At 37.2% G+C, this 46395-nt stretch carries 37 protein-coding genes (1 of these 37 running past the window's edge); 29 read left to right on the forward strand and 8 right to left on the reverse strand.

Annotated features, from left to right (window positions below; translation table 11 throughout):
- Both E7Z78_RS05095 and hacA read right to left on the reverse strand, forming a co-directional pair.
- A protein-coding gene (locus E7Z78_RS05095; protein WP_303724097.1) for a 3-isopropylmalate dehydratase small subunit crosses the window boundary here: on the reverse strand, positions 1-331 show its 5' portion. 149 nt of this gene lie to the left of the window's left edge; 331 of the gene's 480 nt are visible here — the first part of the coding sequence; its start codon is at positions 329-331; its stop codon lies beyond the left edge, outside the window.
- 4 nt (positions 332-335) lie between these two features.
- A complete protein-coding gene (hacA, locus tag E7Z78_RS05100) occupies positions 336-1580 on the reverse strand; it encodes a homoaconitase large subunit (protein ID WP_303724098.1) in 1245 nt (414 codons plus the stop codon).
- A gap of 90 nt (positions 1581-1670) precedes the next feature.
- On the opposite strand from hacA, the gene E7Z78_RS05105 reads away from it, so the two are divergent.
- A complete protein-coding gene (locus tag E7Z78_RS05105) occupies positions 1671-2903 on the forward strand; it encodes a DUF2264 domain-containing protein (RefSeq protein WP_303724099.1) in 1233 nt (410 codons plus the stop codon).
- Here E7Z78_RS05105 and E7Z78_RS05110 read toward each other — a convergent pair.
- Positions 2900-4138 (reverse strand): nucleotide sugar dehydrogenase, encoded by a 1239-nt coding sequence (locus E7Z78_RS05110; protein ID WP_303724100.1) that lies wholly within the window; start codon positions 4136-4138, stop codon positions 2900-2902. The two genes, E7Z78_RS05105 and E7Z78_RS05110, sit on opposite strands and share 4 nt — an antisense overlap.
- A 76-nt stretch (positions 4139-4214) precedes the next feature.
- Between E7Z78_RS05110 and rfbD the strand changes: the two genes are divergently transcribed.
- The 21 genes from rfbD (at position 4215) to E7Z78_RS05215 (ending at position 25870) form a co-directional block, all read left to right on the forward strand.
- On the forward strand, positions 4215-5054 hold the full coding sequence (gene rfbD, locus E7Z78_RS05115; protein WP_303724101.1) for a dTDP-4-dehydrorhamnose reductase: 840 nt from the start codon (positions 4215-4217) through the stop codon (positions 5052-5054).
- Positions 5051-5500, forward strand: a complete 450-nt coding sequence (locus tag E7Z78_RS05120; protein WP_303724102.1) for a ribonuclease domain-containing protein — start codon at positions 5051-5053, stop codon at positions 5498-5500. The genes rfbD and E7Z78_RS05120 overlap by 4 nt, the downstream gene beginning before the upstream one ends.
- Before the next feature lie 2 nt (positions 5501-5502).
- Positions 5503-5730 carry a barstar family protein gene (locus tag E7Z78_RS05125; RefSeq protein WP_303724103.1) on the forward strand — a complete coding sequence of 76 codons (228 nt, stop codon included), beginning with the start codon at positions 5503-5505 and terminating at the stop codon, positions 5728-5730.
- 17 nt (positions 5731-5747) lie between these two features.
- Entirely contained in the window at positions 5748-6614 is an 867-nt protein-coding gene (gene rfbA / locus E7Z78_RS05130) for a glucose-1-phosphate thymidylyltransferase RfbA (protein WP_303724104.1), read from the forward strand.
- Positions 6615-6619: 5 nt separating this feature from the next.
- Positions 6620-7177, forward strand: coding sequence for a dTDP-4-dehydrorhamnose 3,5-epimerase (gene rfbC, locus E7Z78_RS05135; RefSeq protein WP_303724134.1), 558 nt, complete (start codon positions 6620-6622; stop codon positions 7175-7177).
- A gap of 7 nt (positions 7178-7184) precedes the next feature.
- The gene (gene rfbB / locus E7Z78_RS05140; protein WP_303724105.1) at positions 7185-8192 is read left to right on the forward strand and encodes a dTDP-glucose 4,6-dehydratase; all 1008 of its coding nucleotides are present in this window, start codon (positions 7185-7187) and stop codon (positions 8190-8192) included.
- 221 nt (positions 8193-8413) lie between these two features.
- Complete coding sequence (locus tag E7Z78_RS05145; RefSeq protein ID WP_303724106.1) at positions 8414-8680, forward strand: hypothetical protein; 267 nt, start codon at positions 8414-8416, stop codon at positions 8678-8680.
- Positions 8681-8682: 2 nt separating this feature from the next.
- Positions 8683-8961, forward strand: a complete 279-nt coding sequence (locus tag E7Z78_RS05150; RefSeq protein ID WP_303724107.1) for a hypothetical protein — start codon at positions 8683-8685, stop codon at positions 8959-8961.
- A gap of 9 nt (positions 8962-8970) precedes the next feature.
- Positions 8971-10050, forward strand: coding sequence for a CDP-glycerol glycerophosphotransferase family protein (locus tag E7Z78_RS05155; protein WP_303724108.1), 1080 nt, complete (start codon positions 8971-8973; stop codon positions 10048-10050).
- A 10-nt stretch (positions 10051-10060) separates the two neighbouring features.
- Positions 10061-11017, forward strand: coding sequence for a glycosyltransferase (locus tag E7Z78_RS05160; protein WP_303724109.1), 957 nt, complete (start codon positions 10061-10063; stop codon positions 11015-11017).
- Between the two features lie 5 nt (positions 11018-11022).
- Entirely contained in the window at positions 11023-11982 is a 960-nt protein-coding gene (locus E7Z78_RS05165) for a glycosyltransferase family 2 protein (RefSeq protein ID WP_369693466.1), read from the forward strand.
- A 13-nt stretch (positions 11983-11995) separates the two neighbouring features.
- The gene (locus E7Z78_RS05170) at positions 11996-12850 is read left to right on the forward strand and encodes a glycosyltransferase family 2 protein (RefSeq protein ID WP_303724111.1); all 855 of its coding nucleotides are present in this window, start codon (positions 11996-11998) and stop codon (positions 12848-12850) included.
- A gap of 53 nt (positions 12851-12903) precedes the next feature.
- Positions 12904-14307 carry an undecaprenyl-phosphate glucose phosphotransferase gene (locus tag E7Z78_RS05175; protein ID WP_303724112.1) on the forward strand — a complete coding sequence of 468 codons (1404 nt, stop codon included), beginning with the start codon at positions 12904-12906 and terminating at the stop codon, positions 14305-14307.
- 154 nt (positions 14308-14461) lie between these two features.
- A complete protein-coding gene (locus E7Z78_RS05180) occupies positions 14462-17059 on the forward strand; it encodes an OB-fold nucleic acid binding domain-containing protein (RefSeq protein ID WP_303724113.1) in 2598 nt (865 codons plus the stop codon).
- 27 nt (positions 17060-17086) lie between these two features.
- Positions 17087-18022 (forward strand): DNA repair and recombination protein RadA, encoded by a 936-nt coding sequence (gene radA, locus E7Z78_RS05185; RefSeq protein WP_303724114.1) that lies wholly within the window; start codon positions 17087-17089, stop codon positions 18020-18022.
- A gap of 56 nt (positions 18023-18078) precedes the next feature.
- Positions 18079-18984 carry an AEC family transporter gene (locus E7Z78_RS05190; protein ID WP_303724115.1) on the forward strand — a complete coding sequence of 302 codons (906 nt, stop codon included), beginning with the start codon at positions 18079-18081 and terminating at the stop codon, positions 18982-18984.
- 299 nt (positions 18985-19283) lie between these two features.
- Positions 19284-21272 (forward strand): CoB--CoM heterodisulfide reductase iron-sulfur subunit A family protein, encoded by a 1989-nt coding sequence (locus E7Z78_RS05195; protein ID WP_303724116.1) that lies wholly within the window; start codon positions 19284-19286, stop codon positions 21270-21272.
- A gap of 851 nt (positions 21273-22123) precedes the next feature.
- A complete protein-coding gene (locus tag E7Z78_RS05200) occupies positions 22124-23332 on the forward strand; it encodes an RNA-guided endonuclease TnpB family protein (protein ID WP_303724117.1) in 1209 nt (402 codons plus the stop codon).
- Positions 23333-23375: 43 nt separating this feature from the next.
- A complete protein-coding gene (locus E7Z78_RS05205; RefSeq protein ID WP_303724118.1) occupies positions 23376-23795 on the forward strand; it encodes a hypothetical protein in 420 nt (139 codons plus the stop codon).
- Positions 23796-23902: 107 nt separating this feature from the next.
- Positions 23903-25171 (forward strand): serine hydroxymethyltransferase, encoded by a 1269-nt coding sequence (glyA, locus tag E7Z78_RS05210; RefSeq protein ID WP_303724119.1) that lies wholly within the window; start codon positions 23903-23905, stop codon positions 25169-25171.
- A 6-nt stretch (positions 25172-25177) separates the two neighbouring features.
- Positions 25178-25870 (forward strand): dihydromethanopterin reductase (acceptor), encoded by a 693-nt coding sequence (locus E7Z78_RS05215; RefSeq protein ID WP_303724120.1) that lies wholly within the window; start codon positions 25178-25180, stop codon positions 25868-25870.
- On the opposite strand, the gene E7Z78_RS05220 is transcribed toward E7Z78_RS05215, so the two are convergent.
- From E7Z78_RS05220 to E7Z78_RS05230, 3 genes are read right to left on the reverse strand one after another with little or no spacing between them, the layout of a single operon-like run.
- Positions 25856-26146 carry a DUF192 domain-containing protein gene (locus E7Z78_RS05220; protein ID WP_303724121.1) on the reverse strand — a complete coding sequence of 97 codons (291 nt, stop codon included), beginning with the start codon at positions 26144-26146 and terminating at the stop codon, positions 25856-25858. The two genes, E7Z78_RS05215 and E7Z78_RS05220, sit on opposite strands and share 15 nt — an antisense overlap.
- 59 nt (positions 26147-26205) lie before the next feature.
- On the reverse strand, positions 26206-26871 hold the full coding sequence (locus E7Z78_RS05225; protein WP_303724122.1) for a DsbA family protein: 666 nt from the start codon (positions 26869-26871) through the stop codon (positions 26206-26208).
- Positions 26849-26977: a hypothetical protein gene (locus tag E7Z78_RS05230; protein ID WP_303724123.1), complete on the reverse strand. Its 129-nt coding sequence runs from the start codon at positions 26975-26977 to the stop codon at positions 26849-26851. The genes E7Z78_RS05225 and E7Z78_RS05230 overlap by 23 nt, the downstream gene beginning before the upstream one ends.
- Before the next feature lie 338 nt (positions 26978-27315).
- On the opposite strand from E7Z78_RS05230, the gene ileS reads away from it, so the two are divergent.
- The 4 genes from ileS to E7Z78_RS05250 all read left to right on the forward strand — a co-directional run bounded on the left by ileS (position 27316) and on the right by E7Z78_RS05250 (position 35093).
- Positions 27316-30555, forward strand: coding sequence for an isoleucine--tRNA ligase (gene ileS, locus E7Z78_RS05235; RefSeq protein WP_303724124.1), 3240 nt, complete (start codon positions 27316-27318; stop codon positions 30553-30555).
- 10 nt (positions 30556-30565) lie between these two features.
- The gene (gene purL / locus E7Z78_RS05240) at positions 30566-32704 is read left to right on the forward strand and encodes a phosphoribosylformylglycinamidine synthase subunit PurL (protein ID WP_303724125.1); all 2139 of its coding nucleotides are present in this window, start codon (positions 30566-30568) and stop codon (positions 32702-32704) included.
- 24 nt (positions 32705-32728) lie between these two features.
- A complete protein-coding gene (gene glp / locus E7Z78_RS05245) occupies positions 32729-33946 on the forward strand; it encodes a gephyrin-like molybdotransferase Glp (RefSeq protein WP_303724126.1) in 1218 nt (405 codons plus the stop codon).
- Between the two features lie 109 nt (positions 33947-34055).
- Positions 34056-35093, forward strand: a complete 1038-nt coding sequence (locus E7Z78_RS05250; protein ID WP_303724127.1) for a site-2 protease family protein — start codon at positions 34056-34058, stop codon at positions 35091-35093.
- A gap of 32 nt (positions 35094-35125) precedes the next feature.
- Here the strand turns inward: E7Z78_RS05250 and E7Z78_RS05255 are convergent, their stop codons facing one another.
- The gene (locus tag E7Z78_RS05255) at positions 35126-36352 is read right to left on the reverse strand and encodes an FprA family A-type flavoprotein (protein WP_296874237.1); all 1227 of its coding nucleotides are present in this window, start codon (positions 36350-36352) and stop codon (positions 35126-35128) included.
- Positions 36353-36630: 278 nt separating this feature from the next.
- Here E7Z78_RS05255 and E7Z78_RS05260 point away from each other — a divergent pair, with 278 nt between their 5' ends.
- Positions 36631-37665 carry a site-specific integrase gene (locus E7Z78_RS05260; RefSeq protein WP_369693467.1) on the forward strand — a complete coding sequence of 345 codons (1035 nt, stop codon included), beginning with the start codon at positions 36631-36633 and terminating at the stop codon, positions 37663-37665.
- 191 nt (positions 37666-37856) lie between these two features.
- Positions 37857-38075 carry a hypothetical protein gene (locus tag E7Z78_RS05265; RefSeq protein ID WP_303724129.1) on the forward strand — a complete coding sequence of 73 codons (219 nt, stop codon included), beginning with the start codon at positions 37857-37859 and terminating at the stop codon, positions 38073-38075.
- Positions 38076-38453: 378 nt separating this feature from the next.
- On the opposite strand, the gene E7Z78_RS05270 is transcribed toward E7Z78_RS05265, so the two are convergent.
- Positions 38454-43970, reverse strand: coding sequence for an Ig-like domain repeat protein (locus tag E7Z78_RS05270; protein ID WP_303724130.1), 5517 nt, complete (start codon positions 43968-43970; stop codon positions 38454-38456).
- A 227-nt stretch (positions 43971-44197) separates the two neighbouring features.
- Here E7Z78_RS05270 and E7Z78_RS05275 point away from each other — a divergent pair, with 227 nt between their 5' ends.
- Complete coding sequence (locus E7Z78_RS05275; RefSeq protein ID WP_303724131.1) at positions 44198-46381, forward strand: PQQ-binding-like beta-propeller repeat protein; 2184 nt, start codon at positions 44198-44200, stop codon at positions 46379-46381.
- Positions 46382-46395: the final 14 nt, after the last annotated feature.

Genomic DNA, 46395 nt, shown 5'->3' on the forward strand with positions numbered 1-46395 from the left:
CTACTAGTTCACTGATTCCTGGAGCTTCAAGAAGTGGAACTCCAACATTTGTGGCGTTACGATAAAATATTCTAGCAAAGGATTCAGCTATCACTGCTGCAACTCCAACACCTTTAAGTGCGATTGGGGCATGCTCCCTTGATGAACCGCATCCGAAATTCTTTCCAGCAACTATGAAATCTCCCTTGCTGCATTTTTCACTGAAATCAGGGTCAAGCCCTTCCATACAATGCTTTGATAAAGTCTCCTCATCAGTGTAGATCAGATATCTTCCAGGAACTATGATGTCTGTGTCAATGTCATTTCCAAATTTCCATGCTTTACCTTTCACATTATCACTCCGGTGCTACAATTCTACCTTCAATCGCTGATGCTGCTGCAACAGCTGCTGAGGACAGGTACACTTTACCGTCAGGAGATCCTTGTCTTCCTTTAAAGTTTCTGTTAGATGTTGATAGGCTTACCTCTCCAGGTCCGATTATTCCGGTATGCCCTCCAAGACAAGGTCCGCAACAAGGAGCTGATACGAGTGCTCCTGCATCTACAAATATCTTAAGCAATCCTTCATCTAACGCCTTTGAATAAACTTCCTTGGATGCCGGTATGACTAGCATTCTGGTGCCGTCAGCCACTTTATTTCCTTTCAATATCTTTGCGGCATCCCTAAGGTCGCTAAGTCTTCCGTTAGTGCATGAACCTAAAAACACCTGGTCGATTTCCACGTCAACCTCACTTACCGGCTTAACGTTGTCCACATTGTGAGGACAGGCTATTTGCGGCTCAAGGTCACTAACATCAATATCAATAATATTAAGAGAGGATGAGTCCAAATCAGTCTTAAATACCTTATATGGCTTATTACTGCGTTTTTCAACATAGTCGATGGTCTTCTGGTCAGGTTCCACCAGACCGGTCTTTCCGCCCATCTCAATTGCCATATTGCACAATACCATACGGTCTGAAACGCTCATGTCGCTGATGGTCTCGCCTGCAAACTCACATGCCTTATAGGTTGAGCCGTCAGCACCCACCTGGCCGATGATATGTAGAATAACATCCTTTGCATAAACGTTATCCTTAAGCTGGCCGGTTACGTTGAACCTGTTTGTTTCAGGCACCTTGAACCATAGGTTTCCTTCAGCGAAAACCATGGCCATATCGGTTGAGCCGATACCGGTTGCAAATGCTCCCCATGCTCCATGAGTGCAAGTGTGTGAATCTGCACCTACAATGACATCTCCAGGCACTACATGGCCCTTTTCGGGGAGTATCTGATGACACACTCCTGCATTGACATCATAAAAATTCTCGATTCCCTGTTCCTTTACAAACTCTCTCATCAGTATATGGTTGTTAGCTGAATCGATGGAGTCGGCTGGAACCTGGTGGTCGAATGGAATGACGATTTTCGATGGATCCCAGACTTTTTCAGCTCCAATTTTTTCAAATGATTGTACTGAAAGAGGTCCAGTTAAATCGTGAGTCATTGCTATATCAATATTTGCTATAATAATATCTCCAGCTTCAACTTCATCTTTTCCAGAAGCTCTAGCTAATATTTTTTCAGAAATTGTTGGCATATTTTAAACCTCTTAATAATGATAAATGTTTATGTTTCACAATATATATAAATTCTTTTTAATGAACACTATTTTTAATATTTATATATAATGTTCAACAAAATACTACTCATGAGCAACTCATTTTTTAAAAGATTAAAAAAAGAAGAAGAGCCTCCTGTAATAGAGGAGCAGACTCCTGTCTGGCAAGATAGGATTTTTTGGGTTTCAACATTGCAAAAAATAGCGTATCCTGTCATCAACAATCTTGCTAAGGGTTCACTTAGGAAAAACATGCCTTTCGAATCCAAAAGCGGCGAGGGACAGAAATTCGTATATCTTGAAGCTTTTGCTCGTGTTTTTAATGGAATCGCACCTTGGCTGGAACTGGGTGTGGATGCCTCAGATGAAGGTAATGTTAGAGGCAAGTATATTAAATTGACATTAAAGGCCATTTCAAACGCTGTCAATCCAAACAATAACGATTACATTCTTGTTGTGGAACCTAAACAATCTTTAGTTGATGTTGCTTTATTTGCTCAAGGATTACTCAGGGCCAAAAAACAGATATGGCTTAACTTGCCTATGGATGTTCAGGCAAGAATCATTCGTGAACTTAAAAATACTAGAATAATCGCCCCTTACGAGAATCATTGGCTATTGTTTACTTCAATGATTGAAGCCGCATTACTTGAATTCACAGGGGAATGCGATAGGGAAAGACTGACCTATGCAATTTCCAAATTCAGAGACGAGTTCTATGTTGGAGATGCGGTATATTCAAACGGTGATGAGTTTGATGTGGGTTATTTCAACAGTCTAGTCATTCATCCGATGCTTAACGACATTCTTGCGGTAATGAGAAAATACGGCCTTCAGGAAGGCGAGTTTCTTGATGTTCAGCTCATGAGATCCTCAAGGTTATCCTCACAGCTTGAAAGGATGATTTCACCTGACGGAACATATCCGTTGCTTGGAAAATCATTGGCTTACCGTTGCGGTGTTTTCCATTTGCTTTCACAGGCCGCATTGCTTAAGATATTGCCAAGAAACATAAGTCCCGCTCAAGTCAGAAGCGCACTTACAAAAGTCATTCAAAGACAGTTCACAGGCAATCAGAACTTCAGCAGTGACGGATGGTTAATATGCGGTTTAAACGCTTCACAAATGGACATGTGTGAAAAAGATATGAACACTGGTAGTATTTACGCATGCTGTGCAGTGTTTTTAGCGTTAGGCCTTGCACCAGAGGACATATTTTGGAAAAGTCCATCTGCTGAATGGAGTAGTCTTAAAGCATGGAACGGCCATCAAATACAACCAGACCAATCAATCAATTTTTAATTCAATTTGTATAAGTTCCCGTAATTAAACAGTTTAATTTCATCTGGAACTTCTTTTATTATATTTTTAGTGTCGAATATCACCGGTTCAGTCATATTTTCAGTTATATAATCATAATCCAGGTGCTTGAACTCATTGTGATCGCACAATACCAGAATCAGGTCGGCATCCTTTACGGCCTCATTGAAGCTTACAAAATTCGGATTTTCAATGTGAGGGTCATGGATTGCGATTTCATAATTTGTGCTTAATTTTGCAATTATCTCATAAGCGGGACTTTCCCTGTCATCACCGGTATTTCCCTTATAAGAGACTCCGAACACGGCAATTTTACCTTTTGAAATTATTTTAGCAACATTCTCGCACACGAAATCAGGCATTGAGTTGTTTGTGTCACGTGCCAGCTTGATTATCTTGGCGGTTTCAGGGGCCTTAGCGTAAATGAAGTACGGGTCGATTGCAAGGCAATGTCCGCCCACTCCAGGTCCCGGTGAGTGCAGGTTGACTCTAGGATGCTTGTTGGCCATTTCAATAACGTCAAGTGCATTGACGCCTATTTCTGCACATATCTTTGCAAGTTCATTAGCAAGGGCGATATTTACGTCTCTGAATGTGTTTTCCATACATTTTGAAAGCTCAGCGGTCTTGGCTTCTGTAAGCATCAAGTCCCCTTCAACGAACTGGCCATACACTTCACTTGCCTTAACGGCACATTCAGGTGTTATTCCACCGATAATGCGGTCGTTGTGAATAAGTTCCTCAATTATTCTTCCAGGAAGCACCCTTTCAGGGCAATGTGCAAGGTACAAATCCTCACCGATTGTGAATCCGGCTTTTTCAAAAATAGGTTTAATTGTCTCATCAGTTGACATTGGAGCTATTGTGGATTCGATAATGACGGTGTTTCCCTTTTCAAGATAAGGGATTATGGTCTCGCATGCATTAATCACATAGCTTAAATCGCAACTGTAGTTTTCAACAATGTAAGGGGTCGGTACTGTAATTATGAAGGCGTCTGCTTTTTCAGGGGTCAGTGAAGCCTTGTATACTTTGTGATCTACTGCATTTTTGATGATGTCGCTTATTCCAGGTTCTTCAATGTGAATGATTCCCTTATTTAAGTTTTCTACAATTTTTTCGTTTATGTCTACTCCAACAACTTCGCAATGGTGTCTTGTGAACAATGCCGCTGTCGGAAGCCCAATATAACCTTGACCCATGATACATATCTTCATAATCACGTCTCCCTTCTTTTTATATATTAAGTTTAATATATATTTAAACTAATAATTAAAGTTTTAAGTGATTATTATGAAGATTTTAATTACAGGTTCCAATGGAATGTTGGGTCATGACCTGATAGAGGCCTTAGGGGATAGTCATGAATTGGTCCTGACCACTTCCAAAACCCTTGACATAACCGACAGGGACAGCGTTGCCGATTTCATTCTCGATTCAAAACCGGACATTGTCATTAATTCGGCCGCCTATACCGATGTTGACGGATGTGAAAGCAATCCTGACTTGGCCTACAGTGTCAACGGCGAAGGGGTCAAGAACCTGGCATTGGCATGCAGGCAAGTTGATTGTCCATTGGTGCACATAAGCACAGATTATGTTTTCAACGGCGTCAGTGACCGTCCATGGGTCGAGGACGACGAGATTGGTCCAATCAGCGTTTACGGAAAAAGCAAGCTCATGGGAGAGGAGTACATTCAGGAAATCCTGGACAAGTACTTTATCGTAAGGACAGCCTGGCTTTATGGTATTAACGGACGAAATTTCCCAAGAACAATGCTTGAATTGGCAGAGAACCATTCACAAATCACAGTAGTATATGATGAGGTCGGAACCCCAACATATACTCCCGATTTGGCTTATGGTATCAGTCAGCTGATTGAAAGCGAAAAGTATGGAATTTATCATTTAACCAACTCCGGAAATTGCTCCTGGTGTGAATTTGCAAGATACATTTTCGAGATAGCGGACAGGGATGTTGAAGTCATACCTGTGACAGCATCCGAATTTGCAAGACCGGCACCAAGACCAAGCTATTCAGTTTTGGAAAATAAAAATTGGATTGAAAACGGATTTGAACCATTAAGAGATTATAAAGAAGCCATAAAAGAATATATTGAGTTGATAAAATGAATAGGAAATTTGTTTTTCTCATCGCATTGATCGTTGCTCTTGTCAGCATTTCAGCAGTAAGTGCCGGATTTCTGGATTTTCTAGGCCTGGGCGGCAGTAGCAATGACGTTAAAGTGGTGGAAGATGGAGAGTACTGTACTGTTGATGAGGTATCAGCATACATTAAGGAATTTCACAAGCTTCCAAGCAATTACATAACTAAAAAGGAAGCCCAAAGCCTTGGCTGGTATGGGGGACCGCTTAAGAAATATGCACCCGGCAAAAGCATAGGTGGAGACACTTTCACCAACAGGCAACACATATTGCCTGACAGTGATTCCAAATACATAGAATGTGACATTAACGCCAATGGAACCAGCCGTGGAGCTGAAAGGATTGTATATAATACCGGTGATTTCAAGGTTTACTACACCGCTGATCACTATGACACATTCAAAGAGGTTTGATTATGCAATTGGATGGCAAGATGATTAAGGAAAACGGGCACGACTATCTTATGGAAGCATTGGAACTGCCGGACTATTACGGTAAGAATCTGGATGCATTGTATGATTGCCTATGTGAAATCGAATGTGAAATCGAATTGGTTAATGCGGAAGGTGTTGACGAGGACATTATCGCCACATTTATTGACGCCGCAGATGAAAATGAATATTTAACATTTAAGATAATATAATTAAATAGTGATTTATTATGAAAGGAATTGTTTTAGCAGGGGGTTCAGGAACCCGCTTATACCCGATTACAAAGGCGGTTTCAAAACAGTTGCTCCCACTTTATGATAAGCCAATGATTTATTATCCTATTTCAGTCTTGATGCTTGCTGGAATCAAGGAAATATTAATTATATCCACTCCTAGGGACTTGCCAATGTATAAGGATTTGCTGGGTGACGGATCAAGTTTGGGAATCAAATTCGAATATGCAGTTCAGCAAAATCCGAACGGCCTTGCAGAGGCATTCATAATCGGTGAGGATTTCATCGGGGACGACAATGTTGCCCTGATTCTTGGAGACAATATCTTCCATGGGCACAGGTTCACTGAAATCCTTGAAAGGGCAACCTCTTTAGAGGAAGGGGCTGTGATATTCGGATATTACACCAACAACCCAGAGGCTTTTGGAGTAGTTGAGTTTGATGACGACTGGAACGTATTATCCATTGAGGAAAAACCTGAAAATCCAAAATCAAACTACATCGTTCCGGGATTGTACTTCTATGACAATGACGTTGTCGAGATTGCCAAAAACGTCAAGCCGTCCGACAGGGGCGAGGTTGAAATCACCTCCGTCAATGAGGAATACTTGAATCGTGGAAAATTAAAAGTAGAACTTCTGGGTCGTGGAATGGCATGGCTTGACACAGGAACCCATGGGGGGCTTTTGGAAGCGTCAAATTTCATCGAAACCATTCAGAAAAGACAAGGGTTATACATAGCCTGTCTTGAGGAAATCGCATACCGCAAGGGATACATTAACGAGGAACAATTATTGAAAACAGCTGAAGAGCTTAAAAAGACTGATTATGGAGAATACTTATTTAAATTAGCAAAAAGATGATTACTATGGGAAAGTTCAAGTTCACAGAAACCGGCATTGAAGGAATGTTTGTTGTTGAGCCTACAGTTTTTGAGGACAACAGAGGATACTTTATGGAGACCTTCCAGGAAAACGACTTTAAGGAGGCAGGCCATGACTTGAAGTTCGTTCAGGACAACCAGTCAAAATCATCAAAAGGAGTTTTAAGAGGACTTCACTTGCAGTTAAACTACCCTCAGGGCAAATTGGTCCGTGTAATCAAGGGAGAAGTCTTCGATGTTGGAGTGGATCTTAGAGGAGATTCACCGACCTACGGCAAATGGTACGGTGAAATATTGTCAGAGGACAACAAAAAGCAATTATACATTCCCCCAAAATTCGCACACGGATTTCTCGTATTGTCAGATGAGGCAGAATTCCTATATAAGTGCACTGAATTCTACCATGGTGATGATGAAAGCGGAATAATGTGGAATGATGAGGACATAGCTATCGATTGGCCGTTGGACGGCATTGATGAGATTATCCTGTCAGACAAGGATAAGGAATGGAAATCATTCAAGGAAGCTCAAATTAAATATTAGTGATATTATGACAAACATTTTAGTTACAGGTGGAGCAGGATTCATAGGAAGCAATTTCGTCAGGTATATGGTTAACAAGTACTCAGATTACCATATAATAAACCTTGACGCCTTGACTTACTGCGGAAACCTTGAAAACCTTACAGACATTGAGGATAATGACAACTACTCCTTTGTCAAGGGAGACATCAGGGATAAGGAAATCGTCGACGAATTGGTTGGCAAATGCGATTATGTTATAAACTTTGCAGCTGAAAGCCATGTCGACAGAAGCATTGAAGATCCGGAAATCTTCATAAAGTCAAACGTGCTGGGCACACAGGTGCTTCTAAACGCCGCTAAGGAGCATGGAGTTGAAAAATACATTCAGATATCAACAGATGAGGTTTACGGTACATTGGGAAAGACAGGATTCTTTACAGAAACCACTCCCCTTCAACCTAACAGTCCCTATTCAGCTTCAAAGGCCGGCGGTGACTTGATTACAAGGGCATACGGCGAAACATTCGGCCTTCCTATAAACATTACCAGATGCTCAAATAACTATGGACCTTACCAGTTTCCTGAAAAACTGATTCCGTTAATGATTTCAAACGCATTGGAAGGCAAAAAACTGCCTATCTACGGTGACGGTAAGAATATCCGTGACTGGCTTCATGTCTATGACCACTGTCAGGCAATAGACCTTGTTCTGCATGAGGGAAAACTTGGTGAAGTCTACAACATAGGCGGAAACAATGAAAAGGAAAACATCTACATTGTGAAACTTATCTTGGAGGAACTCGGCAAGGATGAATCCTTGATTGAATTCGTAACCGATCGTTTAGGTCATGACAGACGCTACGCAATCGATTCAACCAAAATCCAGGATGAATTGGGATGGGCTCCTAAATACACATTTGAGGTCGGCATTAAAGAAACCATCCAATGGTATCTTGACAATCAGGCCTGGACCGAACAGGTCAAAAGCGGCCAGTATCAGGAGTATTATGAGAAGATGTATTCCAACAGGTAAGATTTACACTTGAAATATATCTCTTTATTTAAAAATTATTTATTTTTTTTACTATTTTTTCCTTTTTTGTTCAATTATTATTCGTTATATTAGCAACAATTAATTATCATTCAATTTATAAATCAAAAATATTGTACATTTTAATGATAGTTTTATATATTATAATCCATTAATATTTATTATTAATAATTTATTTTTATTAATGGGAAATGGTGATTGGGATGTTGGAACAATATTTACCTTTTGTGGGTTTGATTATTTTTGGAAATATTGAAAACTTAGTTTTATCTTCACAAGGTGTTGTAGCTGGCGTAAATCCTATTAAACTAGGAATTGCAAGTATTTTGGCTGTTTCAATGTGGTTAATTGTTGGAACTTTTGGAACTCAAATATTAATTGATTATTCTGCTTTCATCGAGTGTATTGGTGGTTTAGCCATTGTTATTTTAGGCGCTCAGGCAATGATTACATCTATTAGAGGCGAATAGTTATGGGTGCTGAATTAAAACAGTTTTTAGGATTAATTATTTTTGGAAATATTGAAAACCTGATTCTTGCAGCTCAAGGTGTGGCGGCTCATGTCAATCCAGTAGGTTTAGCCGGTTTGAGCTTAATCGCAGTTGTTTGCTGGCTATTGATTGGTACATTTGCAACAAAAGCGGCAATGAAATACGCCAGAGTCATTAACTTTATAGGTGGTCTTGCAATTTTCATTTTAGGTATCCAATCAATATTGGGAGCTATTCCGGGAATGTTAAAATTTTTCTAGTAGATGAAAATGTCATATATAAAACATAAGGTCTATGGATTACTATTTAAATTATTCCAATTCCGCAAAATAGATGAAAAATCAGTTTCCTTTATAATTGACTCTAAGGAGTCTTTTAAGGGAAATTTGGATTATATTAAAAAGGAATTTGAAAAAAGAGGGGATTATGATTTCCACTTTTTTTACAAGGACAAATTATCCTTTGGAAGTTTTAAGAAACTCGCCTCATCTAAATACGTTTTTTTAAATGATAACTTTTTCCCATTGGCATTTATGAGTTTTAAAGAGGAAACTCAGGTTGTACAGTTATGGCATGCTCCGGGAGCATCTAAAAAGTTTGGTGGAACCGTTGACGTTGAAAGCAGAGACATCCTTCAAAAAATTTCCAAAAACACCGACTGCCTGATTGTAACATCCGATAAGATTAAAAAGCATTACAGTGAAGCATTCCAGATGCCTGAATCCAAAATCAAGGCATTGGGCCTTCCCCGCATGGATTATTATTTTGAAAATCATGATTTGGATAAATTGAAAGCGGAATTTTGTAAAAAATACGGTATTTCTCCAGATAAAAAGATTATTCTTTATGCTCCAACATTTCGCGATGAGGAGAAGTACAACAATGTTTTCAACTATCTTGACATTGAGAAGTTCAACGAGTCACTTTCAGACGAGTATGTTCTGGCTTTAAGACTCCATCCCAAAATCAAGGACTTCTATAGTGACGATATCTCCTCAAAGGGAAAGTATGTTGATGTCAGTGGCTTTGAAAGCGAACAGGAATTGATGCTTTTAAGTGATGTCATGATTACGGATTATTCATCCATAATGATTGAATACGCTATTTTAAACAGGCCAATTGTATTCTTCACTTATGATCTTGACAGTTACCTGGCAAATGAGCGAGGATTCTATTATGATTTCAAGACAACTGTTCCGGGACCAATCGTCAAGACTTCAGACGAGTTGATTGACGTCATCAGCAATGGCGAGTTTGACAAGGGCAGAATTTCGGAATTTGTCAAGACACAATTTGATGAAATCGACGGTCAATCATCCAAGCGAGTCGTCGATTATCTTTTAAAATAATGGTGGTAAAATGGATAATTTTAAGGTCAGTGTCATTGTTCCAGTCTATAATGCATCAGAGTATATAGGCAACACTTTAAATTCAATAATAAATCAGGATTTTGACGGTTATGAAATCATCGTAATCGACGACGGGTCAACCGATGACAGCCTGGATATAATAAACAGGACCCTTGAAAACATTGAAATACCCTATGAGATTATACATCAGGAAAATGCAGGAGTCAGCGTTGCGAGAAATGTTGGAATAGAAGCTTCCAAAGGAGATTACCTGGTTTTCATCGATGCGGATGACCATGTCACACCAAATCACATCTCAACATTATACAACGGCGAAAGCGATTTCAGTCTGATATTATACGTTAAGGAAGATGGTGACAAGCTAATTCATATGGATACCTACTCCGAAGACATGATTTCAACTGAAGATTTTATTAAGAAGGAATTGAACATGGAGATAACATTTAACTTTTTCCAGTTAATGTATAAGTCAAGCATAATAAAGGACAATAACATAAGATTTACGCCGGGAATAGTTTACGGAGAGGACACGGAGTTCGCACACAAGGCACTGTTCCATGGAAGTCAAATAGCAATCAATAACGAAGTCACATATTACTATGTCCAGCACTCCGAATCTGCAATAAAAACAACCGAGTACAGGCGTTTTGGAGTTATAAAAATTTTTGAGGATTTGGCCGATTTCTACAATAAGAATAATAAATCAGAATTGGCTAATCTAATAATAACATCAAGAATTCCCAAGGCAATATTTGGAAACATGAATTTCTTTTTCCACAACGGATATGATTTTGATGAGGTTTTAGGCAAAATGAAGGAATTGGATTTACTCACCAAACTCTCAAGGTATCAAGGGGATTCCAAGTTCAAGTTAAAGATAAGATTATTCCTGTTAAATCCAAGAATATATTATAAAACATGGATGAAATTAAAAAATTCAATCTGATTAGCATGAAAGTTTCAGTCGTAACACCAAACTATAATGGGGAAAGATTCCTGAAAACATTTTTCGAGTCATTGAATGACGATTCAGACTATATTGGGGAAGTCATCATAGTCGATAACGGATCAACAGACGGAAGTAAGGAATACATTAAAAGTAACACTTTCAATTTCCCAGTCATACTTATTGAAAACACTGAAAACCTAGGTTTTTCACCTGCCGTCAATCAGGGAATCTCAAAGGCCAAGTATGAATATATTTTCTCACTCAACAATGACACTGAGCTTAAAAAAGGCTCAATCAAGGCATTAGTTGATTTAGCATCCTCAAACGACAATATATTTTCAGTGCAGGCAAAGATGCTCCAGTACAACAATAAGGAACTGATTGATGATGTTGGAGACGAGTATAACCTGCTTGCATGGACTAAAAAGACAGGGGAAAACCATAAATCCGGCGAATACAGTGAAGTCTGTGAGATATTCTCCGCATGTGCCGGAGCGGCAATGTATAAGAAATCCCTGTTGGATAGGATTGGCGCTTTTGACGATAACTATTTCGCATATATGGAGGATGTGGACATTGCGATACGCTCAAAAATAAACGGCTACACTAATCTTCTATGTCCCGATGCTGTTGTTTATCATATCGGAAGTGCAACAAGCGGAAGCAGATACAATGAGTTCAAGGTTCGCCTTGCAGCAAGAAACAATGTATGGACAGTTTATAAGAACCTTCCGATACCAATGAAGATTGTCAATTTCATTTTCCTGTTTTTAGGATTTTTCATCAAATATGTGTTCTTTGTCAAAAAGGGATTCGGCTCAACATATCTTGCCGGAATCCGTGAGGGCCTGTCAACAAGAGGAAAGCTCGAAAAGGTTAAGTTTGAGGGCAGGAATACGAAAAACTATTTTAAAATGGAATACAGATTAATTATTAATACAATTAAATTCCTGAAAAAATAATCCGGTGAGCTTAATGGACCTTTCAATCGTAATATTAAATTATCAGACATTCGAATTGACAAAAAACACTGTCGATTCCGTCTTGGAGTATGATTATCCCTTCTCTTATGAGATTTTCATAGTGGATAATGCATCCAGCGACGATAGCCTAGCAAGATTACAGGAATATTTCGGCGATAAGGTCAAGTTCATTGCATCAAAGGAAAACAACGGTTTTGCCGCAGGAAACAACCAAGCCTTAAGGCAAGCCACCGGAAGGTATCAGCTATTGTTGAATTCCGACACAATCGTATGGCAAAACACTCTTGAGGACATCTACAGTTACATGGAAAGCCACACCGATGTCGGTGCATCAGGATGCAGGGTTCTTCTTGAAAACGAGGATCTTGACATGGCATGCAAAAGGTCATTTCCAAACGTTAAGAATTCCTTTTTCAGACTGTTCCACATACCGACAAAAAGCAAGGGCAATGACTATAACCTAACAAACCTTCCAGATGACGGGATATATGAGATAGACTGCCTCACAGGTGCATTCATGTTCATCAGAAAGGAGGCTCTGGATGATGCCGGGCTTTTGGATGAGACATTTTTCATGTACGGCGAGGACATTGACCTGTGCTACCGCATCAAGAAGGCCGGATGGAAGATAATATACTATGGTGAATCCAAAATCACTCACCTTAAGGGTGCAAGCAGCAAAAAGCAGAAATCCAAATTGCTTTACGAGTTCTATCGTGCAATGTATATCTACTACAAAAAGCACCATGCCAACGAGTCCTCATTCATTGTCAACTTTAGTGTATATTTGGGGATTGCCCTTTTATGTCTTTTGAAACTTTTCCTGAACATATTTAAAAAAAGTTAAATAACTTATATAATAATATATATTATTATTAAAGACTAATTTTGGTAGTTATCATGATAAAGGAAAATCAGAGGGCATTGAATATCATATTGGTTTTGATAGACGTTTTAGTAATAACCGTCGCTTTAGTCTGTTCTATATGGCTTAGATTCAAAACCACATTGTTTGGTCCGCTTGGAGGCCATTTGGGCTTTCAAAGTTATCTTTTATTCTTAACATTCGCCGTAATTCCAGTCTATTTGATTTTATACTTTGCATTCGGCCTGTATAAGCCTCGCAGAACCTATAAAAATATCTTTTCAGAGGCAACTCAGCTGATTAAGGTGAACATCGTTGCGTTTTTCGCACTTGTTTCCATTTTGTTCATCATTAACCAGCCTAACTTTTCAAGGATAATGCTGTTCCTGCTTGCTATCATAGCAACATTCTTTGGAATAATCGAAAGATTCGCCATAAGAAGCGTCCTGAAGAATTTGAGGGTGAACAACAGGAACCTCAAGCACATTCTCATTGTCGGGGACAATGATTTGGCGTTCACATTTGCACGCAGGATACGTGACAACCCATATCTCGGGTTTGTCGTCAGCGGATTTTTGGGAAGGTCCGAGCACGTCGGTATGGAAATGGAGGGAAGCAGAATCATTGGAACCTTCAAGGACCTTGATCATGTTCTTGAAAGCAACAGGTATGACAGGGTGGTCCTTGCAATCCCGCTTAAGTATTATTATAAGATCAATGAGCTTGTGGAAAGCTGTGAAAAGGTTGGAATCAAGGCGGAAATCATTCCGGACTACATCAGGTACTTCCCGGCACAGCCCTCAGTGGACATGATTGAGGATATTCCTATTATCAATATCCGTTATGTTCCCCTTGATGATGATTTCAATAAGTTTTTAAAGTACCTGTCAGATTACATAATATCTATAATAGCAATCATAATAACCTCACCTATAATGATTATTACAGCTATTGCTATCAAGTTGACATCTCCAGGTCCGATAATCTTTAAGCAGGAGAGAATGGGATACAATGGTAAGACATTCATGATGTACAAGTTCAGAAGCATGAAGGTTCAAGATCCGAATGAGGAAAAATCAGAATGGACCACTCCGGATGACCCTAGAAAGACAAGGGTTGGGGAAATAATAAGAAAAACCAGTATTGATGAATTGCCGCAATTCTTCAATGTCCTTAAAGGAGACATGAGTGTTGTTGGTCCAAGGCCGGAAAGACCATTTTTCGTTGAGCAGTTTAAGGAGACAATACCTAAATACATGGTAAAGCACCAAGTAAAACCTGGCCTTACCGGTTGGGCGCAGATTCATGGCTGCCGTGGAGACACTTCAATCAAAAAACGTATAGAATATGATATTGAGTACGTAGAAAACTGGCACATGGGTTTGGACTTGGCAATAATGATTAAAACAGCATTGAAGAAAAATCCTAATGCATATTAACGATTGTGCTTTTGCACAGGTGTGCACCTGGACAATATTTATATTAAAATTTTTTGAAAAATTGTATTGGTATTACTGTTCAAATGCTCTCTCTAATACTTTATATACACTATGATTATAAAATTATAATTAACTTTTCTATGAGGGGTTTGGTATGCAAGAAAGAATATTACAAGAATATGAAAAAGTCAAAGATAAACTTTCTGAAGAAGAGTTCTTAGAAGAAATTGAGAAATTGAAAGCTGACAATGATGGAATAGATTTCATTGATGATTTTGGAGCTGCACAGATGGTTGTTCAAAATCATAATGGTGTCGACACATCCATTTTCGATCAAGTTGAAGAAACTTCAGCCAATGTGATGACTGACGAGCTGAAAGAGAAATATGATAAAGTCAGGGACCAAATTTCCGAAGAGGAATTCTTCCAAAGAATGGAAAAATTCAGACAACAGGAATCAGAAAATCCTTTCATGACCGATGACGGCCTTGCAGATATGGTTGTCGGTGAATTGATTACTGAAGAAGTGGAAGCAATCACCAGTGAAATGGATGATGACGTTAAACCAATAGAAGACATTGAAAAAGGAAGCAGAGACGCTACCGTAGCCGGTAGGGTAATTTCAATATCCAATCCAAGATCATTCAAAACACGTAAAGGACAAAGCGGAGAGGTATGCAACCTTCAGCTTAAGGACAACACTGGTGAAATCAGGGCTGTTTTCTGGACACAAAACATGAAACTTCTTAAAAACGTCAATGAAGGTGATGTCATACAAATCAAGGGTGTGGACGTTAAGGAAGGATACACAGGTCTTGAAGCCAACTTAAGGCCAAGGTCAAGCGTAGTCCACATAGACGATGACCCTTCAAGATTCCCTGCTTATGAGGAAAACATCACAGACATCGTTGACATCGAACCTGAAACCAAGGTCAATATCATTGCAAGAATCGTTAGAATTCCAACAATCAGAACATATGAGAAAAATGGAAAAGAAGGACAAGTTGCATCCCTTGAACTGCAGGACGGTTCAGGACAAATCTCTTATACATTATGGAATAAAAACGTTGAGCTAATCAAGGATTTAGGCCTTGAAGATGGAGATACTGTTAAAATCCTTCAGGCTCAAGCACGCAGCAGGCCAAACAGGGACGGCGAAGATGAAATTTCCCTGACCCATTGGGACGGAAGAATAATCAAAGGGGACTTCGATGTTCCTGAATTCGAACAGGAATTCTCACCAATCGGAGACTTGAGCGAACAAAGGGATGTTTCAATCATCGGTATCGTTTCAAAACTCCAGGACATCAAGGTGTTCACCAGAAAAACCGATAACACAGAAGGAAAATTAAGAAACTTTGATGTTAGGGACACTACAGGAGACATCAGGGTGACAGTATGGGGCGATGACACCTCACTTCCTATAAACAAAGGGGACATTATCAAAATTATCGGCGGAGACGTGCGCTTTGACGAATACACTGAAAGCCAATACTCCATGAACACTAATTTCAATACTCAAATTACTATTAACCCACAAAACCTATCAATCGAGCAATTGGATGAGCTGGAAGAATTAAGACAAGACCTCCATCCAACCCCAATAGGAGAAGTCGAATTGATGGATGATGACGGAATAGAAATAGACATTATCGGAAGGATCCTATCCCTTGAAGACATCAGGGAATTCCAAAGGGATGACGGTGAAGTCGGTCAAGTCAGATCAGCAATGATTGCTGATGAATCCGGTAAGGTAAGATTATCATTCTGGAATGAAAAGGCTCAAGGCGCTTATGCAGTGGGTGAAGCATACAGAATTGAAAATGCAAGAACCAGAATGGGATTGTATAGCGTAGACTTGAACGTTGGAGGAGCTGCAAGGATTATCAGATTATCTGAAGAGGAAGCATCCGCAATGTTCATTCCTAAACTGGAAACATTGGAAAAAGCACTTTACGATAAAATCAGCATCGATGAAGTCGAAGAGGATGAAAATGACAAAATCATCATCGGTAGAGTCATTGAAATATTCGAGCAACGCACATTTGAAAGGGATGACGGTGAAGGACTTGTAAGAAATATAGAAATCGCTGACGATACAGGTTCAGTCGTAGTTGTTCTCTGGAATGATGATGCAAACAAGGAATTTGAATTAGGCCAAGCAATCAAATTACAAAACCCTCGTTTCAGATACAATGACAGAACCAATCGTGTAGAAGCTAGCGTTTCTAGTTCCACAACCATTCTAGAGCCAAGTGAAAGCGAACTGGAAAAATTACCTTCATTGGATGAACTAATGGAAATGATTTTCACACAAAAATCCATTGAGTCATTATATGAGGACGACACTAATGTTCACATCATTGCAAAAATCGAAGAGGTTGGCGTAGACAGAACATTACTTAGAAGATGTCCAAACTGTCGTGCTGGCGTTGAAGAAAGTGAAGATGAATATGTATGTGACAATTGTGGATATGTCTTTGACGAACCTGCTTACACATTCATGATTCCTGTAAGGGTTGATGATGGAACAGGATCTATCCAGGCCACATTCTTTGATAACTTGGCTGAGGAATTAAGTGGAATGACAAAAGAAGAGGTTATTTCCACCATTGAAGATGGATATGGTGTTGATGAAAAACTTCAAGACTTAATCGGATACACAATTGAATTTATTGCTAATGTTAACTTTGATGAATATAATGAAACAAATAGGTTAAATCCTAAGAAATTTTTGAAAAAATACATTTAAATGAAAAATAGGTAAGGAATGATTATTATGGTCGAATTAAGTGATTTACCAGGTGTTGGAGAAAAAACAGCAGAAAAATTAAAAGACGCAGGTTTCGCTGACATGATGAGATTGGCAACCGCTACTCCAAAGGAATTGTCAGTTAAAGCAGAAATCGGTGAAGGTGTTGCAGAAAAAGTTATTGAAGCTGCACGTAGAGCAGAAAACATCACTTTTGAAACTGCATTAGAAGTAGACGAAAGAAGAAAAGACGTTGGACACATCACTGTCGGAAGCCAAGAATTCAACGATTTAATCGGTGGTGGAATCGAAACCCAATCCATAACTGAAGTGTTCGGTGAATTCGGATCAGGTAAAAGTCAAATCTCCCATGAATTGGCTGTTACTGTTCAATTGCCTGAAGAACGTGGAGGACTCGATGGTGAATGTGTATTTGTAGACACTGAAAACACTTTCCGTCCAGAAAGAATCAGACAAATTGCTGAAGGATTCGAATTAGACAATGAAGAAGTCTTAAGCAGAATTCATGTTGCACGTGCATTCAACTCCGCTCACCAAATCCTCATGGTTGACAAAATCAACGAACTCATCCAAAGTGGAGTTAATGTTAAATTGGTAATTGTAGATTCATTGATGGCTCACTTCAGGGCAGAATATGTCGGAAGGGAGTCCTTAGCTGTAAGGCAACAAAAATTGAATCAACATTTACACTCACTCCAGCAAATCGCTAACACTTACAATGTTGCAATCTTTTTAACCAACCAAGTGCAAGCTAAACCGGATTCCTTTTTCGGAAGTCCTACCAAAGCTATTGGTGGTCACGTTTTAGGACACGCTTCCACTTACAGAATCTGGCTCAAAAAAGGTTTGGCTGGAAAAAGAATCGCACGTTTAGTGGATTCCCCTCATTTGCCTGAAGGTGAATGTGTATTTAAAATTACTAGCGAAGGTATCGTTAGTTAATTTTACCTTCTTTTTTTCATAACTTTTTTATACTTTTTTTTATTAATATTATATCTATGAGCGCTATTGAAGTTACTATTTTATCAATCATCATAATGATTGGTCTTGGATATTTCCTAAAAAGAATCGATTTTTTAAGTGAGAAGGATATAGATCCATTCAATAGGATAGTAATGTATATTCTGATGCCCTGCATGATTTTCCACGCAATCTATTCTGCAGACATGTCATTGCTTCCAAAACTGGGGGTCCTGCCTTTTGTTATCCTGGCATCATCCCTTGCAACAGGAATAGTTTCATATTTCATATTGAAACAACTTAACCTTGATGACATACAGTTGTGGAGTGTTCTGGTCACTGTAATGATAGCGAACACTGCCTTTATGGGCTATCCTGTCAATTTGGGTATTTATGGTCAGGATGGATTTTTAAGGGCGATATTCTGTGACATAGCCACATTATGCATTTTCCTGATGTTGTCATGCGCGTTGATTTTGAAATTCGGAGGAACTGTCAAGACCGCTGTGAGAAAGATTGCCTTTTTCCCGCCATTGTGGGCGGTTGTTTTGGGATTGGTTTTCAACTTCTTAAACATTCCAATTGGCGCTGTTGTTGACAATACTGTGAATTATCTTGGCCAGGGGGCCATTCCGTTGATTATGATTGCATTGGGTTTGTCAATTGACTTTACAGCATTGTCCAGAAGCAAGTCAATGATTGTATTTACTTCAATCATGAAATTGGCGTTTTTCCCATTTGTTGCATTTATCATTGCCACTCAAATAGGCTTGGTTGATCTTCAGTATAGCGTTTCGATTGTCGAGGCCGCAATGCCTTCAGGCATGCTGTCATTGTTGCTTGCAATCACATACAAGCTTGACTATGAACTGACTTCCGACTGCATATTAATCAACACTGTAATCTCTTTGATTACACTTCCGGTCATTATCATGTTGATTTAGTTTAAAAATTGAAAATTTCAACTAACCTAAATTTATTATTTTATCAAAAAATAATGATTATGGTTTATTTTGATTTATAATCTTTAATTAAGCTTGATTTTCAAATTAAAGCTATTTTTAAAAAGATTTTCATTCATCATATATAAACTTTACTCCAAGTATTTTATAGAAACCTTTATAAGTGTGTATTTACTACATATGTATATCTAATACTATGTAAAATTTTACTAACTATTTTTAAAATTGCAATTTTTTATATATATTAGATATTTTTCACGACTTGTACAAGGTGAATTAATATGGCAGAAGATATAAATAATAACGAAGAATTAAGGATAGGTGTTTACGTCTGTCACTGTGGTGTAAACGTTGGTGGAGTAGTAGACTGTCCTAGCGTAGCTGAATACGCTAAGAGTTTACCTAATGTTGTACACGCAACAGACTACAAATACATGTGTTCCGACCCTGGTCAAGCAATGATCCAAGAGGACATCAAAGAGAAAAACTTAAACAGAATTGTTGTAGCAGCTTGTTCCCCTCGTCTTCACGAACCTACTTTCCGTAGATGCGTAGAAGAAGCAGGATTAAACAAATTCTTATTTGAATTTGCTAACTTAAGAGAACAAGACTCCTGGGTACACATGAACGAACCAGAAGCAGCTACCGAAAAAGCAAAAGACTTAACCCGTATGGCAGTTGCAAAAGCTAGATTACTCGAACCTTTAGAAGCAACTAAAGTACCAGTAGATAACAAAGCATTAGTTATCGGTGGTGGAGTAGCTGGTATCCAAACTGCATTAGACTTAGGTGACATGGGATTCAAAACCTACATGGTAGAAAGAAACCCAACCATTGGTGGACGTATGGGACAATTAGATAAAACATTCCCAACTCTCGACTGTTCAATGTGTATTTTAGCACCTAAGATGGTAGACTGTAACAAACACGAAAACATCGAATTAATTTCTTACGCAGAAGTTAAAGAAGTAGACGGTTACATCGGAAACTTCAAAGTAACTGTAGAGAAAAAACCTAGATACGTAGACGAAGATTTATGTACTGGATGTGGAGCATGTCAAGAAGCTTGTCCTATCGAAATACCTAACTACTACGACGAAGGTGTCGGTATGGTAAAAGCTGCATACATCCCATTCCCTCAAGCTGTACCATTATGCGCTACAATCGACAAAGACTACTGTATCGAATGTAACTTATGTGTACAAGCATGTGGACCAGACGCAATCGACCACAACCAACAACCTCAAGAAATTGAATTAGAAGTTGGTACTATCGTTGCTGCAATCGGTTACGACCCATTCGACCCATCCGGAATTTACCAATACGGATACGGACGTTACTCTAACGTAATTACCGCTATGGAAATCGAAAGGATGATCAACGCATCCGGTCCTACCGGTGGTCACGTAATCAAACCTTCCGACGGTATTGAACCAGAACGTGTAGCATTCATCCACTGTGTCGGTTCCAGAGATGAACAAATCGGTAAACCATACTGTTCCAGAGTATGTTGTATGTACTCCATGAAAAACGCTCAATTATGTATCGACCACGAACCTGATACCAAAGTAACCTGTTACTACATGGATATCCGTTCCTTCGGTAAAGGATACGAAGAGTTCTACAAAACATCTCAAGAAAAATACGGTATTGAATTTATCAGAGGTAAACCAGCTCAAATCTTCGAAAACGACGATTTAACCTTAACTATCAGAGCAGAAGATACTTTACTCGGAAAAGTAACTGAATACACTTACGATTTAGTTGTATTAAGTGTAGGTCTCGAACACTCCGCTGGATCTGACGAACTCAGACAAACCTTAGGTCTCTCCAGATCTGCAGACGGATTCTACATGGAAGCTCACCCTAAACTCAGACCTGTTGACACCTTAACTGACGGTGTTTACATTGCTGGTGTAGCACAAGGTCCTAAAGATATTCCTGACTCCGTAGCACAAGGTTCAGCTGCAGCATCCAGAGCAGCTATCCCAATGGCTAAAGGAGAAGTAGAAATCGAACCTATTATTGCATCTAACGATGAAACCGTTTGTGGTGCTTGCCAAGTATGTGTAGAATTATGCCCATTCGACGCTATTTCTATCGCAACTGGTGTAGGTGGAAAAGAATTTGCACAAATTAACTCCGCATTATGTAAAGGATGTGGTACTTGTGTAGGTGCATGTCCATCTGGTGCTATGAACCAACAACACTTCAAAACCGAGCAAATTATGGCACAAATCAGTGCTGCTCTTGAAGACATAGGTAAATAGATTTAGAGATTTAATTTCTCTATTTCTTTTTTTCTTTTTTTTAACAACACTTTTTTAAAACAATTTTTTTTTATTCTAACTTCTATTCTATTCAATTTTCATTAAAATTTGTTTAAAATAAGCATTTTCTATTATTTATCTGAATCAATATTGATTTTCATTGGTACATAGCTTTTTAAATAATTCTGCACTAAATATCTTTGGTTAACCTATGAAAGCTTTTGCCAGCTTAAATTAAATCATTCCATAACATTAATAGGTGATTATTTTGAGTAGAAAAACGGAATTGTTATTAATTTTAATTATTACATTTCTTCAACTCATCACCAAACTAATAAAGTAGAATAATCAGTGGTTGAATGTAAAAAAATCCAAAGTTTTAGAATTTCCTTTGGTTGGTTTTTTGCTTTCATTGATACGTATCAAAAATATTATATAATGTTAAATGTAAAATTAGAATTGTACAATAAAGTTGATTATTACTTTATTTGTATAATGTTATGGAATTTAGTATGAAGTTAGATTTCATTTCTAACTTTATATTAATCTTAAAGCTATTTTTTTGCGATAATTACTAACTTTAATTAATTGGTCATAATTATATAACTATTGTTATTAGAGGAAATAAGATGAGGGACAATCCGAAAATACTTTTATCTTAGTAGTGCAAGAATACCATGACGTCTTTTAAGTCGTGGATGAATTGCACAAACATAGGTATGAACATAAGTTTATTAGTAACCAAATGCTCTCTCGGCATTATATTTTATATCTTATGTGATAATATTATTATTGTGTGTTTTTTCAATTTGAAAAAATTGTAAAAAAAACGCATTGGATGTGAGTTTCATATGTTTTCTGAGTATAATCTTGTTAATAAAGGTATTGTGGTTAAATTATATCCTGATGAAAGTATGAAGGATAAAATTAATCAAAATATTAATAACGCCAGATTAACTTGGAATAAATTATTAGAAGAATATCAGGAAACATTTGAATTGTTTAAACAACAAGGATACACAAAGTTACAATGCAATCAGAAAACATTCAATACAATGTTGAACATGTTGAAAACACAATATCCCTTCTTGTATGAAAGTGAGTCAAGCAGCCTACAACAGGTCTATCGTGACCTAATAACTGCATTTAATAGATTCTTCAACAATACATCCGATTATCCTAGATTCAAATCCAAAAAGAATCCAAAACAAAGTTTCAGAATACAAAACAACAATAATATCAAAATACAAGACAATACAATTGTCTTACCAAAACTAGGAAAAGTACATTACAGAACCAGCACCCATTATAAAAGATTACTAAAAGAATCTAAAATAAACAATGTAACCATTAAAAAGGAGCACGGTCACTTTTATGCAGTTTTCAACATCGAAACCGAAGTAGAGACAATGGATTATACTTATAAGAGCGTGGGAATTGATCTTGGTATGAGAACATTAGCAATCCTCAGCAACGGACTAAAGATAACCAATTTAGACACGACACATGAGGAAAAAATGATTAAAAAATACCAAAAAAGCCTATCACGAAAAAAATACAACAGCAACCGCTACAACAAAACACTAAAAAAACTAGGCAAATGGATACAAAGAAAAAACAACCGCATAAAAGACGCATACCACAAATTAAGCAACTACCTAGTCAAAACATACGACCTAATCTGTATGGAAACACTAGACATACAAAAAATATTCGAAGAAACCGATTATAGCAAAAAACTACAGAATATCAGCTGGTACAAGTTAGTGGAAATGATAAAATACAAATGCGAATGGTACGATAAAATATTCGTCCAAATAAGCCAATGGTACCCATCCAGCAAAAATTGTCACGTATGCGGATACTACAACAAAGACTTAGGCGATGAAAAAAAATGGATCTGCCCACACTGCCAAACACAACACGACAGAGACATAAACGCCGCCAAAAACATAGAACAAAAAGGATTCAGACTTCTTAGTGAAAAAAATAAGATGAACCTCAGGGACTGGGGGGATAGCACGGTAATACTACTTTCGTGGGAAAGTACTTGCCCGTGAAGTAAGAATCCTCGACCTCATTAAGGTCGAGGTAGTTCAAGGATTGTTCTCAATATTCGGTACATGGCTTGGCGGAAAACTGATCTTCAAAAAAGACAAGGCCACACTAATAATATTTCAGATAGTCTGTGCAGCAGTTTTTGTTTGCATGTATTTCTCAGCACACTTCCTGATTCCTATTTTGATACTGGTCCTGATATTCGGTGTGCTTGACGGAATGGGCTACAATCTCATCCAGTACATTGAAACATCCGTCCTGCCGGACAGTCCCGAGCTTGCCAATGGTGTTTTTTTGAGTGTTTTGAATGGTGGAATAGCAATAGGAATCGCTATTGGAGGATTTCTGGTTGACGGCTTTGGTGTAATGTCAATATTCACATTTGGAACAGCATTCCTGCTCATTGCATTGGTGATGCTCGTTTATGTAATCCTGATTTTAAGGATTGATTTGAAATACAGTTAGTGAAAATAATTTAGTTCTTTTTAGTTTTTTGTTAAATATTCATAACTCTTATATTATAAGATAAACAAAAATTAAATCATAAATATATTGGATATTTAGGTGAGTAAATGACTAATTATCATGACGAAATTTTAAAGTTTGAAGAAATTGCAAAAGAACATACTCAATACATGAGAAACAGTGTCAATTTAATCGCTTCCGAAAACGTTACCAGTGTAGAGGTAACAGAAGCATTAGCAACTGATTTCGCACACAGATACGCAGAAGGTCAAGCATTCGAAAGATTCTACGAAGGATGCCAATATGTCGATTTGGTTGAAGACATGACCAAAAAGCTTTCATGCAAAGTCTATGACTGTGACTATGCAAACGTACAGCCAGTATCCGGAGTAACCGCTAACCTTGCAGCATTCTTTGGTTTTGCAAAACCTGGTGAAAAGGTAATGGCATTGGAAGTACCTTCAGGAGGTCACATTTCACACGCAGACGTAAGTGCAGCAGGTATCCGTGGACTCAAAACAGTTTTCCATCCATTGGATAAAAACGTGATGAACATTGACATTGACGCAATGAACAAGAAAATCCTTGAGGAAAAACCAAAAATCGTATTGTTCGGAGGAAGCTTATTCTTATTCCCACACCCAATCAAAGAAGCACGTGAAGCTGCTGATGAAGTCGGCGCAACTGTAATGTATGACGGTGCACACGTATTGGGTCTTATTGCAGGTGGACAATTCCAACAACCTCTTAAAGAAGGTGCAGACCTGATGATGGGAAGTACCCACAAGACATTCCCAGGTCCACAAGGTGGAATTATCCTCTCACACAAGGAAAACGAGGAAATCATCGACAATGCAGTATTCCCTGGTGTAGTCAGCAACCACCACTTGCACCACCTCTTAGGTTTAGGTATCGCAACTGCTGAAATGCTTGAGTTCGGTGAAGCTTACGCTAAACAAACAATCAAAAACGCACAAGCATTAGGTCAGGCAATGTATGAATTAGGCTTTGACGTTTTATGTGAAGATTTAGGATTCACCCAATCCCACCAAATCGCTGTGGACTTAAGCTCCATTAGATCAGCATCCGATATCGCTAAGGAATTGGCTGACAATAACGTGATTCTAAACAAGAACCTCTTGCCTGGTGACGACAGGGACAACTCCGATGATCCTTCAGGTATCCGAATAGGTACTCAGGAAATTACCAGAAGAGGATTGAAGGAAAAAGAAATGAGTGAAGTAGCTGAATTCATCAAACGTGTAGCTGTTGATAAGGAAAACATCGCTGATGAAGTTGCTGAATTCATGAACCAGTACACTACACTCGATTACGCATTCTCAGACAGAGACGCTTACGAATATCACAGATTATAGATTAAAATGAGAATAGCCTTCGCATTTACTGGAGCCGGTCATTTACTTCGAGAATCAGTGCAAGTTGCCCTAAAACTTGCTAAAGAGCATGAAGTCACTGTTTTCCTATCAGGTGCAGCGGAAGAAGTCCTTAAGATGTATGGACTTTATGAAAGCGTTGTTAACATCACTGGTGGAAAATACAGGGAATTGGCCACTGATTCCAACCAGAAATTTTCATATCCAATCACAGGCCGTTTGTCATTAGGCAAATACGACCTGTTAATAGTCTCACCGGCTACAGCAAATACCGTTTCAAAAATAGTCTATGGAATAGCGGACACACTTGTTACAAATGCAGTGGCTCAAGCAGGTAAAGGAGCTGTTCCTGTCTATATGGTGCCTGTGGATATTCATCCGGGGCCAATAGATACTGTCCTTCCTTCAAAAATGGAATTGTCAAAATGTGAAGGATGTGACGATTGCGTTGCAGCCCTTGTATGTGAACAGGGAGCCATTATTCCACATTCAGAGATAGACCTGACAAAATGTATAGGCTGTGGCTTGTGCAGAAATTCCTGCCCGAATGATGCAATATCTGAAGGCAAAATCATTACAATCTACATGCGGGACATTGACATTGAAAACACCCGCAAGCTTGAAAGCATTGATGATATAAAAATATTCGAAAATCCGGAAGATATTTTAGATAAGATCTAAACTATCTCCTATTTCTAATTTTAACTTATTTTTTTTAGTTTCCAGAATATATGCAGCCCGTTTTTTTGGCTTGTAGAATTTCCATGGCTTTAAGCTAACCTTATCATATATTATCTTGTTTTTATCGAGGAAATATATGTCAATCTCGAATCTCATGAACATGGTGTGGATTGACGAGTCTGTGAGGTTTGTGAACAATAAAGTGTCCTCAAAGTCTTTTTTGCCCATAAGTCCCTTAAAGCGTTTAAAAAAAGTGTCTGCAAGTATGATTTTCATATAATTATGGTTATAATCATTAATATTTAAGTTTTTAACAATTAGAATGCAATATTGACTTAGATGAATGATTTTGACTGGATTTCACCGTTGATGAGGTCTTCAATTGCAATCCTGAAGTCTTCCTTTTCGAATGCACCGGGTATGATTAATTGATCGTCAGAACTGTTCAGGATATAGAGGGGTATTGACTCGACACCCATTTGTATGGCGTCCTCCTCGTCGATTTGAACCTCGAAGCTGTAGGATTCGCCTTCAAGAAAATTCCTGATTTCCTTTTCATCCAGACCCAGTTCATTGGTTATTTCAACAAGCACATCAGTATCGGCTATAATCTTGTTTTCAACAAAATTGGCATGATAAATTTTTAAAACGACTTCCATGGCTAGTTCAGGGTGTTTGTTTTGTATGTATTTGACCAGCCTGTGGGCTTTTCTTGATGATGTCAGTTGAATGTCCTGGTAGTTCATTTCAAACCCGTCTTCATGGGCTATTTTTTCCAGTTCAATGATTTTCTCTTCGGCTGTTTCAGGTGTCAGGCCGTATTGCAGGATGTTTTGGGTGATTATTGAACCGGTTGGAGTGTCGAATATGGTGGGATACAGTTCAAATGGTTTCATTTCCCATTCAACTTCAACATCCACTTCATTCGATGCCTTTTTCAGGCGATGAATACCTATATAGGAGTTTGGACAGTTGAAGTCACTCCAGTGTTTTATCTTCATGTTCTTTCTCTTTTTTGGCTTTTTTGTCATTTTTATAAATCTTGTAGAGTTTCATCATGTTGTCTACGAGTTTAAAAAGTGAATTGTATTTTCTGTGGAAGCTCATGTTTAAATATTTCAAGATAATCTTATATGTAATGTTTGGTTTGACATTACCATTCGAATTTCCAAATTCAAAGTTAATTTCCAAATTGATATATATCCCATTTTTCATTCAAATTCAAAATCAACTATCCATTTTGTTAATGTAAATTCCAATTAAAATAATGTGACTTTGACTTTCAACTGTTAAAATAAATTAGTGCAAATTCATTTAAATTAAACTTAAATTGCTTTCCATTTTTGGAATTTTGGCCATTATCATAACCTTTATTTATTATCTAAAACAAAAAGATACATATTATAAATTAATAAATACATTGATTATAATTTTGAGGAGTTACAATGCCAATAAAAGAGGCTGACAAATCATACGACCACGATAAGATAGAAAAGAAAGTTCAGAAATTCTGGAAGGAAGAAGAGACTTTCGCAAAAGTAAATGAACTAAGAGAAAAAGGACCTAGATACTCATTTTTAGATGGTCCACCATACTGTAGCGGAAAAATCCATTTGGGTACAGCATGGAACAAGATCATCAAGGATTCCTACCTTAGATACAAATCCATGAACGGATTCAGCTTAAGAAGACAAGCCGGTTGGGACATGCACGGTCTTCCAATTGAAAACAAGGTTGAGCACATCATGGGAATCCAATCCAAACAGGAAATCGAGGATGAAATAGGAATCGACAAGTTCGTCGACAAGTGTAAGGAATTCGCAATCGAAAACAAGATTGCAATGGAACAGGAATTCGACCAATTGGGTGTTTGGATGGACTGGGAAGACCCATACATGACATTAGACCCTAAATACATGGAATCCTCCTGGTGGATGCTTAAAAGAGCAAACGAACAGGACCTTCTTTTAAACGACCAAAGGGTTATCAGCTGGTGTCCTCACTGTGGAACCGCACTTGCGGCAGCTGAAATTGAATATGAGGAAAAAGAAGATCCATCCATCTACATTAAATTCCCTGTAACCGGTGAAAAGGACACTTACTTCCTGGTTTGGACAACCACTCCATGGACATTGCCTGCAAACCTTGCGATTTGTGTAAATCCTGAATTCGATTACAATTACGTTTCAAAAGATGGCGTCACCTACATCATAGCTGAAAACCTGATGGAAGACGTGCTTGGTAAACAAGTCAAAATCCACAGGACCAAAATCCCTGCTGAAAACGATGATGAGGAAGACCAAGTCATTGAAGAAAAAGAAGTGATGTATGAAGTCATCAAAACAGTCAAAGGTGAAGACTTACTTGGAATGAGCTATGACTATATTTTGGCTGACGAGATTCCAAAACAAATGGAATTCGACGCTGAAATCGAAAAGGTACACACTATTTTACCAGGAGACCACGTAGAGCTTGGCGAAGGTACCGGTCTAGTACACACAGCACCAGGACACGGTCCGGACGACTTTGAAGTTGGACACGCTCACGGATTGCCAATATTCTGTCCGGTAGGTGAAGACGGATGCTTCACTGAAGATGCAGGAAAATACGATGGAAAGTTCACCAAGGAAGAAAACCAACAAATCATCGATGATTTGGAAGCTAAAAATTTAATGTATCGTGCAGAAACCATTGAGCACAGATACGGGGTCTGCTGGAGATGCAAAACCCCTATCATCTACCGTGCAACCAAGCAATGGTTCCTTAAAGTAACCGACATTAAAGATAAGATGCTTGATGAAATCGACAAGGTCGAATGGGTACCTAAATGGGCCGGTGAAGGCAGATTCCATGACTGGGTGGACAACGCCCGTGACTGGACAATTTCAAGGCAAAGATACTGGGGTATTCCAATACCTATTTGGGAATGTCCTGACTGTGGAGAGCTAAAGGTAATAGGCTCACTGAATGAATTAAAAGAAGAATCCTTAAATGAAATCAATGTAACAGACTCAGAACTAATCCACAGGCCATATGTAGACCAAGTCGAAGTAAAATGTGACAAATGCGGAAGTTCAATCAAAAGAATCCCTGACGTACTGGACGTATGGATCGACTCCGGTGTGGCCGGATGGGCATCACTCTACTACCCAGAGGAAAAGGAAAAATTCGAGGACTGGTTCCCATATGACTTCATCACAGAAGGTCACGACCAAACCAGAGGATGGTTCTACTCACAACTCGGAACCGGTGTCATATCAATGGGTCAAAGCCCATATAAAAAGGTACTGATGCACGGATTCGTACTTGACGAGCACGGAAACAAGATGTCCAAATCATTAGGAAATGTTGTTGCACCTGAAGAGGTCATTGAAAAATACGGTGCGGACGTCTTAAGGTTCTACCTCTTATGGGCTTCAAAACCATGGGACGACCTCAAGTTCGTTTGGGAAGAACTTTTAAACATCAACAAGATGTTCAACATCCTATGGAACGTTTACGTATTCTCAACAACCTACATGTCACTTGACGAGTTCAACCCAATCGGATTGACCAAAGACGACATGATTCTACGTTCAGAAGACAAATGGATTATTTCAAAGGCTAACAGTTTAATTAAAGATGTTGCTGAAGACCTTGACAACCTGTTCTTCCACAAGGCAACACGTAAAATCAACAATTTCATACTTGAAGACTTAAGCCGCTGGTATGTAAGGCTCATCCGTGGAAGAACCTGGGTGGAAAGCGATGACCCTGATAAATTAGGAGCATACTATAGCCTATACACAGCACTTGTCAAGTTAATCACAGTATTATGTCCAATAGCACCTCATGTATCAGAGGAAATCTATGAAAACCTTGTAAAAGGAGTTAATCCTGAAGCTCCTGAAAGCATTCACATGCTCGACTGGGGATATGATGAGGAAGATATAGACGAGGAGCTTGAAGCTAAAATGGATGTCGCACGTGAAGTGATTGAAGCATCCATCAGGGCAAGGGACATGGCACAATACAAACTCAGATGGCCAGTATCAGACATCACCGTCGTATCAGAAGATGAGGATGTCCTCAAAGCTATTGAAGAGTTAACAGACATCATTAAAGACCAATCAAATACCAAGGATGTCATATGCGCCAGCGAATTCGAGAAACTCTCATACAATGCAAAACCAAACCTTAAGATACTCGGACCAAAACTCAAGGGAGACATGGGAAAAGTAGTTAAAGGTTTAAAAATGGCTGACGGAAATCAAATCAAAGCAGACCTTGAAGCAAACGGCACAGTAACCATTGAAGGAATCGAACTGAACTCAGAAGAAGTGTTGTTTGACTCAGAATTGCCAGATGATTTCGTTTCATCAGAGTTTGAAGGCGGAAACGTGTTCGTGAACACCAATGTAACATTGGAAATCAGGCAAGAGGCAATGGCACGTGAATTCATAAGAAGGGTTCAGGACATGAGAAAGGACATGGACCTTGATGTTGAGGCAAACATTGATGTAATCGTGGAAACATCAACCGAGTTCAAGGACTTGATCGTGCCTCAATCAGAAGTGATTTCTCATGAGATAAGAGCACGCAGCCTAGTGATTTGCGACACTGAACAATGCAGCAGCGACGATAACGATTATACCAAAGAATGGGATATAGAAGGGGATAAGGTAATTATCTCCATTAAAGACTAAGGGTGTTAAAATGACTTTAGAAGATTCTGAAATTAAATATATTGAAGGAATCCTAGGAAGGGAAATGAACGAATTGGAAGAAGGAATGCTTGACGTTATGTTTTCAGAACACTGTTCCTACAAAAGCAGCAGGCCATTCCTAAGGGCATTCCCAACCGAAGGAGAAAACATTATCTTAGGTCCTGGTGACGATGCAGGACTTGTAAGCGTAACAGACAAATATGCACTAGCCGTTGGAATGGAATCTCACAACCACCCATCAGCTATTGAACCTTACGGAGGGGCAGGTACAGGTATCGGTGGAATATTGAGAGACATCATTTCCATGGGAGCAATGCCAATAGCACTCTTGGACTCACTCAGGTTCGGACCTATCGAGGATGAAAAATCCAAATACCTCTTTGAACATGTCGTAAAGGGAATTTCCGATTACGGAAACCGTGTAGGTGTACCGACCGTTGCAGGTGAGATTGAATTTGACGAATCATTCAGAACAAACCCTTTAGTCAATGTAATGTGTGTAGGGCTTGTTGAAAAGGACAAGATTGTCCGTGCACAGGCACCAAACATTGGCGACGTATTCCTCCTTATGGGTGGAACAACAGGACGTGACGGAATTCACGGTGTGACATTCGCTTCAGAAGAATTGACATCCGATTCCGAAACCGAAGACAGGCCAGCTGTACAGGTGGCAGATCCGTTCACCAAAAAAAGAGTTCTTGAAGCATCACTTGAAATCCTTGAAAAAATCAACGTCAGCGGTGTTAAGGACTTAGGTGGAGGAGGTCTTACATGCTGTATTTCAGAACTAGTTGATTCATCCAAAAACGGAGCTTTAGTAGATTTAAGAGCTATTCCATTAAGGGAAACCGGAATGACTCCTTATGAAATCATGCTTTCAGAATCCCAGGAAAGAATGGTTTTCGTCATCAATCCAGATGATGTTGAATTGGCACAAAAAATCTGTGACAAGCACGAAATCACCTCATCCGTCATCGGTGAAGTAATTGAGGGAAACAACATGATCATTTCAGATGAAGGGGATGAAATCGCAAATTTACCAACCATTTTACTTGCTGATCCACCTTCAATCGACAGGCCATTGGCTGAAATCCCTGAAGACACTGAAAAAATCGAGCTTAAGGAACCTCCAATCAAGGATTCAGTACCAAAACTCTTATCCAGTCCTAACATTGCATCAAAGGAATGGGTCTACAAGCAATATGACCATGAGGTTCAGGTAAGAACAGTCGTTAAACCTGGTGATGATGCAGCGGTTTTAAGAATCGATGAAAACACTGCAATTGCACTTACCACAGACTCAAACACTATACACACCAAACTCTCCCCATTCGATGGGGCAGCAGGATGTGTTGCAGAGGCAATCCGTAACGTGATTTCAATGGGAGCAACCCCATATGCGGTTGTTGACTGTTTAAACTTCGGAAACCCTGAAACTCCTGAAATCCTCTGGCAGTTCAAGACAGCCATTGAAGGAATGAGTCTGGTTGCTGAAAACTTCAATGCACCTGTCATCAGCGGTAACGTAAGTTTCTACAATGAGACTGAAGGAATCAAAATCAACCCAACACCAGCTGTAGGTGTAATCGGTGTTGAAGACATTGAAAACATCAGAACCCTTGACTTTAAAAACGAAGGGGATAAAATCCTATTAATCGGTAAGACTTACGATGAATTAACAGGATCTGAATATCACAGATGCATCCACAATCTTGAAAAAGGAACCGCTCCAAGAATCAGAATCGAGGAAGAAGTGGCTAACGGTCAGACAGTTCTTGATTTAATCTCAAATGATAAGGATAAAAACATCACAGCAGTCCATGACGTATCCGCAGGAGGACTTGCAGTTGCATTATCCGAAATGGTTATCAAATCAGGTCTTGGATGCGAAGTCACCTTAAAAGATGATGAATTGGATAAAATACAATTGTTATTCTCTGAAAGCCATGCAAGATACCTCTTGACAGTCAAGGCTGATGCGGTTGACGATATCCTATCACAAATCGACGTTCCTGTTGAAGTGATTGGGGAAGTTAAAGGCACTTCATTAAATGTCAATGGCCATGAATTTACCTATGAAGATTTAAACAACTCATACCATGGAGTAATCGAAAAGTACATGGTATAGGTAAGCTTGGGGGAGTTTTTACACATGTTTTTATCTAAACTAGATTCATTAGGCAATGCTGTAAAGTTAATCGAGGATAATCAGAAGTACACAGACATTGAGGAAATTCCTATCGGTGAGGCTCACAAAAGGGTGTTGGCGGAAGACGTCATGGCATTTCATGACTCCCCACCTTTTGACAAGTCAGCAATGGATGGGTTTGCATTAATTGCAGAAGACACTTTCGGAGCATCCAATTCCGCTCCTAAGCAATTAAGGATAGTTGATGCTATTGGTGCAGGGGATTTCTCATCCAAAACAGTTAATCAAAACGAGGCTATTGTGATAGCAACCGGTGCTCCAATTCCAGACGGGGCTAATGCGGTTTTGATGAAGGAGTACACCACAACCGAGGGTGATGATTTAACAATATATTCTCAGGTAACACCTGGGGAAAACGTCTCCCCTAAATCAGAGGATATCAAAAAGGGTCAGAAAATCTTAGATAAGAACACTTTCATAAGATATCAGGAACTGGGCTTGATTGCCTCAGCGGGTTATGATACCGTTAAGGTCTATAAAAAGCCTAAGGTAATGCTTATCATTACTGGAAATGAACTTGTCGAGCCGACAAAAGAGGAAATCGACAAGGCAAAAATCATCAATTCCAATCAGTTCACCATCAAGGCAATGGTTGAGGATTCCGGTGCGGAATGTGACATTGTTCATGCGGGAGATACCTTTGTTGAGGTTAAAAAAGCGGTTTCAGAGGCTTCAAGGGATTATGATGTTATCATGACTACAGGGGGAACAGCCATCAGTAAGGGTGATGTTGTCCTTGATGTGGTTGATGATTTGGGTGAAATCCTATTCCATGGTGTTGCAATTAGGCCTGGAAAGCCTGCAGGTGCAGGTATTGTTAATGGAAAAATGATTTTCACACTTTCAGGTCAGCCTGTTGCTGCAATGTCTCAGTTTGACATGTTCGCTAGGAAATATCTCTTTGAAATGCAGGGAAGATCATTTGATTTCCATATTGTTAAGAGAACCTCCCAGCTTAAGATACCTTCCCAATTGGGTAGAACAGATTTCATACGTGCGGTAACTGATGACGTTAACGCTAAGCATGTGCTTAACAGGGGTTCCGGTATCATTCGCTCAATGGTTGAGGCAAACAGCTATATCATCATTGACGAGAATGATGAAGGATACCAAAAGGACGATATAGTTGATGTAGTCCTTTTCGATTCACTACTTTGGTAGGGGAAGTGTTATTTTAATGAATGGCATTTATTATTATTTGATAGCTTTTGTTATCATCTGGGTATTGGTCGCAGTTTTCCATGAGAAACTTTCAACTCATGGGGTGGAGATGAATTTTCCAGTCATAATGTGGAGAACCCAACGCCTCAGGGGACTGATATCCGGAATTTCTAATTTTTCACCAAGATTCTGGAGATGGTACATGAATCTTGGAATTGTCGTGGCCTTTGGAGCCATGATTTTCATCACATGGACGCTTGTATCCACTTTACCGACGGTTTTCGACACACCGTCAGTGTCAATCATCATTCCAGGCGTGGAGATGCCCGGCTCATCAATCTACATTCCATTTGTCTATGGTCTGATAGCCTTGGCGACAGTTCTTGTGGTTCATGAGTTTTCCCACGGTATCCAGTCCGTTGGGGAAAAGATTTCAATCAAGTCAATAGGATTATTGCTCTTTGCAATCATTCCAGGTGCATTTGTGGAGCCTGATGAGGAGGAATTGAAAAACGCCAAGAGATCCTCAAGGCTGAGGGTGTATGCAGCCGGATCTGTTGCCAACATTACACTGGCATTGATTGCAATGCTTCTAATTTCACTGATTTCAATGGGAATACCTGCCTTTTTTGATGAGAACGGTATTGAAATAGATAGAATAGTCAGTGATTCACCGTCTGACGGAATCCTGAAGGAAGGAATGATTATAGAGTCAATAAACAATGAAAAAGTAAACGATTCCGAGTCTTATGTCAATATTGTAGGGTCATTCCATCCGGGGGACAATGTATCGGTTCAAACAGACCAGGGAACATATAATGTGGTTCTTGATAAGAATCCAAATAATGAGTCAGTCGGATTTTTCGGAATACAGGCAAGCAAACACTTTGAAATGATAAACAATAGTCTCGGCCCAATACCTTGGGTGTTGTTCGAGCTTCTTGAGCTTTTCCAATGGGTTGCGATGCTTAACCTTGGAATTGGATTATTCAATTTGCTCCCGTTAAAGCCATTGGATGGCGGCTACATGCTTGAGATACTCCTGAGCTATAGGTTGTCCGAAGAGCATTACAAGCCAATCGTGAATGCCTTGTCAGTTGTTATGGCAATGATAATAGTGTTCAGCCTGGTTGCCGGCTTTTTATAAAAAAAGTAAGAAGAAAGAATGTGTAATTCTTTCTATAATTCTTTACATGCTTGAGCTAATTTTTTACCTAACTCGTAGCTTGCTTCGTCTTCATCAGCGGTTGGCACAAAGTAGATTTCTTGTGTGTCAACAATATCGAATCCGCAGTTTCCTAATTCTTCAGCGAGTTTTGCAGGAGCTCCTCCTCTTCCACCCATTGAACCGAAGGTAACAGCTTTTCTTTCGATACCGGTTCTGTTGAAGAGTAATCCTTTTAAGTAGTACATGATGTCCCCGATACTTGGGTATGGTACATCGTTGATTGTTGGGTCTCCAACAGCAATACCTTTACTGGTTAAGATACTTTTAACGATTTCTGATCTTTCATCTTCGTGTAAGAAGAAGATTTCCACATCATAACCTTCACTCATTGCACCTTCAGCAATTTCGTGAGCCATTTGTTGGGTTGAGTAGTGCATGGTATCGTAGATGATTGTGATTTTGTCTTCACATACACCGGTAGCCCAGTTTTGGTAAGCTCCGATAATTTGCATTGGGTCGGTCCAGATTTGACCGTGGGATGGTGCAATCATTTTGATTTGATCAAGTAATCCTAATTCCACTACTTCGTTTAGTTTTTTGAGAACTAATTTGGAAAGCGGAGTGATTAGGTTTGCGTAGAACTTTTGAGCAGCATCCATAAGGATGTTTTCTGGGATTTCATCAGAGAATCTTTTGGTGAAACATAAGTGTTGACCAAATGCATCGTTAGGGAATAAAATACCGGTTTCATCAGCAAGTAAAGTGAACATGCTGTCAGGCCAGTGTAAGAGGAATGCGTCGAGGAACGCTAAGGTTCTTCCACCAACATCGAGGCTGTCACCGGTTCCGACGGTGATGAATTCAGCGCCTTCTAAAGATGGGTAGTGTTTTAACAATCCTTTAACTGCAATTTCGGTACAGTAGATTGGTGCTTCAGGGAATCTTTTGTGTAAGTCCACTAATACACCGGAGTGGTCTTTTTCCACGTGGTTTTGAATGATGTAGTCAACTTTGACGTCTCTTCCTTCTTGTGCGAAAGCATCGTCGATACGAGCCATCATTTCTTTTGTTTTACCAGGGTAAGCATTATCGATTAATGCAACTTTGTCTTCACCGAAAACGAGGTAAGCGTTGTAGGTGGTTCCGTCTAATGTGTAACCGTGATATGTTCTTAAGTCCCAATCGAGTACACCGATCCAGTATACTCCATCAGCTATTTTTTGAGCATTAGCTTTCATTTTTAAATCTCCTTAATTTCAATTCATTTATTTATGAATTGTTATTATTTTAATCATTATTTTATATATAGTTTTGTTTTATACGAACAGTTTATATTGTTCGCATGCTTATTACTTCTCAACTGCTCTCTCTCAAGATATTATACATATGAAAAATAGAAGTGATTAGTATGATGAATGACGAGCTATTAAGAAATATGTCAATAACCTGTAACCACTCTGAGGGGACAGCGTTGAATTATGTACATGCTCTTAGAAAGTACTGTGACTATTTTGATATGGAACTTAAAGACTTTCTTAAAGAAGCAGAAGAAGATGAGAACAATGGAGTAAAATGGAAACATAGTCGATTAAAAGCAAAATTAGTTGAATATAGGCACCATATGATGCAGGGATACGCTTTTAGCTCAGTGAAAAAAGAAATGAACTGCATTAAATTTTTCTACAAATTCTATGACATTGAGGTAATGGATCTGCCTAAAGTTAATGAAAAAGCCATTAAGAAATCAGCTCCAATATACTTTAAAGATTTACCGGATAAGGAAGTAATCAGAGAAGCTTTTAAAATAGCATCTCCTATGATGAAAGCCGTAATACTATTCGGTTGTTCTAGTGGTTGCGCTAGAGCCGAAACATTGAGCTTGACAGTTGGAGATTACATTGATGCTTTGTCTGATTATTTACCAAGCAGGAACATGGATATTTTTAAAGTAATTGATTATCTCAATGATGTTGATGATATTGTTCCAACCTTCAGTATTTTGAGGAAAAAAACAAACAAATATTATCTCACATATTGCAGTCCTGAAGCCGTAAAAGCTATAAACGCATATCTGTTGATTCGTGAAAAACCACTAACTAATGAAAGTCCATTATTTGATATTAGCCGCACACACCTTGTGAGATTATTTGAAGACATTAATGATACTTTAGGTCTTGGAAGGGTTGGCCCATATCGTAGATTCAGAACCCATATGCTCCGTAAATTTCATGCAAGCGCATTATACAATGATGGTATGAGCATAGACAAGGTTAATGATTTACAGGGCAAAGCCAAAAACAAAACAGATGCTGCATATTTCCTGACCAATCCTGAAGATTTAAAATTCGAATATATCGAGCATCTTTCAGCGGTAACAATCAACATTGATGTTGAAAAGCTATCTATCAAATCTCCTCAGTTCATCCAAATCGAAAGAGAAAATGAAACATTAAAATCCGAAGTGGGTGACATGAGAAAAGAACTTGATGAGATGAAAAAACTGAAAAAAGAATTTTATGATATTATTGAAAAGGTCGGAGGCCAATCATAATATCATATAAGTAAAATAGCGATAGCATTTGGCACTGGGTAATATGTGTTGAATGCTATCAATATTAATTATCTATTTTTTTTTAAATTTTTTTCTAATAATTATCCCATTAATTTATTACTAATTTTATATAAATAATATAATAAAAATTATAATAACAAATCATATAAAATTTAAACGATAGTGATTATATGGGACTTACAGATTATATTAAAACCAGATTATTGAATAATCGTGTAGAACAGTACAATACTAAACGTAGCTATTGGGGTGAAGATGAAAGGCAACCTCGAACTGACGGAATAAACACTGGCCTTGATCTTGTAGATGCACTACCTCTAGTAATTAATAAAACTATATCTAATGCACGTTATGTGGTAAAACTTGCATATACCCTTCAGGTATTTTGAAAAATGGAATGAAAAATTAATGTGTTAACTAAAAGTAAGAAATCGGATTTTCGATTACTTACCACTTTTCCGTGGACAATTTATAGAATAATGTATTGTCATCACCAATTATAAAATTTTGCTTTTTGTTTTCAACAAGTTTGGATATTCATAAAAACATAAAGAACATAAAAAAATTTTATGATTCTTATGTTTCTTATGTTTTCATTAATCAATAGAGGTTTTCATAACCAATTTCTTAATGGAAAATATTCAGTGTTAACGTAAACATTCTACCTGATTTTCGATTTCATTAATTAAACATTTTTTTGAAGAGGGATATTAATAAAATCGAGGTTATAAAAAAAATTTAATTGATGGTGATGGATTTAAAGTAGTTTATTTGACTGTTATGGTATTGGTGTTTTTCTGCTTGCCATATGTGGTTTTGATTTTGTATTTTCCTTTTTTGAGGTTTTTGACTTTGATTTTAGCGATTCCTTTTTTATTGGTTTTTGCCTTGTATTTTTTGCCGTTGATTTTGAATGTTATTTTCTTGTTTTTAAGTTTCTTTCCGTTTTTGTTTAAAAGCTTTGCAGTATAGGTTAGTGTTTTTCCCTTTTTGATTTTCTTGTTTTTTGTTATGAGTGTCTTTTTGACAGTGATTTTATTTTTGACTTTCACGTTTTTATATGTTGATGTAATGGTGTATTTGCCTGATTTGAGTGTGAGTTTTAGTGTTGCATAACCCTGGCTGTCTGTTTTCACATTAATGGTATTCTTGTTTATCTTGATGCTTACGATTGCGTTTTTAACGGGAACGTTATTGTTCAGCACCTGCACCTTATACTCCTTGTTTGCACCGTAATACTGTACAATGTTTTTGTTGCCGGTAATTTTATAATTGTTATTTAATACATTAAAAGAACCGGAGGCGATTGCCATTGAAAGTAAATCAGAACCCTGATATGTTGCAGTGTAGGTATAACTTCCCACTTTAAACTCACCAAGGTTTCTTGATCCAACACCATCAGTAATGATGATTCTATAATAATTGCCGTTAATCTCAAGAACCAGATCACCGGATACTTTATGATTATTAACGTCACTCAGTGTGGCTGTAACAATCAAATCATCATCAGCATTAACATTGGCAATGTTTACTTTTAATACTGATTGTACTTGATTTAAAATAAGTATCTCAGATACTGCTTTTGACTCATAATTATTATCACCATTATATGTTACGATAAGATTATAGGAACCTGTATTCAATGGACTGATTAGCCATGAAGCATTACCATTAACAATTGTCCTGTTTCTTGGTGAGTATTGTCCCTGAATGCGGAAAGTAACATTACCTGTCGCATCACCATTTAAAACAGCATCAATTTGAATATTAGTGTTTAACACTAATGGTGTAGTCTTAATTGTTATTGTTGGGGTTGCCTTTTTAACATTAACATTAACGGAGGCATCTGATCCTTGATATATATTATCTCCATTATATTTGGCAGTTAAAATATAATCCCCGGCAGGAACATTGCTAAATACAGCATTTGCCTGATTTCCAGTTAAGCTAATTGTTTGTGATTGATTGTTTAATGTGAATGTTACGCTGCCGCTTGCAGTGCTTGTGACAAATGCAGTTACACTAAAAGATTCACCATAAGTAATGTTGGATGTGCTTATTCTTATTTGTGATATGGCATTTTTAACACTGAATTTCATATTAATTGTTTGATTAATATAATTATCATCACCAGTATAGATTACTGTCAGATTATGCTCACCTGCAGCTAAATCCGGAATAATAATGCTTGAAGACTCATTAATTATATTATTGTCCACGATGAGTGTGACATTACCGGATGCACCCTCCGGTAATGTGGCAGTAATTATTTCAATTTCGCCGGCAAGAATATCCTTGATGTCAATGTTTATTTTTGCAGGATTAACAGTTACAGTGTCAGTGTATGTTGTGTTTTTATATGTGACTGTAATATTGTATTTTCCGGCTTTACTTGTAACAGGCAGTCTTGCAACTCCATTCTCATCAGTGGTTAAATTAATAGTTTCATTTTTAAATAAAACAGTGATATTTGTGTATTCGTAGGGATTATTGTCAGTGTCAAATAATTTTATAATATAATAGTTTAATTCCTGTTCAGTGATAATTGGATGGGTAGTGTTAATGATTGCTTTTCCCTCAATATGTTTTGTTGTATTCCAGGAAACATATGAATAATAATTGTCCCCCAGATATAGTACATAAATATAGTTTGTGCCTCTTTTGAATTTAACATTGAAGTTGCATGAACCGTTAGTTAAATTTTTTATTATAACCTCATCGTTATTAATGTATACTCCCACTTCACCGGTACAGTCCATATAATCAGTTTTAACAATGATATTACCTGTTAAATCATCATTATTGCTTATAGTGACTGTTAAGTTAGTGTGTTTTCTATAAACGCTAAAAGTGGTTGTTGCATTTGACGGAGCGTATTTCTTATCTCCAGGATAGAAAACACTTACAGTGTATATTCCATCATGAAGATCAGTAATTGTAATTGGAGTAACGGTATTGTTGATGAATATTGTATTGTTCACTCCATTAATACATATTATTGCTTCGCCTCTAACATCTCCCGGGTTTATTGTGAGATTTAAAATTGCAACGCCTTCTCCTTCATTAATATTTTCACTGGTTAAAGTCAAATTGGTTTTCCATTTGCTTACAACAAACAGTGTGCTTGCAGAACCTGATTCATAATATTCATCCTCATCAAATATTACAGTAATATTATATACTCCAACGTTTCTGGTGATTGTTAAAGTTCTGGTGGATTGTGTGTCTGCTTCATGAACATATACTCCATTAACATAGAGTTTACCATATAATTTGGCGTCATCCGGTGTGATTGTAATTGTTATTTTACCTTTTTCACCATATCTGACTTCAGGAGCAACAACAGTAATATTGGTTTTAATCTTATAAACAGTACACTGATAGATATTGTTCAGGAGTTTGAAATATGTATTGTCACCGTTGTAGGATATTTTGACTGTGTAATTTCCTGGTTTTAAGTTGGATGGCAATGTGAAATTGCAGGTTCCGTTATCTAATGTTAGGATGTAGTTTTGGTTGTTGAATGTTAATGTGATATTTCCTGTTGGTGTGCCATAATCTCCACTGACGTTCATTTTGAATTGGATTTCACCGTCTTTATATGTGATGTTGTTGTATTCTACTGTTAGATTGGCAAATTCTTTTCCCACATCCACAAGACTAACATGTTTGTCATATCCGAGTATTGTTGCAGTTATATTATATTGATTTTTAATGTTTGTGTAGTTGAAATTGAATGTTATTTTATCATATAATGTTGTGGTTATGTTTATCCATTCTCCATTTTCATTTATTGTTGTTATTGTAGTGTTGAATCCTAGCTTGAAAGGCAATTTGTCCCAATCATTAAATACAATTGTGTCTTGTCCGTTTGTCAATGCTAAAGTTAATGTAATGTTTTGTGTTTTGTTTAATTTAATCGGATAGTACTCTTGTTCAAACGCAACTGTGAAGTAATAATTGAAATCCACATTCTGAACGGAATCATTATGGTCTAAACAATAATAATTATAGTTTATGTAGCAGTTTTTTGTTCCAGCATCATATAAGAAGCTTTTTGGTGAATGTAAACCTCCTAGAGCTCCTGATGGGTCTTTTTGATCTAAATAAATTTTTGTGTTTAATAGATAACAGTACATTACTGTTATTTTTCCGGTATTGTAAATGTTAAATGATCCATCACCTGCATTCAGTGAATGCCAAATAGGATTATTGTTGTCGAAGATACAACTGGTTATTTCCATTTCACCATCATTTTTAATAATTCCATAATATCTCTGCCATCCAGTTCCACTATTTCCCCAACTTATTGTGTTGTTTTTTATTATGGTTTTTGTTATTGTGGCTTTTCCAGTTTCACTATTGGAAATCACTCCTGCATAAATATGTGAATAATATGTCCACATTTCTCCATTTGGTTGTGGAACATAACGGTATACCAAATATGAGTATGGAGCATTATTATTTAGTATTTGAGAATTATTAATAACCATTATTCCATTATTATGTATCCCAACTCCTCCCACATAAAAATTGCCACTACATTTACTTATTATTGTATTGTTAATTGTTAATGTTCCGTCATTGTATATTCCGCCTAATCCTTTAAATGTTTTTGATTCTGTTATTGTGGAATTATTTATATTGCAGGTTCCAGTTGTATAAATTGATGATCCATTTCTAATGTCATTAATGCTTCCACTTGTTTGACTATTATTAAATATTGAATTTTCAATAGTAAGTTGATTGGTGTTGTAGATTGCTCCTCCATTATCTCCGGTTATTGTGTGGAATGTTGAGTTGATTATTTTTAAGTTATTGGTGTTGTAGATTCCTCCTCCGTCATTTCCAATGATATTGTTAAATGAGGAGTTTATGATTGTTAGTTCTTTGGTGTTGTAGATTGCTCCTCCATTTGTTTTTTTTGTTGTGCTTTGTGTTTTATAGTTGTTGTAGGTGTATTGGTTGTTTAATGTTTGTTGTTTTGATATTAAATATACTGCTTGGGTACTTGTTGAGGTTATATCTTCAATTAAAGTGTTATTTAGTGAACTTTTACCATCATTGTATATTATTCTGTAGTTGATATTGGTGAAATTGACATTTTCAATGTAGAGAGTTCCTTTATTGTATATGATTCCGTTTAATGTTGTTGTTTCTGTTGGAAGGTTGTATGGTGTATATTTATTATTGGTGAATGTTGTGTTTGTGATTTTTAGTGTTTTTGTGTTTGTTATTAATCCGTTAATGTTTGAGGGTCTTGTTTGGTAGAATTGGTTTAGGTCTTCGATTTTACAATTTTCAAGTTCTAATTCACCAGTATTGTCTATCAAACCTAAACTGTTGTCCTTAAAAGTACAGTTTATTAATTTTAAATTTCCTTTATTTGATATGATGTAGTTGTTATTTCCGATGAATGTTAGATTGATTAAAGTTATGCTTGTAGTGGATTGTATTTCAAGTAATGTTTGTGTTTTATCTAAAATAAAAGAAGCATTATTTCCAGTTATGGTAATATTTTTATTTATTTGTATGGTTTCTATTGTATCTTGTAGGAGATTAATGTCAGTTAATGTGATGGTTCCTCCATTTACTGCTAAATCTATTGCTTTTTGCAGTGATTTAACACTATTATTCCAGGATTGGTTAGATGAAAAAGTATTGTCTATGAGTATTTGTGTATTGTTTAAACTTTTAATAACTGTATTGTTTTTTATTTCTTCAAAATGCAATATATTGGAATATGTGTCGAATAGTGAAGTTGTCAAATAACTATTGGGATTTAATGTGTATGTGAATGGCACATCTGCAGTATATGTTACGCCGGGTTTTACTTCGGGGAGGTTTAAATCACCAATATTGATTTTTTTTATTAGAGTATTATTTTCATAAATGTGGATGTTGTATGTTGAAAATTCACCATCACTGTATGGAGTAACGAATGAAAAATGCATGTTTATGGTTATATTTCCGGTATCCTCAAAAGAACTGGTATCATTTACAGTTATTGCAATTTCAGGGTTATATGGCATAAAATTAGATAATATTTCATCATTTTGACTTTGACTTAATAAATTATCATATGTTTGATTATTAAAATTTTGTGATAAATTATCCTCTTCAATATGCTGTGAATTTAATGTATTCTCATCTATTTCAATTGCATTATCATTTGTTATTTCTAAAGAATTAGTATTATTTTCAGTTGCATCAATACTTGTAATATTAATTAATATTATTATAATCAAGCTTATTAATAAGTATTTTTTTACTCTTTTACTCATAATTCATTACCTTTTAATTTACTTTATATAATAATATTATGATTATTATATTTAATTTTATTCAAGATAATTTTATATATGTTTAAATATAGATTAAATTATATTAGAAGATTTTTCAATACAACTTCAGTCATGTATGTAATAATGAAGTATCAATCTCTTTGAAAGATTTTTTAATGATTTTTAATAGTAATTTTTGAAAATGAATAAATTGAAAGGCGATAATATTGAAATCTAGATTTTTAATATTTTCATTATTGTTGCTAGTGTTTGTTGCAGGAATAGGCGCTATTTCTGCTGAAGATACTAGTGATATTGGGGAAATATCATCAGATGAAGTTACTGATGAAGTAATTTCTGTTGATGATACTGTAACAGATGTATCAACATCTGATGCTGATGAAGTGGTTTCTGATGGTGAACCTACTCGAGGTACTTATACCTGGGGAGATTTTAAATCAGAAGTCGAAGATACAAATGTAAATACAGTTAAATTAAATCAGAGTAATATTGCTCCGTCAACAAGCAGTTCTGATCAAATTAGTATAAATCATGACATAACTATCGTTGGGGGCTATGGATATTATATAGGTAACGCAGACTGGAATAGTGCTGCATCCTATAATTACATTCCAATGATTACTTCTGCAAATAATTTAAATGTTAACTTTGAAAATGTTACATTCCAATACTTGTCAAATAATATCTTCATAAAACTGATGGGTAATGGAAACTTTGCTTTTAAAAACTGTGTATTTAACAATATCAACTGTACTGGCGATCACCAATCAGTAATATGGTTAAACTACGGATATGCATTAATTGAAAATTGTACTTTTACAAATGTCAAATCTAGTTTTGGTGCAGTAACCAATTACTACACTTCTTGGGGAACTGCTGTAAACAATGCTAGAATGACAGTTAGAGATTCTACCTTTAAAAATAATTATGCTACCACTGAACCTGGTGCAATCAACAACTGTGGTAAACTAGAAGTTTATGATTCAACTTTCGAAAACAATGAAGCATACTGGTGGGCTGGAGCAATTCACACTCACAGTAATGCAAACACTACAATTGTTCGTTCTAACTTTAGAAATAATATTGCAAGGTGGAATGGTGGAGCATTATATACTTACAGTTACTTAACTGTAATTAATTCTACTTTCACTGCTAATGAAGCTCATGGAACTGATGGTGGTGCTATAGCTGCAAGTACTTATGGTAGTAGGCCAACAATAGTTATTGAAAATTGTGGTTTTTATGAAAATAATGCAACTGGTAGTGGCGGAGCTATTTCTTTTTCCGGCGCTGGTAGATTAACTGTTGATCATTCTGTTTTTGTTAATAATACTGCTAAAAATGATAATTCTGGTCATGCTATTTTCTTTTATTATTCCGGAACCAGTTCTACTGCAGCATATTTAACTTATACTAATAATCAGTTCTATGGTCCAAATAATGGTACTGGGTCTGTTTACATTTATAATGATAAAGTAAATGTTGTCCCTTATAATAATACTATTGATGATATTTCTAATTATACTGCACCTGAAGAAAATGATACATTACCAACAGGTAATGTAAAAATTCCAACTGGTAAAAAAATAACAGCATCTGCTTGGAATAATGCATTAAATGGTCCTTTGAGTGGTGCTCCAGTTATTAGTGGTAATTATATTTTAGTTCCTGCTAATCATAATTTATATTGTTTTGATTACACAAGTCATGCTCTTGTTTGGAATTTCACAAGTGAACATGGTTATTTCCATGAATTATTAGTTGAAAATAATATTGTTTATGCTCCTGCATCATATGATGCATTATACTTACTTTATTTAAATAACGGTTCTTCTTTAACTAACAATAATATTTATCAAGGATCTAGTCTTTATGCTCCATTACTTTATAATAATACTATTTATTTAAGTAGTGAATATGGTTATGGAGATAATTGGATTAGCTTAGTTAAAAATAATGGAACTGATTATTATTATGACAGTAGTATTTTAACAATTAATGGTATAACTTATGGTACTCCTGCAATGTTATCTAAACCATACTTATATGGTAATAATATTTATGTTAATACTGTAAATGGTTTAATATCTTATAATTTAAATACTGGAATAACTAACAGTATCAGTGGTACTGTAGGTAATCCTATTATTGATACTAATGGTAATATTTGTATTTTAACCAATAATGGTACTGCTCTTTCATTATTAGACTCTAATTTAAACAGTATTGCTTCTGTTACTTTAGATGGTAAATGTAATATGTTGGTTAGTGATTATAATGGTAATGTTTATACTGTAGATGAGAATAGTTATATTTATCATGCTAATTATAAGAGGGCGTCCCAAAATATAATTCGCATAGGTTATCCAACTGGATATACTTTTAGTTAAAGCAGGATGAGTAT

Source organism: Methanobrevibacter thaueri (assembly GCF_015062915.1).
Taxonomy (GTDB): Archaea; Methanobacteriota; Methanobacteria; order Methanobacteriales; family Methanobacteriaceae; genus Methanocatella; species Methanocatella thaueri_B.

Coding starts and splice junctions, on each gene's coding strand:
- E7Z78_RS05220 (WP_303724121.1), bottom strand. CDS start 26,146: ATGAAAATCATACTTGCAGACACTTTTTTTAAACGCTTTAAGGGACTT.
- E7Z78_RS05125 (WP_303724103.1), top strand. CDS start 5,503: ATGCAATTGGATGGCAAGATGATTAAGGAAAACGGGCACGACTATCTT.
- E7Z78_RS05180 (WP_303724113.1), top strand. CDS start 14,462: ATGCAAGAAAGAATATTACAAGAATATGAAAAAGTCAAAGATAAACTT.
- rfbC (WP_303724134.1), top strand. CDS start 6,620: ATGGGAAAGTTCAAGTTCACAGAAACCGGCATTGAAGGAATGTTTGTT.
- E7Z78_RS05160 (WP_303724109.1), top strand. CDS start 10,061: ATGGATAATTTTAAGGTCAGTGTCATTGTTCCAGTCTATAATGCATCA.
- E7Z78_RS05230 (WP_303724123.1), bottom strand. CDS start 26,977: ATGAGCTTCCACAGAAAATACAATTCACTTTTTAAACTCGTAGACAAC.
- E7Z78_RS05150 (WP_303724107.1), top strand. CDS start 8,683: ATGGGTGCTGAATTAAAACAGTTTTTAGGATTAATTATTTTTGGAAAT.
- E7Z78_RS05110 (WP_303724100.1), bottom strand. CDS start 4,138: ATGAAGATATGTATCATGGGTCAAGGTTATATTGGGCTTCCGACAGCG.
- E7Z78_RS05145 (WP_303724106.1), top strand. CDS start 8,414: ATGTTGGAACAATATTTACCTTTTGTGGGTTTGATTATTTTTGGAAAT.
- E7Z78_RS05195 (WP_303724116.1), top strand. CDS start 19,284: ATGGCAGAAGATATAAATAATAACGAAGAATTAAGGATAGGTGTTTAC.
- E7Z78_RS05265 (WP_303724129.1), top strand. CDS start 37,857: ATGGGACTTACAGATTATATTAAAACCAGATTATTGAATAATCGTGTA.
- E7Z78_RS05215 (WP_303724120.1), top strand. CDS start 25,178: ATGAGAATAGCCTTCGCATTTACTGGAGCCGGTCATTTACTTCGAGAA.
- E7Z78_RS05120 (WP_303724102.1), top strand. CDS start 5,051: ATGAATAGGAAATTTGTTTTTCTCATCGCATTGATCGTTGCTCTTGTC.
- radA (WP_303724114.1), top strand. CDS start 17,087: ATGGTCGAATTAAGTGATTTACCAGGTGTTGGAGAAAAAACAGCAGAA.
- purL (WP_303724125.1), top strand. CDS start 30,566: ATGACTTTAGAAGATTCTGAAATTAAATATATTGAAGGAATCCTAGGA.
- E7Z78_RS05175 (WP_303724112.1), top strand. CDS start 12,904: ATGATAAAGGAAAATCAGAGGGCATTGAATATCATATTGGTTTTGATA.
- E7Z78_RS05105 (WP_303724099.1), top strand. CDS start 1,671: ATGTTCAACAAAATACTACTCATGAGCAACTCATTTTTTAAAAGATTA.
- E7Z78_RS05250 (WP_303724127.1), top strand. CDS start 34,056: ATGAATTTTCCAGTCATAATGTGGAGAACCCAACGCCTCAGGGGACTG.
- E7Z78_RS05170 (WP_303724111.1), top strand. CDS start 11,996: ATGGACCTTTCAATCGTAATATTAAATTATCAGACATTCGAATTGACA.
- hacA (WP_303724098.1), bottom strand. CDS start 1,580: ATGCCAACAATTTCTGAAAAAATATTAGCTAGAGCTTCTGGAAAAGAT.
- rfbD (WP_303724101.1), top strand. CDS start 4,215: ATGAAGATTTTAATTACAGGTTCCAATGGAATGTTGGGTCATGACCTG.
- E7Z78_RS05165 (WP_369693466.1), top strand. CDS start 11,023: ATGAAAGTTTCAGTCGTAACACCAAACTATAATGGGGAAAGATTCCTG.
- rfbA (WP_303724104.1), top strand. CDS start 5,748: ATGAAAGGAATTGTTTTAGCAGGGGGTTCAGGAACCCGCTTATACCCG.
- ileS (WP_303724124.1), top strand. CDS start 27,316: ATGCCAATAAAAGAGGCTGACAAATCATACGACCACGATAAGATAGAA.
- rfbB (WP_303724105.1), top strand. CDS start 7,185: ATGACAAACATTTTAGTTACAGGTGGAGCAGGATTCATAGGAAGCAAT.
- glp (WP_303724126.1), top strand. CDS start 32,729: ATGTTTTTATCTAAACTAGATTCATTAGGCAATGCTGTAAAGTTAATC.
- E7Z78_RS05155 (WP_303724108.1), top strand. CDS start 8,971: ATGTCATATATAAAACATAAGGTCTATGGATTACTATTTAAATTATTC.
- E7Z78_RS05225 (WP_303724122.1), bottom strand. CDS start 26,871: ATGAAGATAAAACACTGGAGTGACTTCAACTGTCCAAACTCCTATATA.
- E7Z78_RS05190 (WP_303724115.1), top strand. CDS start 18,079: ATGAGCGCTATTGAAGTTACTATTTTATCAATCATCATAATGATTGGT.
- glyA (WP_303724119.1), top strand. CDS start 23,903: ATGACTAATTATCATGACGAAATTTTAAAGTTTGAAGAAATTGCAAAA.
- E7Z78_RS05270 (WP_303724130.1), bottom strand. CDS start 43,970: ATGAGTAAAAGAGTAAAAAAATACTTATTAATAAGCTTGATTATAATA.
- E7Z78_RS05260 (WP_369693467.1), top strand. CDS start 36,631: ATGGAACTTAAAGACTTTCTTAAAGAAGCAGAAGAAGATGAGAACAAT.
- E7Z78_RS05255 (WP_296874237.1), bottom strand. CDS start 36,352: ATGAAAGCTAATGCTCAAAAAATAGCTGATGGAGTATACTGGATCGGT.
- E7Z78_RS05200 (WP_303724117.1), top strand. CDS start 22,124: ATGTTTTCTGAGTATAATCTTGTTAATAAAGGTATTGTGGTTAAATTA.